This window comes from Citrobacter sp. Cpo032, assembly GCF_030332975.1.
Classification (GTDB): Bacteria; Pseudomonadota; Gammaproteobacteria; order Enterobacterales; family Enterobacteriaceae; genus Citrobacter; species Citrobacter portucalensis.
Genome location: NZ_JAOWGU010000034.1, coordinates 1 through 57,671, shown reverse-complemented (window position 1 = coordinate 57,671; position 57,671 = coordinate 1). Strand labels below are relative to the sequence as shown.

The 57,671-nt window shown below is 53.6% G+C and carries 50 protein-coding genes (1 of these 50 running past the window's edge); 22 read left to right on the top strand and 28 right to left on the bottom strand.

All coding sequences use genetic code 11. The annotated features are described in order from the left end of the window. Positions 1 to 33, bottom strand: partial view of a multidrug efflux MFS transporter gene (locus OGY33_RS02305; protein ID WP_008783902.1) — the start only. The gene continues 1,164 nt to the left of window position 1, outside the view; the window shows 33 of its 1,197 coding nt (coding positions 1-33); it begins with the start codon at positions 31 to 33; its stop codon lies off the left edge, out of view. A 301-nt stretch (positions 34 to 334) separates the two neighbouring features. On the opposite strand from OGY33_RS02305, the gene ddlA reads away from it, so the two are divergent. Then, complete coding sequence (gene ddlA, locus OGY33_RS02300; protein WP_048216351.1) at positions 335 to 1,429, top strand: D-alanine--D-alanine ligase; 1,095 nt, start codon at positions 335 to 337, stop codon at positions 1,427 to 1,429. 23 nt (positions 1,430 to 1,452) lie between these two features. Here ddlA and OGY33_RS02295 read toward each other — a convergent pair whose 3' ends face one another. Beyond that, positions 1,453 to 1,671, bottom strand: a complete 219-nt coding sequence (locus tag OGY33_RS02295; protein WP_003830949.1) for a DUF2754 domain-containing protein — start codon at positions 1,669 to 1,671, stop codon at positions 1,453 to 1,455. 264 nt (positions 1,672 to 1,935) lie between these two features. Between OGY33_RS02295 and OGY33_RS02290 the strand changes: the two genes are divergently transcribed. Then, positions 1,936 to 2,259: a DUF2755 family protein gene (locus OGY33_RS02290; protein WP_136391567.1), complete on the top strand. Its 324-nt coding sequence runs from the start codon at positions 1,936 to 1,938 to the stop codon at positions 2,257 to 2,259. Here OGY33_RS02290 and OGY33_RS02285 read toward each other — a convergent pair. After that, positions 2,244 to 3,347, bottom strand: a complete 1,104-nt coding sequence (locus OGY33_RS02285) for a DUF1615 domain-containing protein (protein ID WP_048214809.1) — start codon at positions 3,345 to 3,347, stop codon at positions 2,244 to 2,246. The two genes, OGY33_RS02290 and OGY33_RS02285, sit on opposite strands and share 16 nt — an antisense overlap. 15 nt (positions 3,348 to 3,362) lie before the next feature. After that, the gene (gene sbmA, locus OGY33_RS02280) at positions 3,363 to 4,583 is read right to left on the bottom strand and encodes a peptide antibiotic transporter SbmA (protein ID WP_003021430.1); all 1,221 of its coding nucleotides are present in this window, start codon (positions 4,581 to 4,583) and stop codon (positions 3,363 to 3,365) included. A gap of 384 nt (positions 4,584 to 4,967) precedes the next feature. Between sbmA and ampH the strand changes: the two genes are divergently transcribed. Beyond that, on the top strand, positions 4,968 to 6,125 hold the full coding sequence (gene ampH, locus OGY33_RS02275; RefSeq protein ID WP_003830945.1) for a D-alanyl-D-alanine-carboxypeptidase/endopeptidase AmpH: 1,158 nt from the start codon (positions 4,968 to 4,970) through the stop codon (positions 6,123 to 6,125). Between the two features lies 1 nt (position 6,126). Here the strand turns inward: ampH and iprA are convergent, their stop codons facing one another. Next, positions 6,127 to 6,750, bottom strand: a complete 624-nt coding sequence (gene iprA, locus OGY33_RS02270) for a hydrogen peroxide resistance inhibitor IprA (RefSeq protein WP_003830944.1) — start codon at positions 6,748 to 6,750, stop codon at positions 6,127 to 6,129. A gap of 89 nt (positions 6,751 to 6,839) precedes the next feature. Continuing rightward, positions 6,840 to 9,761, bottom strand: coding sequence for an autotransporter adhesin EhaB (gene ehaB / locus OGY33_RS02265; RefSeq protein ID WP_149607787.1), 2,922 nt, complete (start codon positions 9,759 to 9,761; stop codon positions 6,840 to 6,842). Positions 9,762 to 10,261: 500 nt separating this feature from the next. Between ehaB and hemB the strand changes: the two genes are divergently transcribed. Continuing rightward, complete coding sequence (gene hemB, locus OGY33_RS02260) at positions 10,262 to 11,236, top strand: porphobilinogen synthase (RefSeq protein ID WP_149607788.1); 975 nt, start codon at positions 10,262 to 10,264, stop codon at positions 11,234 to 11,236. A 77-nt stretch (positions 11,237 to 11,313) separates the two neighbouring features. Here the strand turns inward: hemB and tauD are convergent, their stop codons facing one another. The 4 genes from tauD to tauA are packed head-to-tail and all read right to left on the bottom strand — an operon-like array spanning position 11,314 to position 14,733. Further along, positions 11,314 to 12,165: a taurine dioxygenase gene (gene tauD / locus OGY33_RS02255; protein ID WP_048214812.1), complete on the bottom strand. Its 852-nt coding sequence runs from the start codon at positions 12,163 to 12,165 to the stop codon at positions 11,314 to 11,316. Further along, positions 12,162 to 12,992, bottom strand: coding sequence for a taurine ABC transporter permease TauC (gene tauC, locus OGY33_RS02250; RefSeq protein WP_048214813.1), 831 nt, complete (start codon positions 12,990 to 12,992; stop codon positions 12,162 to 12,164). The genes tauD and tauC overlap by 4 nt, the downstream gene beginning before the upstream one ends. Further along, positions 12,989 to 13,756, bottom strand: a complete 768-nt coding sequence (gene tauB / locus OGY33_RS02245) for a taurine ABC transporter ATP-binding subunit (RefSeq protein ID WP_048214814.1) — start codon at positions 13,754 to 13,756, stop codon at positions 12,989 to 12,991. Before tauB ends, tauC begins: the two co-directional genes overlap by 4 nt. A 14-nt stretch (positions 13,757 to 13,770) precedes the next feature. Beyond that, entirely contained in the window at positions 13,771 to 14,733 is a 963-nt protein-coding gene (tauA, locus tag OGY33_RS02240; RefSeq protein ID WP_191238819.1) for a taurine ABC transporter substrate-binding protein, read from the bottom strand. 337 nt (positions 14,734 to 15,070) lie between these two features. Here tauA and OGY33_RS02235 point away from each other — a divergent pair, with 337 nt between their 5' ends. The 6 genes from OGY33_RS02235 (at position 15,071) to fbpC (ending at position 22,864) form a co-directional block, all read left to right on the top strand. After that, on the top strand, positions 15,071 to 15,700 hold the full coding sequence (locus OGY33_RS02235; protein ID WP_048214815.1) for a response regulator transcription factor: 630 nt from the start codon (positions 15,071 to 15,073) through the stop codon (positions 15,698 to 15,700). After that, entirely contained in the window at positions 15,700 to 17,241 is a 1,542-nt protein-coding gene (locus OGY33_RS02230; RefSeq protein WP_048214816.1) for an MASE1 domain-containing sensor histidine kinase, read from the top strand. The genes OGY33_RS02235 and OGY33_RS02230 overlap by 1 nt, the downstream gene beginning before the upstream one ends. An 85-nt stretch (positions 17,242 to 17,326) precedes the next feature. Continuing rightward, on the top strand, positions 17,327 to 18,631 hold the full coding sequence (uhpC, locus tag OGY33_RS02225; RefSeq protein WP_003830933.1) for an MFS transporter family glucose-6-phosphate receptor UhpC: 1,305 nt from the start codon (positions 17,327 to 17,329) through the stop codon (positions 18,629 to 18,631). Next, positions 18,628 to 19,659 (top strand): ABC transporter substrate-binding protein, encoded by a 1,032-nt coding sequence (locus OGY33_RS02220; protein WP_003830932.1) that lies wholly within the window; start codon positions 18,628 to 18,630, stop codon positions 19,657 to 19,659. The genes uhpC and OGY33_RS02220 overlap by 4 nt, the downstream gene beginning before the upstream one ends. Before the next feature lie 68 nt (positions 19,660 to 19,727). Beyond that, positions 19,728 to 21,806, top strand: a complete 2,079-nt coding sequence (locus OGY33_RS02215) for an ABC transporter permease (protein WP_008783887.1) — start codon at positions 19,728 to 19,730, stop codon at positions 21,804 to 21,806. Positions 21,807 to 21,817: 11 nt separating this feature from the next. Then, positions 21,818 to 22,864: a ferric ABC transporter ATP-binding protein gene (gene fbpC / locus OGY33_RS02210; RefSeq protein WP_191238820.1), complete on the top strand. Its 1,047-nt coding sequence runs from the start codon at positions 21,818 to 21,820 to the stop codon at positions 22,862 to 22,864. Between the two features lie 185 nt (positions 22,865 to 23,049). Here fbpC and mmuM read toward each other — a convergent pair whose 3' ends face one another. The 9 genes from mmuM to OGY33_RS02165 all read right to left on the bottom strand — a co-directional run bounded on the left by mmuM (position 23,050) and on the right by OGY33_RS02165 (position 33,209). Then, positions 23,050 to 23,982: a homocysteine S-methyltransferase gene (gene mmuM / locus OGY33_RS02205; protein WP_191238821.1), complete on the bottom strand. Its 933-nt coding sequence runs from the start codon at positions 23,980 to 23,982 to the stop codon at positions 23,050 to 23,052. After that, positions 23,969 to 25,372 carry an S-methylmethionine permease gene (mmuP, locus tag OGY33_RS02200; protein ID WP_050195127.1) on the bottom strand — a complete coding sequence of 468 codons (1,404 nt, stop codon included), beginning with the start codon at positions 25,370 to 25,372 and terminating at the stop codon, positions 23,969 to 23,971. Before mmuP ends, mmuM begins: the two co-directional genes overlap by 14 nt. Before the next feature lie 274 nt (positions 25,373 to 25,646). Continuing rightward, entirely contained in the window at positions 25,647 to 26,858 is a 1,212-nt protein-coding gene (gene mhpT, locus OGY33_RS02195) for a 3-(3-hydroxy-phenyl)propionate transporter MhpT (protein WP_020996588.1), read from the bottom strand. A 69-nt stretch (positions 26,859 to 26,927) separates the two neighbouring features. After that, positions 26,928 to 27,941, bottom strand: coding sequence for a 4-hydroxy-2-oxovalerate aldolase (gene mhpE / locus OGY33_RS02190; RefSeq protein ID WP_149607792.1), 1,014 nt, complete (start codon positions 27,939 to 27,941; stop codon positions 26,928 to 26,930). Next, a complete protein-coding gene (mhpF, locus tag OGY33_RS02185) occupies positions 27,938 to 28,888 on the bottom strand; it encodes an acetaldehyde dehydrogenase (RefSeq protein WP_003830924.1) in 951 nt (316 codons plus the stop codon). The genes mhpE and mhpF overlap by 4 nt, the downstream gene beginning before the upstream one ends. Continuing rightward, positions 28,885 to 29,694 (bottom strand): 2-keto-4-pentenoate hydratase, encoded by an 810-nt coding sequence (gene mhpD / locus OGY33_RS02180; RefSeq protein WP_057067126.1) that lies wholly within the window; start codon positions 29,692 to 29,694, stop codon positions 28,885 to 28,887. Before mhpD ends, mhpF begins: the two co-directional genes overlap by 4 nt. A gap of 9 nt (positions 29,695 to 29,703) precedes the next feature. Then, positions 29,704 to 30,570, bottom strand: coding sequence for a 2-hydroxy-6-oxonona-2,4-dienedioate hydrolase (mhpC, locus tag OGY33_RS02175; RefSeq protein ID WP_048214822.1), 867 nt, complete (start codon positions 30,568 to 30,570; stop codon positions 29,704 to 29,706). A gap of 28 nt (positions 30,571 to 30,598) precedes the next feature. Next, positions 30,599 to 31,543: a 2,3-dihydroxyphenylpropionate/2,3-dihydroxicinnamic acid 1,2-dioxygenase gene (gene mhpB, locus OGY33_RS02170; protein ID WP_048214823.1), complete on the bottom strand. Its 945-nt coding sequence runs from the start codon at positions 31,541 to 31,543 to the stop codon at positions 30,599 to 30,601. A gap of 1 nt (position 31,544) precedes the next feature. Further along, positions 31,545 to 33,209 (bottom strand): bifunctional 3-(3-hydroxy-phenyl)propionate/3-hydroxycinnamic acid hydroxylase, encoded by a 1,665-nt coding sequence (locus OGY33_RS02165; RefSeq protein ID WP_057067123.1) that lies wholly within the window; start codon positions 33,207 to 33,209, stop codon positions 31,545 to 31,547. 191 nt (positions 33,210 to 33,400) lie between these two features. On the opposite strand from OGY33_RS02165, the gene OGY33_RS02160 reads away from it, so the two are divergent. Both OGY33_RS02160 and OGY33_RS02155 read left to right on the top strand, forming a co-directional pair. Continuing rightward, positions 33,401 to 34,213, top strand: a complete 813-nt coding sequence (locus OGY33_RS02160; protein WP_048226474.1) for a DNA-binding transcriptional regulator — start codon at positions 33,401 to 33,403, stop codon at positions 34,211 to 34,213. 135 nt (positions 34,214 to 34,348) lie between these two features. After that, entirely contained in the window at positions 34,349 to 34,651 is a 303-nt protein-coding gene (locus OGY33_RS02155) for a putative quinol monooxygenase (protein ID WP_149607793.1), read from the top strand. 235 nt (positions 34,652 to 34,886) lie between these two features. On the opposite strand, the gene OGY33_RS02150 is transcribed toward OGY33_RS02155, so the two are convergent. The 3 genes from OGY33_RS02150 to OGY33_RS02140 all read right to left on the bottom strand — a co-directional run bounded on the left by OGY33_RS02150 (position 34,887) and on the right by OGY33_RS02140 (position 36,492). Beyond that, the gene (locus OGY33_RS02150; protein ID WP_230319988.1) at positions 34,887 to 35,444 is read right to left on the bottom strand and encodes a hypothetical protein; all 558 of its coding nucleotides are present in this window, start codon (positions 35,442 to 35,444) and stop codon (positions 34,887 to 34,889) included. 239 nt (positions 35,445 to 35,683) lie between these two features. Further along, positions 35,684 to 36,160, bottom strand: a complete 477-nt coding sequence (locus OGY33_RS02145) for a cold-shock protein (protein WP_003830914.1) — start codon at positions 36,158 to 36,160, stop codon at positions 35,684 to 35,686. A gap of 86 nt (positions 36,161 to 36,246) precedes the next feature. After that, entirely contained in the window at positions 36,247 to 36,492 is a 246-nt protein-coding gene (locus OGY33_RS02140; protein ID WP_149607794.1) for a YmjA family protein, read from the bottom strand. Between the two features lie 381 nt (positions 36,493 to 36,873). Between OGY33_RS02140 and OGY33_RS02135 the strand changes: the two genes are divergently transcribed. Next, positions 36,874 to 37,650: an MBL fold metallo-hydrolase gene (locus OGY33_RS02135; RefSeq protein WP_191238822.1), complete on the top strand. Its 777-nt coding sequence runs from the start codon at positions 36,874 to 36,876 to the stop codon at positions 37,648 to 37,650. Between the two features lie 18 nt (positions 37,651 to 37,668). After that, positions 37,669 to 38,619 (top strand): GlxA family transcriptional regulator, encoded by a 951-nt coding sequence (locus OGY33_RS02130; RefSeq protein WP_191238823.1) that lies wholly within the window; start codon positions 37,669 to 37,671, stop codon positions 38,617 to 38,619. Here the strand turns inward: OGY33_RS02130 and OGY33_RS02125 are convergent. After that, on the bottom strand, positions 38,616 to 39,224 hold the full coding sequence (locus tag OGY33_RS02125) for a class I SAM-dependent DNA methyltransferase (protein WP_410739384.1): 609 nt from the start codon (positions 39,222 to 39,224) through the stop codon (positions 38,616 to 38,618). The two genes, OGY33_RS02130 and OGY33_RS02125, sit on opposite strands and share 4 nt — an antisense overlap. Positions 39,225 to 39,389: 165 nt before the next feature. On the opposite strand from OGY33_RS02125, the gene OGY33_RS02120 reads away from it, so the two are divergent. From OGY33_RS02120 to OGY33_RS02110, 3 genes are all read left to right on the top strand, one after another. Beyond that, on the top strand, positions 39,390 to 40,472 hold the full coding sequence (locus OGY33_RS02120; protein ID WP_079935120.1) for a LacI family DNA-binding transcriptional regulator: 1,083 nt from the start codon (positions 39,390 to 39,392) through the stop codon (positions 40,470 to 40,472). Between the two features lie 121 nt (positions 40,473 to 40,593). Continuing rightward, positions 40,594 to 43,677, top strand: a complete 3,084-nt coding sequence (locus OGY33_RS02115) for a beta-galactosidase (RefSeq protein WP_191238824.1) — start codon at positions 40,594 to 40,596, stop codon at positions 43,675 to 43,677. 51 nt (positions 43,678 to 43,728) lie between these two features. Beyond that, positions 43,729 to 44,982 carry an MFS transporter gene (locus OGY33_RS02110; RefSeq protein WP_048226366.1) on the top strand — a complete coding sequence of 418 codons (1,254 nt, stop codon included), beginning with the start codon at positions 43,729 to 43,731 and terminating at the stop codon, positions 44,980 to 44,982. Between the two features lie 94 nt (positions 44,983 to 45,076). Here OGY33_RS02110 and prpE read toward each other — a convergent pair whose 3' ends face one another. The 4 genes from prpE to prpB form a co-directional block, all read right to left on the bottom strand. Beyond that, complete coding sequence (prpE, locus tag OGY33_RS02105; RefSeq protein ID WP_128317657.1) at positions 45,077 to 46,963, bottom strand: propionate--CoA ligase; 1,887 nt, start codon at positions 46,961 to 46,963, stop codon at positions 45,077 to 45,079. Positions 46,964 to 47,003: 40 nt separating this feature from the next. Next, on the bottom strand, positions 47,004 to 48,455 hold the full coding sequence (locus OGY33_RS02100) for a bifunctional 2-methylcitrate dehydratase/aconitate hydratase (protein ID WP_048214832.1): 1,452 nt from the start codon (positions 48,453 to 48,455) through the stop codon (positions 47,004 to 47,006). Positions 48,456 to 48,495: 40 nt separating this feature from the next. Further along, complete coding sequence (gene prpC / locus OGY33_RS02095) at positions 48,496 to 49,665, bottom strand: bifunctional 2-methylcitrate synthase/citrate synthase (RefSeq protein WP_032942476.1); 1,170 nt, start codon at positions 49,663 to 49,665, stop codon at positions 48,496 to 48,498. An 80-nt stretch (positions 49,666 to 49,745) separates the two neighbouring features. Continuing rightward, a complete protein-coding gene (gene prpB / locus OGY33_RS02090; RefSeq protein ID WP_048226370.1) occupies positions 49,746 to 50,627 on the bottom strand; it encodes a methylisocitrate lyase in 882 nt (293 codons plus the stop codon). Positions 50,628 to 50,881: 254 nt separating this feature from the next. Here prpB and prpR point away from each other — a divergent pair, with 254 nt between their 5' ends. Continuing rightward, positions 50,882 to 52,492 (top strand): propionate catabolism operon regulatory protein PrpR, encoded by a 1,611-nt coding sequence (prpR, locus tag OGY33_RS02085; RefSeq protein WP_048226372.1) that lies wholly within the window; start codon positions 50,882 to 50,884, stop codon positions 52,490 to 52,492. A 32-nt stretch (positions 52,493 to 52,524) separates the two neighbouring features. On the opposite strand, the gene yahO is transcribed toward prpR, so the two are convergent. Beyond that, on the bottom strand, positions 52,525 to 52,800 hold the full coding sequence (gene yahO / locus OGY33_RS02080; RefSeq protein WP_032942474.1) for a DUF1471 family periplasmic protein YahO: 276 nt from the start codon (positions 52,798 to 52,800) through the stop codon (positions 52,525 to 52,527). Between the two features lie 325 nt (positions 52,801 to 53,125). Here yahO and OGY33_RS02075 point away from each other — a divergent pair, with 325 nt between their 5' ends. The 4 genes from OGY33_RS02075 (at position 53,126) to OGY33_RS02060 (ending at position 57,234) form a co-directional block, all read left to right on the top strand. Next, positions 53,126 to 53,758 (top strand): LysE family transporter, encoded by a 633-nt coding sequence (locus OGY33_RS02075; RefSeq protein WP_008783857.1) that lies wholly within the window; start codon positions 53,126 to 53,128, stop codon positions 53,756 to 53,758. Between the two features lie 79 nt (positions 53,759 to 53,837). Then, positions 53,838 to 55,226, top strand: a complete 1,389-nt coding sequence (locus tag OGY33_RS02070) for a diguanylate cyclase (protein WP_048226374.1) — start codon at positions 53,838 to 53,840, stop codon at positions 55,224 to 55,226. Positions 55,227 to 55,446: 220 nt separating this feature from the next. Continuing rightward, a complete protein-coding gene (locus OGY33_RS02065) occupies positions 55,447 to 56,541 on the top strand; it encodes a 4Fe-4S binding protein (protein ID WP_048214839.1) in 1,095 nt (364 codons plus the stop codon). Between the two features lie 183 nt (positions 56,542 to 56,724). Further along, on the top strand, positions 56,725 to 57,234 hold the full coding sequence (locus OGY33_RS02060) for a hypothetical protein (protein WP_262411185.1): 510 nt from the start codon (positions 56,725 to 56,727) through the stop codon (positions 57,232 to 57,234). The last annotated feature ends 437 nt before the right edge of the window (positions 57,235 to 57,671 follow it).

Genomic DNA, 57,671 nt, shown 5'->3' with positions numbered 1-57,671 from the left:
AACGGAAATAAGGTTAACTCTCCAGGATTCCATAAGGACTCATAACGATAAGTAGCTGAAAACTGCGAGCAGCTTAACAAATTACTTAGCTGAATAAGGATCCACAGGTGCGATAAATCACAGTTTAGGATTTTATCTTCCCGCTCATCATATTTGTGATATAGCTCACATCAAACCCATAATATAAACAGGGGATTGTGCTTCCCGCGCGATCTGCGTGTCTGTCCCCTTCTAATCCCCTGTCATTCGCCAAAACAATCTGCCAGAAGCCGAGGAAACCTGCGTTTTGTCGTGGTAATGTATGTGCTTTGCATTCATGGAATGGGTTTTTAAGATGGCAAAGTTGCGGGTAGGAATCGTATTTGGTGGTAAATCAGCGGAACATGAAGTGTCATTGCAATCGGCAAAAAATATTGTCGATGCCATCGACAAGACTCGCTTTGACGTTGTGCTGTTAGGTATTGATAAACAAGGGCAATGGCACGTCAGCGATGCCAGTAACTATCTGCTCAATTCAGACGATCCGGCGCATATTGCGTTGCGACCTTCTGAGACCAGCCTGGCGCAGGTACCGGGTAAACAAGAGCACCAGTTGATCGATGCACAAAACGGTCAACCGCTGCCGACGGTCGATGTTATTTTCCCAATCGTACACGGTACTTTGGGTGAAGATGGCTCTCTGCAGGGCATGCTGCGCGTGGCGAACCTGCCGTTTGTCGGTTCTGATGTGCTGGGTTCTGCTGCCTGTATGGATAAAGACGTGACCAAACGTCTGCTGCGTGATGCCGGGTTAAACATCGCGCCATTTATTACGCTCACTCGCGCGAATCGCAACAGCATCAGCTTTGCCGAAGTGGAATCCCGCCTGGGTCTGCCGCTGTTTGTAAAACCGGCCAACCAGGGATCGTCCGTTGGCGTCAGTAAAGTAACCAGCGAAGTCCAATACGATCAGGCCGTCGCGCTGGCATTTGAATTCGATCATAAAGTCGTTGTGGAGCAAGGGATCAAAGGCCGCGAGATCGAATGTGCGGTACTGGGCAACGATCATCCGCAGGCCAGTACCTGTGGTGAGATCGTGCTGAACAGCGATTTTTACGCTTACGACACTAAATACATTGACGATAACGGTGCCAAAGTTGTCGTTCCGGCAGCAATTGCGCCAGAGATTAACGATAAGATCCGCGAAATCGCCATTCAGGCCTACCAGACTCTGGGCTGTGCCGGCATGGCGCGCGTGGACGTCTTCTTAACTGCTGAAAACGACGTTGTGATCAATGAGATCAACACGCTGCCAGGCTTTACCAACATCAGTATGTATCCGAAACTGTGGCAAGCGAGCGGTTTAGGCTATACCGATTTGATCACTCGCCTGATCGAACTGGCGCTGGAACGCCATGCTGCGGATAGCGCGCTGAAAACCAGTATGTAAACCCGTCAGGATGCCTGATAGAGCTATTGGGCATCCTTTGCTTCATCATCTTCAACGCGGCGGCGGATGATTAATCCGGCCAGCCAAAAGCTAATCACCCAGGTCACCAGCCCCACCGCATAAGTTTGCCATCCCTGCGCTTCAAAACCTAATAACCCCACCACGCCATTCAGAATAAAGATAAGCCCAATAGCGAAAGCATAGTAGTGCCAGTCTCGGCGGATTTTTACAGGCAGGTTCATAACAGCTCCGGTGGAAATACAACACAGTAAGGCATCCTCGCACATTTCCCCGAGGGCGTCTGTGGCCTGTGCGGAATTTCTTAAATGTAACTCAGTTTAACTTAAGGTTACATAATTGTGACCGCCAACAAAAAACCGAAATCCAGGAATAATCTCTACCTGAAATTACCATCATTCTGATATTGACATTGCCGATCACCTGTCAGACTCACTCTCAGTTCCAGGCATTACGTCAAAAAAAGCAGGTTATTTCCGGAGGTCTTTATGGCTGATTTTACGCTCTCAAAATCCCTGTTTAAGGGCAAGCATCGGGATCCCTCCTCCCTGCCCGGCAACATTGCGTATGCCGTATTTGTGCTGTTTTGCTTCTGGGCGGGTGCACAGATTTTAAATCTGTTGGCCCACGCGCCCGGCATCTATGAAGAACTGATGCAGCTGCAAATGCAGGAGACAGGACGCCCGCGGGTTGAAATCGGTTTAGGCGTCGGTACTCTCTTTGGACTGATCCCCTTCCTGGCCGGAAGCCTGATTCTTGGCATCATAGCGGCGGTCATGCGCTGGCGTCACCGTCATCATAAAGATGACTGATTCATACACTTCGCCCGACGATCGTCCACCCGTTTAGCAAACCACGCAGTAGTCAGATTACGCGTGATCTTCGGGCTTTCCAGTTGAATGCCCGGCAGCATTTCACGGGGTAACGTTTTCCCGGTCTTCGCTTCCGCCAGCTTATAAACCTTTTCGTACAATGCGGTTTTTTCAAAGGCCAGGCTGTCACCTTTTTGCAGTTGACGGCGGATCTCACTCTCGCTCATCCCTAGCTTCCCGGCCAGTTTACGTACCGCCAGCTCCGTTTTGCCCGGCTCACTGCTGCCATAGAGAATCAGATCCCCGTCCATCGCCAGCTTCACTCCGCTGGCTTTACTGACCGCATTCTGGAAAGCTGCATTGCGGCTCGCATACCATCCGGCATTAAAATCGGCGAAGCGGAAGATTGGCGCACTGTAATTCGCCGGGTAGTTGAGCAGATGATACGTACCGAACCACAACCCACCACGGCGGCTAAACACTTCCTGACGTACCGTCCCCGCCATTTTCCACGGATACCCGCTGGTGTGCTGCTCAGCAAACGCGATACTGACCTGCATTGGACCACCGGTATGTACCGGATTAAGCGATCCAAACAATGTCTGCCCCATCGGCACCATGTTGATGAAATCATCAAAGATGGCGCTAAGCTGTTTTTCCGTCTTCACCGTATCCAGACGCTCGCTGTAGCTTTTCCCCGTTGGCGAGTTAATCTTTAGCGCGGTATGCACGACAAACAGCGGGATATGCATGCGTTCTGCGCGACGGTCAATCTCTTTCCAGGCGATTTTGCTTAAACCAGGAACAGCCGGATCGGCCTGGAAGTTTGACTCCTGCTGCGCTACCGCCAGCACCGAACAGATGTTTTCAACCGTCGGTGCCAGCTTCTGGCTTTCAAAGGTCTTTGCCAAATCCTGCGCCCACGCGTCCCGGTCTTTCACGCTGGCGGGCATTTTCTGGCGCACCACGCTCGCCACATCGACGGCTTTCTCCCCCTTTTTTAGCGGCTGCGCAGGTTGGCTACTACATCCCACCAGCACCAGTGCTGCCAGACCAGACAAGGGGTAAAGACGGGAAACCGTCGACATAACATCTCCTTATTATTAACTCAGCGTATGGGTAACTTCCTGAATATCCTGACCATCAAGCTCTCGTTCAAAGCTGCGCAGACGCTTATAAATAGACATCAGTTCTACTAACGTTGTCCAGGAGTTAATCAGATACTGGAACGAGCCGCGCACCTGGCCAAACACGTTAGTGATTTGCGTCATCAGGCCGAGCGTAATCGTACCGGCAACAATCGACGGAAACAGCAGGAACAAGCCGAAAACGTTATCAACCTGCAGGTAAAGAATACGGGCAATATTGAAGTACATATAGTGAAAATAGAGACGGAAGTAGTTTTGCCGTACCGCATGGAACAGTTCACGCACCGTCGGTGGCGTCGCACGGTTGCCATCATCTTCGCCATAGACCAATTCTTTACGATAGGCCGCTTCCACGCGCTGGTTTTTAAACTCCAGCCCGGGAAGTTTTATCCCGACCACGGCCAGTAAACCGGTTCCCATCAGCGACCAGACAATCGCGGCAATCACCAGGCCATAAGGCACATGTCCAACAATCGGCAGGTCAGGAACATGGGCAGAGAGCGTTACCAGTACAGGCAGGAAGGCAATCAGCGTCATAATCGCGTTGATAAAGCTGACGCCCATATCTTCCAGCGTAGAAGCAAAACGCATGGTGTCTTCCTGTACACGCTGTGCTGCACCTTCGATGTGACGCAAATGCTGCCAATGCGCCATATAGTGTTCGTTCATCGCGGTACGCCAGCGGAACACATAGTGGCTGACGAAGAAGTTGTTCATCACGCCAATGACTACGGCTATCAGCGCAATACCGAGAAAAATGCCCACTTCATGATAGAACTGCTCAATCTTCACCTTGTGTGGTGCGCTGAGCGCAGTTTGAATCAGGTCATAAAATGGCGCATACCAGGCGTTGACGGCGACGCCGACTTCAACCAGAAACCAGGTCACAAAAATAATCAGCGATGTGCCCAGAATAGACCAGTACTGCCAGCGGTGTGGACTGTAGAGAAACCAGAACAGCGCGAACACCCCGACACAAAGAATGTAGTACGCATAAAAAATCAGGTAATCCAACGACCAAAAACGCGCTGCGCTAATAGGTACGTCTCCCGACGCGCCGGTAATATGTGCAACCCAGGCTCCCCCACCTGCTTGCCAGAATACAACAGCGACCAGTGCCCAAATAAATGCCGAAATAAAGAACGGCCCCGGCTTTGGGAAAAAAGACTTAAACATAGTGCTCTCCTGCTAACTTCTTATCGTTATGACGACTGCTGTGCATTTGCCACCGTAGAGTGCGGAGGCCAGACGGCTTACGCCCAAAAACACAAGCTGAAACCGACAATTGTGACCAAAACCGAGGCACTTAGTTCGCACCTCGGTTATGAAGAATTGTTTCTGTGGTTTTCACACTCGACAACGTTCCAGTATGTGCAGATTATCACAGCGTGAGATCACAAAAGCGAACATCCGCAATCCAGGAAACTCCTGTGTTTACTCATCGTTACGTTTTTCCCACTATCATTGGTTGATAAGCGCTTTGCAATACGCCGATGAGTAGTATAAATACGCATACGCACGACATCCTTTTTCACTTTCTCTAACTCATGGACACCACCGTTGAAACGTAGTCTGCTTTTTTCTGCCGCGCTGTGTGCGGCGTCATTGACATCTGTCCAGGCGGCACAGCCTATAACCGATCCGGTCTTCGCCTCTGATATCGTTGATCGTTATGCCGACCATATATTTTACGGCAGTGGTGCTACGGGGATGGCGCTCGTGGTGATTGATGGTAATCAGCGTGTATTTCGCAGTTTTGGTGAAACACGCCCCGGCAATAATGTTCACCCGCAACTGGATTCCGTAATCCGCATTGCCTCAATTACCAAATTAATGACCAGCGAAATGCTGGTGAAATTACTCGATCAGGGCACGGTCAAACTCAACGATCCATTGAGTAAATATGCACCTCCTGGCGCACGCGTACCCACTTATCAAGGAACACCAATTACGCTGGTGAATCTGGCGACACATACCAGCGCACTGCCGCGCGAACAGCCAGGCGGCGCGGCCAAGCGCCCGGTGTTTGTCTGGCCAACCCGCGAGCAGCGCTGGAGCTATCTCTCAACGGCTACGCTTAAAGCCGCACCAGGATCGCAGGCTTCTTATTCCAACCTGGCGTTTGATCTGCTGGCCGATGCGCTGGGTACCGCGTCCGGTAAGCCTTATCCGCAGCTGTTTGAAGAAAAAATCACCCGTCCGCTGGGGATGAAAGACACCACCTTTACGCCATCTCCCGATCAGTGCCGACGCCTGATGGTCGCGGAAAAAGGTGCCAGTCCTTGTAACAATACGCTGGCAGCGATGGGCAGCGGCGGCGTCTATTCAACGCCTGGCGATATGATGCGCTGGATGCAGCAGTATCTTTCGTCTGACTTTTATCATCGTAGCCAGCAGGCCGACCGGATGCAGACGCTGATTTACCAGCGTACGCAGTTAACTAAAGTGGTGGGAATGGACGTTCCAGGCAGAGCCGATGCGCTTGGTTTGGGCTGGGTCTACATGGCGCCGAAGAATGGCAGACCGGGAATTATTCAAAAAACCGGTGGCGGCGGTGGCTTCATTACCTATATGGCGATGATCCCACAGCAAAACGTTGGGGCATTTGTCGTAGTGACGCGCTCTCCGCTGACCCGTTTTACCAATATGAGCGACGGTATCAACGAACTGGTTGCAGAGTTGAGCGGGTACAAGCCACAGGTCATTCCTGCATCCTGATTCAATACTCAAAAGGCAAACGGTTAATGCACACCAGTTTGCCTTTATTCATTTCAATGTAACCGCCTTTACGCAATGCTGCGAGAACCTCAGCGACAACCGAGCGTGAAATTCGTGTGCGTTGGTGAATATAGTTCATAACGCCAATGCGTGAACGAAGGGCTTCATCCCATTTCGTCATAGAGATCAATGTCGCGCGAATCTGATCGTAGGAGTTATTGCCGATCAACTGCAGATCGCGTAATTCAAGCATGGAGTTTTGCCATGCCAACCAACAAAAAGCTTCACGCCAAAGCTGGCACTCTTCAATTATATTAATTGTTTGCGAGGCAGGTAGATGGTATCCCGTACAATCGCTTTCCGTGATTAATCTGTATTGTATATCTGTTTTTATCACACCATCTGAAAGCCCCATAATAAACGGTGCCTGCGCAATACCGACCAGCACATTCTCCCCTCGCCTCAGAGAAATTACACCATTTAAAATGATAAAGGTATCGTCACTGTTTATATCACTGGAATAAATTATTTCTTTATCGTTATCACACTCAAAGTGTTTGCCATATTTTGACAAACATTTATCAAGCTTACCAAATTCCACAAGCGGTTTATTTGCAGACAACATTTGGGCATTCCTTGCAATAAATGCCCGTCAAATCCGTGACGGGCATTTTTCTGAGTTAGATTATCTTTTCTTTAACAACAAGAGATGTCTTACCAGGTATATTTAACACCAACATTTGCAGACCAGTCTTGATCAACATCGCCACCACCGAGGTAGTTAGCATCGGTGTATGCGCTGAAGTTTTTGGTAAAGCTGAACTGAGTACCCAGTCCAACACGTACCGCAGAACCTTCTACACCGTTGTCGATAGAGTCGCCGTTTACGTCAGAATCGTTGTTAGAGTCGTCGTAAACGTAGGCCAGTTTGAAGTACGGGGTCAGCGCCTGGTCGTCGCTATAAGCGAAGGTATAACCTGCATCGACACCGAGTTCATAACGCATGCTGTCATAAGACTGGCTATCAACTTTCATGTCGTTGCTCAGCTTATAGTCATCACCAGACTGGAACAGACCGGATACGCTGCCGTATGGCGTTACGTAACCTGCATCACCCAGCTTCAGGTCATAACCCAGTTTCAAGCCAAAGCCCCAGGCGTCAGATGAGGTGCTGCCATCAACATACTCACCGTTGCTCATGTTGGCAGACAGATCGTTGTTGAAGTGAGAGTAGCTTAAGTTACCGTCAACAAAGATGTTGTTGGCAAAGTGAGCAGAAGAGTAGATATAGGCAGTCTGGCTATCCTGATCCACCTGACCGGTACGGTCGCTCATATCACCTTTCGCGAAGCCTGCTGCAGCACCGACAATCCACTTAGCGTTGTTACCATCAATTTTGGAATCAACACCGACCATGATGCCGTTAACATCCTGATCGTAGTTAATGGTGCCGTTATCTGCATCGAAGCTACCACCGAAGTAGCTTACCCATGCGCCACCGTTATCAACCAGGCCATGACGCGCGTTAGTCAGACGAGTACCAACGGTATCTTGTTCCAGGTTCCAGATATTGGTGTTAGCAGACGGAATGCTCAGCGCCATGTTCGCGTAGTCTGTCAGTTCCATCTGCTGCAGAACAACGGTGTTACCCTGCTGCTGTGCCTGATAGGTGTAAGCACCCAGGTCAGCTTTGTTAGCTGCAGAGAAAGTCGCAGTGCTGTTCGCGTCGTTAACGTAGACCAGCTCGTTACCCTTGTAATCCGCAACAGAACCTGCGCCAGTCGCGTTGTCGATGCGGACTTTGTAGTTACCAGTTGCCGCCGCTACGTGGTCACCATAGTTATCAACTTCAGACTGATCGCCTGAGGTGTCGGAATCGCCGTTACCGTTGATAGTCAGATGACCATCAGAGTTCATCGCGATCACGCCATAACCGTAGTTAGACTGAGATTTATCGTTAGTGCGATCGTTGGTCAGATCAGCATTCAGCACATAGTCAGTGCTGTTGATGTCGAAAACACCCGCGTTAACATGGTTATAAGCGTCGGTGTAGCTAGTCAGGTTCAGGGTATCAACCTGCAGTGCATTACCGGTACTGTTACCCACATCCAGAACGCCGTTGTTAGTGACGTTAATGGTGTTTGCATACAGCGCAGCTTCAAGCACATTCCAGCCAGCAGAAACATCATCGGCAATTGTGACAGTACTGTTGTCGATAGACAGCGTATCCGTCGCAACGTGACCATCTTCGTTGATGTTCAGTGCAGAAGCACCGGTCAGAGAGATAGAGTCAGCAACCAGCTCAGAATCACCCACGTTGACGACGGAACCGCTATTGATGCTCAGGGTATCAATCAGGGAAGTTTTGGTGGTATCCCACTGTGAAGCACCGTTCAGCGTGACGTTGAACAGGCCGCTCTGGTAGACAGCGTTGCCAACTACATGACCATTTTCGTCATAAGAAGTTGTGTCGCTATCAATACCGTAGGTTGAATCCGGCCACAGGCTGTTAGCGGTGATGTCGATCAGCGTAGCGGTGGCTTCAGTGCCTGCAGCGTAGCTGTCATAAACGCCGTCACCATCGGTGTCAACCTGGTGCACGGACATTGCCGCGCCGACCCACTTACTGCCGTTGTTCAGGGTCAGATCCAGACGGTCAGTACCGTCCCAACCATTGGTATCCAGGTCAGCATCGGTATCACGATAAGTGTCAGCACCGTTCGGGAAGAAGTTCTCATCGAAGTTGCTGGAGAACAGCACATCACCCATCAGTGTGGAATTGTTAAACGTTGCGGTGGTCTGCATCGCGTTATCTGCATTTGGATTAGCAATAACCGCTAACGCAATATCGTCTGCAGTATAAGACCCGCTGTAGTCGCTTGCATTGCTGGTGTTACCAAACCAACCGGTGGTGCCTTCGTCAGTCCATGAACCAGAGGTCAGGGTAGAATCGCTGACAGCGATAGTGTTGTTAAATACTTCACTGCTGTTTACGCCAGTGCTGACGGTATTATCGTCAATGTCTGCCCACTCGTAACCCTGAGTCAGGGTTATGCCAGCGACATGAGAGTTGGCGGAGATAGACAGATCAACTTCTTGATCCAGCGTGATAGCCGTACCCAGGTTATAAACGTCGACAACGTGTGTGTCAGCTGCGTCATTATACGTACCGTTGTAGGTATAATGTTCGTAGTTGTCATCGATAGTTGAATTGATGACGTTCATCGCCAGGCGATCGTAGTAATAGTCAGTACCCGTACGGTTAGTACAATCCGTGGTCATACATTCGGATGTCACCATACCGTGAATGGTGCTGTTTTTAATCGTCAGGCTGTTGTTATTGGTGTTAGTAGACAGCCCATCATCCAGATAATAAGTCGAAATAACGCCGTTGACATTGGCGTTATTGATTACCGGATAAATATCACCGTTATAAATACTATCGGTGTCGTAATTGTTCCAACCGACATATCCATCATAATAGACGCCATCCGCGTAGGATGCGTCATTATAATGAGCAAACGTTGTGTAGGTGGTCCCAGAGATATCAGTTGAAGCATTCGCCTGAGAAGTGATTGCCAAAGTGCAGGCTAATGCTAATTGTGATACTACAAGTTTCTTTTTCCAAGTGTGCATTTGTCATCCCTCCTCAGGGACGTAATATAGTTGATCCATCAATTATCAATGCAAAGAAAACATTTTATGTTTCGCGGGGAAGATTATGCGGTTTCACAAAGGAAAGGTTCAATTATTCTTTGGCTTAAGTCCGATTACGGACAATAGATATGCAAATTATTCGAAACAGAAAACAAACGTAAAAATCATTTTTATTTTAGACAGTTACATGTAAAGGCATTGGCAAAACAATATATTGAGCTTATGATTAACTTAAAAATCAAACGTCAGCAAATAAATACCGTTAAATCCCGTCACTTAATTAAAAATTAAATTAAACTAAATTCACCATAAAACTAATCACTATTTAAAATAGTCATAATTGCAAAAATAGAGATAACACATAATACCAAGCATTGGTAACATCACCATAACCTCGGCATAACGCCAACTTTCGTAAACCTCTCGCCCTCAGGTTCGGGTATACTACGGCCTTCGATTCCACAAACATCAGGCATACCATGACAGACCTAATCCAACGCCCTCGTCGCCTGCGCAAATCCCCTGCGCTGCGCGCTATGTTTGAAGAGACAACACTCAGCTTAAATGACCTGGTGTTGCCGATCTTTGTTGAAGAAGAACTCGACGATTACAAAGCTATCGACGCCATGCCCGGCGTGATGCGCATACCAGAGAAACACCTGGCGCGCGAAATCGAACGTATTGCTAATGCAGGCATCCGCTCGGTCATGACCTTCGGGATTTCTCATCACACCGATGAGACCGGCAGCGATGCCTGGAAAGAAGACGGTCTGGTGGCGCGCATGTCGCGTATCTGTAAGCAGACCGTACCAGAAATGATCGTCATGTCCGATACCTGTTTCTGTGAATACACCTCGCATGGTCACTGCGGCGTGTTATGCGATCACGGCGTTGATAACGATTTAACCCTTGCCAACCTCGGCAAACAGGCAGTCGTTGCCGCAGCAGCGGGCGCAGATTTCATCGCCCCTTCCGCCGCAATGGACGGCCAGGTACAGGCGATTCGCCAGGCGCTGGACGCCGCGGGCTTCACCGATACTGCGATCATGTCCTACTCCACCAAGTTTGCCTCTTCTTTCTACGGCCCGTTCCGTGAAGCCGCAGGCACGGCGCTGAAAGGCGATCGTAAAACGTATCAAATGAACCCGATGAATCGCCGTGAAGCGATTCGCGAATCGCTGCTGGATGAAGCCCAGGGCGCAGACTGCCTGATGGTCAAACCGGCTGGCGCGTATCTCGATATTCTGCGTGATATCCGCGAGCGCACCGAGCTGCCGATTGGCGCTTATCAGGTCAGCGGTGAATACGCGATGATCAAATTCGCGGCGATGGCAGGTGCAATAGATGAAGAGAAAGTGGTTCTGGAAAGCTTAGGCTCGATCAAACGCGCTGGCGCGGATCTGATCTTCAGCTACTTCGCACTGGCTCTGGCTGAGAAAAAAATCCTGCGCTAACCACTTTGTTGCCGAATGGCGACTTCACCTTATCGGGCCGACAGTTCCAGGCCCGATAAGTAAAACCCCACCAACAATCAACCCGCCCGATAAAAAGGCTGATCCCCAAGGATCGTCGCCCGGTGCATAATACGCCGCTGCGGCAGATAATCCGCATTGGCATAATGTTGCGTGACGCGATTATCCCAAATCGCCACATCGTTGGGCTGCCAGCGCCAGCGCACCTGAAACTCCGGTTTGGTGATATGCGCGAATAAAAAGCTTAGTAACGCCTCGCTCTCTTTTTCCGTCACATCGACAATTCGCGTAGTAAATCCCTCATTCACAAACAGTGCCTGTTTACCGCTTACCGGATGGGTCCGCACCACCGGATGTAGCAACGGTGGATGTTTAGCGACGGCCTCCAGCCAGCGCTGATGCTCTTCTGGTGTCTTGCGGTATTTATATTCCTGGAATGATTTACGGAAATCATGCTCTGCCCGCAGGCCACTCAACAGCTGACGAAACGGCTCAGACAATGCCTCATAAGCTGCAATTCCGCTGGTCCATAGAGTGTCTCCCCCGGCCGATGGCAGCTCTTTTGCTGCCAGAATCGCCCCGGCAGGCGGCGTGTCGATAAAGGTGACATCGGTGTGCCAGTTGTCGTTATCCGGCGGATTATCGTTATGGGTATCCAGTACGATAATTTCCTCTACCCCTTCGGCGTGTGGGTAGACCGGGTGAATATGCAGATCGCCGAAACGCAGCGCCAGTGCGCGCTGCTGCTGTGGCGTAATCACCTGCTGTCGCAGAAACACCACCTGGTGGCGCAATACCGCATGATAAAGCTGTTCAAACTGATTATCGCTCAGCGGACGCGTCAAATCCGCACCAGTGATTTGTGCGCCAATGTACGGCCCCAGCGGGGTAATGCTCAGACGTTCACTCATTGTACTTCTCCATGCCAGGGCGTCAGGCGACGCTGAAGCGCGCGCAGACCCAGCTCTAAAATAAATGCGATAACGGCAATGACCGCAATCCCTGCCAGCACCACATCCGTTGCCAGAAACTCACCGGCTGACTGCACCATAAATCCTAACCCTCGCGTGGCAGCGATCAGTTCAGCTGCCACCAGCGTCGACCACCCCACGCCCAGTCCAATACGCAACCCGGTAAGAATTTCCGGCAAGGCACCCGGTAAAATCACAAACCACAGCACCTGCGCACGGCTGGCCCCCAGCGACTGCGCAGCCCGGATTCTCACCTGCTGCGCACTTTTTACCCCCGCCAGAGCCGACATCGCCACAGGGGCGAAAATCGCCAGATAGATCAGCAGGATCTTGGAGGTTTCACCGATGCCAAACCAAATGACCATCAGCGGTAAATAGGCCAGGGGAGGAACCGGACGATACAGTTCAATGATCGGATCGAGAATGCCGCGCATCGTAGGACTCAGCCCCATCGCGATCCCAACCGGAACGCCCAGCAGCACTGCCGCCAGCAGCGCGATAACAATACGCGTCAGACTCGCCGCCAGATGCTGCCACAGCGTGGCATCCATAAACCCTTGCGGCCCGGCAATGACGATCAGCTTTTGTAAAACCTGTCCCGGCGGCGGTAAAAACAGCGGACTGATTAACTGCAGCGCCGCCACCGTCCACCACACCGCCAGAATGACGGCCAACGTACCAAGGCTTAAGGTAATCTGCCGCGAGAACGGCCAGCGCCAGTTCAGCACCCGCTGGCGACGGGGTTTATCATTAATCACCACGCTCATGAGAATGCCTCCCGTTGTTCAAAGACCCGACCTAACACATACTCGCGCATGGCGATAAACTGCGGATCGGACTTAATGCTGCGGCTCGACTCTCCGGCCACAAAACGACGGGCAAAATTAAGCGGCAGTCGTTCCAGCACCCGACCAGGACCTGGGGACAGCAATACCAGCTCTGTCGCCATAAACACCGCTTCTTCGATATCATGGGTAATCAACAACACCTGTTTCCCGGTCTCATACCACAGCTTCAGCAGCAGGGTTTGCATCTGCTCGCGGGTAAAGGCGTCGAGCGCGCCAAAAGGTTCATCCAGCAGCAACAGCTGCGGGTTGGCCGCCAGTGCCCGCGCAATGCCGACACGCTGACGTTGTCCACCGGAAAGCTGCCAGATAAAGCGTTTGCCCGCGCCCTCCAGTCCGACTTTCTGCAACATTTCCAGTGCAATACGCTGGCGCAGCTGCTTGTCCACGCCCGCCAGTTGCAGACCAAAAGCCACGTTGTCCTGCACGTTACGCCAGGGCAGCAGACCTTCGTTCTGGAACACGACCCCGCGATCTGCCCCCGGACCGTCAACCCTGTTACCCGCCAGCGTGATGCTGCCATGCTGATACGGCACAAACCCGGCAATCAGATTTAACAACGTGGTTTTCCCACAACCGGAAGGCCCGAGTACCACCAGCAGTTCACCGCTATCGAGCGTCAGGTTGATATCCTCCAGCGCCGGTTTTCCACCGTAGCTGGCGGCAAGATGAGAGATTTGCAGCATCATCGCCTCCATATTTATTGCACGAAGCGATCGGTCACGTACTTGCTGTAATCTGTCGCGACAGCGGGGACTTTGCCCTGCTCTTTAAGGAACTGCGCGGTGTCGATAATCGCTTTGTTCACCGGGCCGGTTAGCTCAGCGGTTTGCTGTTGCGGTGTCAGGTAAGTGTTACCTTTCACCAGCCCCGGTACATCCGCCTCCGGTACGCCGCTCAAACGCGACAGTTTGCTGATATTCTCCGGCTGCTTCAGCCATTCATCAGGATTAGCGATATAAGGCTGCTGGGCATCGATAGCGCTTTTGGCAAAGGCTTTCACCACCTCAGGATGCTTCTCGGCAAAATCTTTGCGCACCACCCACACGTCCAGCGTCGGTGCCCCCCACTCGCCAACCTGCGAGGAGTCGGTTAACACCTTTCCGTCTTTTTCCAACGCGTTGACCGCAGGTGCCCAGACATACGCACCATCAATATCTCCGCGCTGCCATGCGGCAATAATCGCCGGTGGTTGCAGGTTCACAATCTCCACCTGGCCGGGTTTAATCCCCCAATGTTTCAACGCCGCCAGCAGGCTGTAATGGGTGGTGGAAATAAACGGCACGGCAATGCGTTTGCCAATCAAATCTTCCGGTTTACTGATGTTTTTCTTCACCACCAGCGCCTCAGAATTGCCGAGCTTTGATGCCAGCAGGAAAACCTCAATAGGCACCTGCTGACTGGCAGCGACCGCCAGCGGGCTGGAGCCAAGATTACCGATCTGCACATCACCGGATGCCAGCGCACGAACGATGCTCGCCCCGCTGTCGAATTTGCGCCAGTCAACGGTCGCCCCGCTCTCTTTGGCAAACGTGTTGTCCGCCTGCGCCACTTTGGCAGGTTCGGCGGAGGTCTGATAAGCAACGGTGACGTTCACCGCCTGCGCCTGAAATGCGATGAATGCCAGTGCGGCAAGAAGTGCGTTACGCGATGAAATAGCCATGATTGTCTGCTCCCCTGTCTTGTTATGGGGGCAGTATTTCGTTGCGGCACAATTTGATAAAGGAATTAAAAATTCTGGCTAAGAACAAAGTGTTTTTAGAAAAAAAGCGGCAATAGTTAGCTATTTCGCTCATTACGGAACGTAGGCCGGATAAGGCGCTTGCGCCGCCATCCGGCAATCAATGCCTGATGCGCTGCGCTTATCAGGCCTACACTCGCTACAACACCCGGCAAATTATTGCGATTTTGTTACATTCGTTACATATCCGCGCCACGATGATTGCCAGCGCGGCGCTGGCAGGCATCATAGAGGCCATTGTCAGCAAGAGAGCAATATCATGATTCATGTTGTGCTGGTGGATGACCATGTGGTGGTGCGTTCCGGCTTTGCGCAATTACTCAGTCTCGAAGACGATCTTAACGTTACCGGTCAGTACAGCAGCGCGGCGGAGGCCTGGCCTGCACTTCTGCATGATGACGTCAGCGTCGCGGTAATGGATATCGCCATGCCGGATGAAAATGGCCTGAGTCTGTTAAAACGACTGCGGACACAAAAGCCCGGTTTTCGCGCCATTATTCTCAGCATTTATGACTCGCCCACGTTTGTGCAAAGCGCGCTGGACGCTGGCGCCAGTGGTTACCTGACCAAACGCTGCGGCCCGGAAGAACTGGTGCAGGCGGTACGCTCGGTGGGCTTGGGCGGACATTACCTGTGTGCCGATGCGCTGCGTGCGCTACGCGGCGGCGAGCAGCCCGCGCAGGTTCTGGAGGTACTGACCCCGCGCGAGCGCGAAGTGTTTGATCTATTGGTCAAAGGCGACAGCGTGAAAGAAATTGCCTTTAAGCTCGACCTTAGCCACAAAACAGTACACGTCCACCGCGCGAACGTACTGGGCAAACTGCAATGCCACAGCACCATCGATCTGGTGCATTTTGCCCTCGACCACCAACTATTGACGGGGCATTAATGTCGCGTAACCTTCGGCATTGGGTTATTTCTCTGTTTATTCTGCTGGCCTGGGGATCGGGCTGGCTGATGCTGTGGACGCTGGGGTTTTACCTGACCCACAACGGCCAGCAGGCGGCGCTATTTCTGCCACACGGCGTCTATCTCGCGCTGTTAATTCTGCTTTCTCGCCGTTACTGGCCCGCGCTGATACTGCCGCCGGTGTTGATGTTGTTCTGGCTGCACAGCGAGCAATTATTGAATGGCTATATCCTGCTGGCTGCGCCGTTAATTAGCCTGATTCCAGCGAGCATCGGCCAGTCATACTGGCACCGCTTTCCCCTTTACTGGCAACGCTTAACGCTGCTGCTGGCCGCCGTAACGCTCACCTCATTGCTCAATACTGCCCTGCTTTCACCGTTTATCCAGAGCCCGGCAACGCTGATTGGCCTGGCGTCGTTTACCGGCGGCGTGTTGCTGACGCCGTTTGTCTATCTGATCTATGAATTTCTGCGCCAACAGCACCGCTATCATCTGCTCGGGCTGGATACCACCAATCCCCCGCTGCGCACTTCGCTTATCATCTGGTGTAGCCTGTTTTTTATTATTGGCATCGGTACTCAGATGGTGCTGTCGCCAGAGATCGAGCGCTTGTTGCTGATCGTGGTGTTCTTACCGAACGTGGTGATGGCGTGGAAATTTGGCTGGCAGGGCGGCGTGTTGTCCGGATTGCTCGGCAGTATGATGATCACCATCGCCCGGCAAATCGGTGTCGGGTTCAGTAATTTACTGGAGCTGGAGATTTTCCTCGCCACCCAGGCTCTGCTGGGTATAGGGCTGGGGATCGCCATCAGCCGCCAGCAGCATTTGGCGCAAAACCTGCACCATTATCGCCAGCGTCTGGAAACCGAATTGGCGGCGCGTCGCGCGCTGACCGAACAGCTGATCCGCACCGAAGAAAACACGCGCAAAAGCCTGGCGCGGGAACTGCACGACGAAATTGGTCAGAACATCACCGCCATTCAAATTCAGTCGCAACTGGTCAAACGCGCACCGGGTCGTGAGCAAACGCTTGATGCTGCGAATCAAATCAACGACCTGGCCCGGCGTATTCATCACTCCACCCGTCAGTTGCTGCGCCAACTGCGCCCCCCCGCGCTCGATGAACTGTCTTTTAAAGATGCACTACATCATCTGGTGAATGAATTTGCTTTTGCTGAACGGGGTATTCGCTGCCGCTTTGATTATCAGCTAGAAAATACGCCAGAAAACGAAACGGTGCGCTTCACGCTGTATCGCCTGTTGCAGGAGTTACTCAATAACGTCTGTAAACATGCCGATGCCAGCGATGTGTCGATTACGCTGCGCCAGCGGGAACATTGCTTGTTTCTGGACGTCACTGACAACGGCGTTGGTATTCTGCCAGAAAAAATTCCCGGTTTCGGTATCCAGGGGATGCGTGAGCGGGTGAGCGCCCTTGGCGGTGAACTGACGCTCGAATCAAACAACGGCACGCGAGTAATTGTTAACCTGCCCACAAATTTGCAACAAACCAGTCGCTAACCAGGAAAAAGTCTTAGTCACTGCGGACTTTCTCTCATCCCCTTTTGCTTTCACTTTCCTATAGTCAGCACAAACGGAGACTGCCATGCATACACGCTCAGCCAGCGAAACAGACCAACAATACCGGGCGCTACGCCCCAGGCTGCTGATGTGTATGGTAATTGGTTACGCCGCGTTTTATCTGACGCGCAAAAGCGTTAACTATGTCCTCCCGGCGCTGCAAACGGATCTGGGTCTGGATAAAGGCGATATCGGCCTGCTTGGGTCACTGTTTTATCTGACCTATGGTCTGTCGAAATTCACCGCCGGGCTGTGGCACGACAGCCACGGACAGCGCGCGTTTATGGGGATTGGTCTGTTTGCCACCGGCGTTTTAAACGTGCTGTTTGCCTTTGGTGAATCGCTGACGCTGCTGCTGGTGGTCTGGACGCTGAACGGATTTTTTCAGGGCTGGGGCTGGCCACCCTGTGCCCGACTACTGACCCACTGGTACTCGCGCAACGAACGTGGCTTCTGGTGGGGCTGCTGGAATATGTCGATCAACATCGGTGGCGCCATTATCCCGCTGATTAGCGCTTTTGCCGCCCACTGGTGGGGCTGGCAGGCGGCCATGCTGGCACCGGGGATAATCAGTATGGCACTGGGAATCTGGCTCACCCTTCAATTGAAAGGTACGCCCCAGGAAGAAGGGTTACCCACGGTAGGGGAATGGCGGCATGACCCGCTGGAGCTACGTCAGGAACAGCAAAGCCCGCCGATGGGGCTGTGGCAAATGTTACGTACCACCATGCTGAAAAACCCGATGATCTGGCTGCTCGGCGTGTCGTATGTATTGGTCTACTTGATCCGCATTGCGCTCAACGACTGGGGCAACATCTGGCTGACGGAAAGCCACGGCGTGAATCTGCTCAGCGCCAATGCCACGGTGATGCTGTTTGAAGTTGGCGGCTTGCTGGGGGCGCTGTTTGCCGGATGGGGATCGGATCTGCTGTTCAGCGGTCAGCGTGCGCCGATGATTTTGCTGTTCACGCTGGGGCTGATGGTTTCCGTCGCCGCACTGTGGCTGGCACCAGTGCACCACTACGCGCTACTGGCAGTGTGTTTCTTTACCGTGGGCTTTTTTGTGTTTGGCCCACAAATGCTAATTGGCCTCGCAGCCGTTGAATGCGGACACAAAGCGGCGGCAGGTTCAATTACCGGTTTTCTCGGGCTGTTCGCCTATCTGGGGGCCGCGCTGGCGGGTTGGCCGCTGTCGTTGGTCATAGAACATTACGGCTGGTCGGGAATGTTCAGTTTGCTCTCGGTTGCCGCTGTCTTTATGGGTTTATTGCTGATGCCGTTGCTCATTGCGGGCATTACCCCTTCTCTCAGTCAAAGGATAAAACAATGAAACTGACGCTTACCTCTACCCTGATTGCTTCCGCTCTGACGCTGGCGGCCTTCAGCAACGCAGCCCAGGCGCAGGGCCGTCTGGTGGTGTATTGCAGCGCCACCAACGAGATGTGCGAAACCGAAACCAAAGCCTTCGGTGAAAAATATGATGTGAAAACCTCATTCATTCGCAACGGCTCGGGCAGTACGCTGGCGAAAGTGGATGCCGAGAAGAAAAACCCGCAGGCGGATGTGTGGTACGGCGGTACGCTGGATCCGCAATCCCAGGCCGGTGAAATGGGTCTGCTGCAGCCGTATAAATCACCAAACCTCGAACAGATCATGGAGAAATTCCGCGATCCCGCGAAGGTCAAAGGTAACCTCTCTTCGGCGGTTTACGTCGGTATTCTGGGCTTTGGCGTCAACACCCAGCGCCTGAAAGAGAAAAACCTGCCGGTGCCAAAATGCTGGAAGGATCTGACCAAACCGGAATACAAAGGCGAAATCCAGATTGCTGACCCGCAAAGCTCCGGTACCGCCTACACCGCGCTGGCGACCTTTGCTCAACTGTGGGGTGAAGATCAGGCCTTTGATTACCTGAAACAGCTCAATGCCAACGTCTCTCAATACACCAAATCCGGCATTGCCCCGGCGCGTAACGCCGCTCGCGGCGAAACGGCTATCGGCATTGGCTTCCTGCACGACTACTCGCTGGAAAAAGAACAGGGCGCACCGCTGGAGCTGATTTCCCCCTGCGAAGGCACCGGGTATGAAATCGGCGGCGTCAGCATCCTGAAAGGCGCGCGCAACGTCGACAACGCCAAACTGTTCGTTGACTGGGTGCTGTCGAAGGACGCGCAGGAGCTGGCGTGGAAGAAAGGCAAATCCTATCAGATCCTGACCAACACCACTGCCGAGACCTCTCCTAACTCGCTGAAGCTCGACGACCTGAAGCTTATCAATTACGACATGGATAAGTACGGCTCGACTGACGTACGTAAGGCGTTGATCAATAAGTGGGTTAGCGAAGTTAAGATGGGTAAATAAGCCCACGTTGCGTTCATTTGCCGGGTACGGCGTAAACGCCTTACCCGGCCTACATTACCGGAAACGCTATGTCACACACACTTGCACTCCATCCCGTGAAAAAACGGGATGCGATATTTCTTTGGGTTTTGCTCGGCTGGCTGGCGTTTGCCCTGCTGCCGAGCTGGAGCCTGGACTACGGTCTGCTGGAGTCAACGCGGGAAGAAATACTCGCCGCCTACGGCTGGTCGCAGTTCAATATCAGTTGGCTGTGGTATCTGCTGCCAAGCCTGCTGCTGGTGCGCCCATTCCATGAAGCCAGGCGCGAACAGCGCAGCCGCCATTATCTTGACGCGGGTTGGGCATTTTTCTGTATGGCCTTTATTGTCGCCAGCGCCACCCTTGAGGGTCGCGGCTTAGGCTATGCCACCATCGTGCTGTTTGTCGCGCTTGGCGCAATCATGACCCTGGCACTCACCCGCCTCGAATGGCTGGGCGGTGACCGTTTCGTCATCGGCTCACTTACCGCGATTGTCGCGCTGATCGGTATTTTTATCGTCTGGCCGAGCATCGCCATTTTCATTCCGATGTTCACCAACGACGCCGGGGAATTTGCCCCGCTGGCGTTTATGAATGTGCTGTCGCAGGCGCATATCATTCAGGTGATCCTCAACTCGATTATGCTGTCGATTGCCGTCGGCGTCGGCTGTACCTTCTTTGGTCTGGTACTGGCTATCTACACCACCCGTATCGCCAGACGCAGCGCCATAATCGGACGTATCTTCTCGATTTTGCCGATCGTCACTCCGCCGTTTGTCGTCGGTTTAGGCGTCACGCTGATGATGGGACGCTCCGGTTACATCACCGAGTTTATGGTCGAATGGTTTGGTTTAACCAACACCAACTGGCTGTATGGCTTTACCGGCATCTGGCTGGCGCAGGTTCTGGCCTTTACGCCGATGGCGTTTATGATCCTCGACGGAGCAATCAAAACCATTCATCCGTCGCTGGAAGAAGCGTCATACACCCTGCGTGCCAGCCGCTGGCAGACCTTTAACGGCGTGTTTGTCCCGCTGCTGAAACCAGCACTGGCTAACGCCTTTTTGATTGTGGTCGTGCAGTCGCTGGCCGACTTTAGTAACCCGCTGGTGCTCGGCGGTAACTTCGACGTGCTGGCAACGCAAATCTACTTCTACATCACCGGTTCGCAGCTTGACTACCAGGCCGCCAGTACGCTGGGTGCCTTCCTGCTGCTGTTCTCGCTGCTGGTGTTTTGCGTGCAGTATATGTGGATTGGTAAACGCTCATACGTCACCGTTTCCGGCAAATCCTACCGGGGCGACGTACAGCCGCTGCCGGTAACGCTGGTATGGAGTGTGGTCGCGCTGCTGGCAGTGTGGATTGCCTTTAACGCCCTGCTCTACGGCAGCATTTTCTACGGTAGCTTCACCGTCAACTGGGGCGTGGACTACACCCTGACGCTGGCGAACTTTACCAAACTGTTCGGTCAGGGGATGAGCGATGGCGCGTGGCCTTCACTGCTCGACACCCTGCTCTACGCCGGGATTGCCGCGCCGATCACCGCGATCTTCGGCCTGCTGATCGCGTGGATCGTGGTGCGCCAGCAGTTTAAAGGCAAGAAGACCATCGAGTTCACCACCATGCTGTGCTTTGCCGTTCCGGGCACCGTCGCGGGCGTGTCGTACATTCTGGCCTTTAACAGCGCCCCGGTGTACCTCACTGGTACGGCGGCGATTGTCATTATCTCAATGGTGATGCGTAACGTCCCGGTCGGTATCCGCGCAGGCATCGCGGGCTTAGGCCAAATCGATAAATCGCTCGATGAAGCCTCACTCAGCCTGCGCGCCGGTTCCCTGCGTACCATTACGCACATCCTGCTGCCGCTGCTGCGCCCGGCGATCCTCTCGGCGCTGATTTACAGCTTTGTGCGCGCCATTACCACCGTCAGCGCCATTGTGTTCCTCGTCACGCCGGATACCCGCGTAGCGACGGCTTACATCCTCAACCGCGTGGAAGATGGCGAATACGGTGTAGCGATTGCCTACGGTTCCATTCTGATCGTGGTGATGCTGGCGATTATTTTCATCTTTGACTGGCTGATCGGTGAATCACGTACCTCCCGTTCAAAAGCCAAAAACCAGGCGTAATGGAGCGCACTATGACTCAGAAAAATTTCGTTGAACTGCGCAACGTCACTAAACGATTTGGCAGTAATACGGTAATCGACAATATCAACCTCACCATCCCGCAGGGGCAAATGGTGACGCTGCTCGGCCCGTCCGGCTGCGGCAAAACCACTATTTTGCGCCTGGTTGCCGGGCTGGAAAAACCGAGCGAAGGGCAAATTTTCATTGATGGCGAAGACGTCACCCATCGCTCTATTCAGCAGCGCGATATCTGTATGGTGTTTCAGTCCTATGCCCTGTTCCCGCATATGTCGCTGGGAGAGAATGTCGGTTATGGCCTGAAAATGCTCGGCGTACCGCGCGCAGAGCTGAAAGCCCGCGTCAAAGAGGCGTTGGCGATGGTGGATCTGGAAGGATTCGAAGACCGCTTTGTCGATCAGATCTCCGGCGGGCAGCAGCAGCGCGTGGCGCTGGCCCGCGCGTTGATCCTCAAACCGAAGGTGCTGCTGTTTGATGAGCCGTTGAGTAACCTCGACGCCAACCTGCGTCGCAGCATGCGCGACAAGATCCGCGAGTTGCAAAAGCAGTTTGATATCACCTCGCTGTACGTCACCCACGATCAGAGCGAAGCCTTTGCGGTTTCTGATACTGTGCTGGTGATGAACAAGGGACACATCATGCAGATCGGCTCACCGCAGGAACTTTACCGCCAGCCCGCCTCCCGCTTTATGGCGAGCTTTATGGGCGATGCCAACCTGTTCCCGGCAACCTTCAGCGACGGATACGTTGATATCTACGGCTATCATCTGCCGCGCCCGCTGCACTTTGGTACACAGGGTGAAGGGATGGTCGGTGTGCGCCCGGAAGCGATCACGCTCAGCGATCGCGGCCAAGAGAGCCAGCGCTGCGTGATCCGCCATGTCGCCTATATGGGGCCGCAGTATGAAGTGACGGTGGAATGGCACGGGCAGGAGATATTATTGCAGGTCAACGCTACGCGTCTGCAACCGGACGTCGGCGAGCAGTATTATCTTGAAATCCATCCGTACGGCATGTTTGTTCTGGCGGATGCGGCATAACGTTTTGTGGTTTTGTAGGCCGGATAAGGCGCTTGTGCCGCCATCCGGCAATGCCTGATGCGCTGCGCTTATCAGGCCTACAATGAACGATGTAGGCCGGATAAGGCGCTTGCGCCGCCATCCGGCAATGCCTGATGCGCTGCGCTTATCAGGCCTACAATGAACGATGTAGACCCGATAAACCCTCAGCTTCGCGCTTTTAACGCGGCGATATCCGCAGGCGTGGTGCGACAGCACCCGCCAATTAACCGTGCGCCAGCGGCCTGCCACTGCGGCAGATAATCCGCCAGCTGCGCGCAATGTTCACCGTGATGATGCCAGGTTTTGCTCACGGCATCGTAATGCTCGCCCGAGTTCGGATACACCACAAGCGGCAGCGCCGTTAAGCCGTGTAAATGCTGCAACGCAGCGCTGGTGTTTTCCAGCGCAATACAGTTAATGCCTAGCGCCACCACCTGCGGATAACCCGCCAGCAACGCAACCACATCACGCAGCGGCGTGCCGTCACTCAGGTGCTCGCTGTCGCGCAGGGTAAATGAGAACCACGCCCGCGCACGCGGATATGCGGTCAACAGCTCGGCCAACGCCTCAATCTCGGCAAAATTCGGCAGGGTTTCGCAGGCCAGCAGATCGGCCCCGGCATCCAGCAAGGCTTCCACGCGCGGGCGATGAAACGCCTGAAATGCCTCAACGCTACAATGATAATCGCCACGGTATTCAGAGCCATCCGCCAGATACGCGCCGTAAGGCCCGACGGATCCCGCCACCAGAAGCGTTCCCGCTTGCGGGTTCTCTGCCAGATACGCTTCACGGGCTTTACGCGCCAGCTCCACGCTTTTGCCAATCAGCGCTTTCGACTGCGCTTCATCCAGACCTCGCGCGGCGAAGCCCGCCGGCGTCGCCTGATAGCTGGCAGTGATCGCGCATTGCGCCCCCGCCCGGTAGTAATCAAGATGCACTTCGCGGATAAGCTCCGGGTTTTCTACCAGCACTTTGGCTGACCACAGGCTGTCGGCTAAGTTACACCCTCGCGCTTCCAGCTCCGTCGCCATCGCGCCATCCAGCAGCAGGATATCCTGTTTATCAAGGAGAGCGCGTAACGGATTATTCTGCGACATGTTCTGGCTCCTGTTTTGCGTTTCGGGGTTGAGTAAGGAAATAAGCACCATAGCACAACGCAACAAACGGTAACCCGCACCACAACGCAATTCTCTGCGCTGGATCGAATGCCAGCCCAACACAGGCCACCAGGCACAGCACAAAACCTAATACCGGCACCAGCGGATACCACGGCGCGCGATAATGTAATTCACTCAATGCCTTACCTTGTTGCAGATGACGGCGGCGAAAAACAAAATGCGAGGCGCAGATGCTCAGCCACACCGCCACCACCGCAAATCCGGAGATTGCCGACAGCGCAACAAATACCGTGTCCGGGGCCACCACGCTGGAAAACAGCGCCAGCACACCACCGAGCATACTGACCGACAGCGCCGTCAGTGGCACGCCGTTTTTCGTTACTCGCGCAAAACAGGCCGGTAGCGTACGTTCATTCGACAGCGACCACAGCATGCGCCCGGAAGCATACAAACCGGAGTTCGCAGCAGAAAGAATAGCCGTCAGGATCACGAAGTTAAAAATATCAGCGGCGTACGGGATCCCTACTTTCTCAAATACCAGCACAAACGGGCTTTTCTCCACGCCCGCCTGCTGCATCGGGATCAGCGCTGCCAGCACAAACACGGTGCCGATAAAGAAAATAATCAATCGCGCGATGGTAGTACGAATCGCTACCGGGATAACTTTGCGCGGGTTTTCCGTTTCACCGGCGGCAATGCCGATAAGCTCGGTACCTGAAAAAGCAAAGTTCACTGCCACCATAGTCATCAGAATCGGTAAGCCACCGTGCGGGAACCAGCCTTCTGCCGTGATATTACTCAGCCCCGGCGCGGGCGAGCCATCCTGCATCGGAATAAAGCCGAAAATCGCCGCCCCACCGAGGATGATAAAGGCGATGATAGTGACCACTTTGACCAGCGAGAACCAGAACTCCCCTTCGGCAAAAAAGCGCGTGGAGATAACATTCAGACCAAAAATAATCGCGCAAAACACCACACACCAGACCCATACCGGCACCTGTGGAAACCAGTACTGCATACAGAATCCAGCGGCGGTAAAGCTCGAACCCAGCGCCACGGTCCAGGTCAGCCAGTAGAGCCAGGCCACGGTATACCCGGTAGCCGGACCAAGATAGCGCGCGGCATAAACGTGAAACGCTCCGGTCTCCGGCATCGCGACCGACAGCTCGCCCAGACACTGCATAACCAGCCAGACCACCAGCGCGCCAATCAGATAGGCCAGCAGCGTTCCCGCCGCTCCAGTGGTGGAAATGATGTACCCGGTATTGAAGAATAATCCTGTGCCAATCACGCCGCCCAAGGAAAGCATAATCAGGTGACGCGTTTTCATTGTGCGCTTCAGTGGCGCATTTTGTTGTGTTGCTTGCATATAACCTTCTAAACGTATGGACATCTAAACATCCAAAGAAGGTTTGTTATACCGCGTTTGTTAACAGAATGCAAAGTCAACCCTGCACCAGACGCAGATGCCCGCGCCGGGCGCTTAATAGCGGGTGGGGATTAATAATCAGATACAAAAAGGGCCGCCAGCTCATAACGCCTCCGTTGCCATGTTTTATCTAAACTTTGGCAACACAGTTGACTGACGGCGTTAACCCGGAAGTGGGAATCAAATCTCCCCACTCCCACAACCGGATGAATGCTTAAGCACCGCTGGCCGGGATCGGCATCTGCGATTTGCGGCTCATCAGAATAAATACCGCCAGGCCTGCTAGCAAAATGCCCGGCGCAGAAGCCGCCATCACCCCTACCGTTCCGGTACCGAGCGCTAACATTTTCCCTGCCAGCAGCGGACCGCTCATCGCCCCCAGACGCCCGACTGCGACGGCGGTTCCCACGCCTGTGGCGCGGATCTGCGTGCTGTAAAACAGCGGCGCCAGCGCATACAACACACTTTGCCCGCCGGTGGCGAACATCCCCGCCACAAATCCCGCCATTAGCATGCCGCTCAATGACGACACCGTACCCAGCGCCAGCAGTGAAGCCAACATCCCGGTGTAGATCAGCAGCGACATCACCACCGGGCGCAGTTTATCCATTAACGCCCCGAGAATTAACGTGCCGCTGGCCGCGCCAATTTGCAGAGCAAACATTACGCCTGCCGCCTGCGATGGCCGAAAGCCCTGCTCCACCAGCAGCATCGGCAGCCAGTTGATCAGCATATACACCACCAGCAGGGTGAAGAAATAGCACAACCACAGCAGCAGCGTGGCACTCGCCGTCGCTGGCGCAAACAGGGCGCGCAACGGTGCGGCGGCCACCTGCGTTTGTTGGGTATAAACCTGAGATTCCGGCAGCCAGCGCATCAACAGCGGCACCAGCAGCAGCGGGATCACCCCGCCTACCCAGAACACCGTTTGCCAGGCGGAGGCCAGGCCGCTAAACCCGAGCGCTGCCGCCAGCGCCGCGCCAATCGGCACACCGCAGTACATCAGGCTCACCGCCGTACCGCGAAAACGCGGGCCCGCCGCCTCGGAAGTCAGCGCGATCAGATTCGGCAACGCCGCGCCCAGCCCGACGCCGGTCATCAGACGGGCAAACACCAGCGATGAGAAATCCCAGGAAATCGCCGTCGCCAGCGAGAACAGGCCGAACAGCGCCACAGAGGCAATGAGAATACGCTTGCGGCCATAGCGGTCGGCCAGCATGCCGCCCACCAGCGCGCCGGGCAGCAGCCCGAGAATGCCCGCACTGAAGATCCAGCCCATCTGCATTTTATCCAGCGCAAACGCGTGGGCGATACCGACGGCAGCGATACCGGCGGCCTGTAAATCCAGCCCTTCCATCAGGGCAACTAAAAAGCAAAGCCCAACGGTCAACGTCAGGCGGTAAGATGCGGGGGTACGGGTCGTCATAAGATGTCCCTCTGAGGTCACGATGCAGGTGAATCGCGGCTGATACGTTGCCAGCCGCGTAATCATTTTTTATTTGCGGTTGCGCAGGTCCAGCGCTACGTCGACGATCATATCTTCCTGGCCGCCCACCATCCGACGTTTGCCCAGTTCCACCAGAATATCTACTGCGCTCAGGTCATAACGTGCTGCCGCCACTTCGCAATGACGCAGAAAACTGGAGTACACCCCGGCATAGCCCAGCGCCAGCGTTTCACGATCCACCCGCACCGGGCGGTCTTGTAGTGGACGCACTAAATCGTCGGCGGCGTCCATCAGTGCGTAGAGATCGGTTCCGTGCTGCCAACCAAGCTTATCCGCAGCGGCGATAAATACCTCCAATGGCGCGTTGCCCGCGCCTGCGCCCATCCCTGCCAGGCTGGCGTCGACACGGTCACCCCCCTCTTCTACTGCGGCAATCGAGTTCGCCACCCCAAGACTCAGGTTGTGATGCGCATGCATTCCGGTTTCTGTTTCCGGCTTCAGCACCGCTTTCAGTGCGCGGAAGCGGGCGCGAATATCGCTCATGTTCATTGCGCCGCCGGAATCGACCACATAAATACAGGTCGCGCCGTAGTTTTCCATCAGCTTCGCCTGCTGTGCCAGGTTCTCCGGTGTGGTCATATGGCTCATCATCAGAAAACCGACGGTATCCATGCCAAGCTCACGCGCATACTGAATATGCTGGGCCGACACATCCGCTTCAGTGCAGTGGGTCGCCACGCGCACTACCCGTGCGCCGGCCTGATATGCATTTTTCAGGTCATGAATAGTGCCGATACCCGGCAGCAACAGCGTGGCAATTTTGGCATGCTTCACCACGTCCGCCGCCGCTTCAATCCACTCCAGGTCGCTGTGCGCACCAAAGCCGTAGTTGAAGCTGGAACCTTGTAAACCGTCGCCGTGGGCCACTTCAATAGAATCAACCCGTGCGTCGTCCAGCGCTTTGGCTATCTGGCGCACATTCTCCAGCGAATATTGATGACGAATAGCGTGCATACCGTCGCGCAGGGTCACGTCAGAGATATAGAGTTTTTTACCGTTCATGCTGCTTCTCCTGCCTGACGAGCGAGGGACTGCGCCATCTTCTCAGCGGTCGCCAGCGCGCTGGAGGTCATAATGTCGAGGTTGCCCGCGTAGGCTGGTAAATAGTGCGCCGCGCCTTCCACTTCCAGATACACCGCGGTTTTCAGCCCAGAGAACTGGCCGATACCCGGCAGATTCACCGGTTTATCTTCCGGGATGACTTCAAACTGGACACGCTGTTTCAGGCGATAGCCCGGCACGTAGGCCTGCACCGCCGCCGCCATCTCATTAATCGACGCTTCAACTTCAACCTCAGAGGCCGCTTCGCTCAGCACATACACCGTGTCACGCATCATCAGCGGCGGCTCGGCCGGGTTAAGGACAATAATGGCTTTGCCTTTTGCCGCGCCGCCGACCACTTCAATCGCCTTCGAGGTAGTTTCGGTAAACTCGTCGATATTGGCACGGGTACCCGGCCCCGCCGATTTACTGGCGATCGAGGCGATAATCTCGGCGTAATGGACTTTTGCCACGCGAGAAACTGCCGCCACCATTGGGATGGTCGCCTGTCCGCCGCAGGTCACCATATTGACGTTCTGCTGATCAACGTTGGCTGCCAGATTCACCACCGGCACGCAGTAAGGACCGATTGCCGCGGGTGTCAGGTCGATCAGGCGGATGCCAGGTTTAACGGCACGTAGCGCGGCGTCGTTCTTCACATGCGCGCCTGCGCTGGTGGCGTCAAACACGATGTCGATATCGGCGAATTCCGGCATGGCGATAAGCCCTGTCACCCCTTCATGGGTGGTGGCAACGCCCATGCGTCGAGCACGCGCCAGGCCATCAGATTCTGGATCGATACCGACCATCACTGCCATTTCCAGATGCACGCCGTGACGCAGAATTTTTATCATCAAATCGGTACCGATGTTGCCGGAGCCGATAATGGCGACTTTACGCTTACTCATGACTGACTTCCTTTTGTAACCGCCGCTGAAAAGGTGGCGGCGACTGAACCAATACCGTCGATATGGGCTTCGAAACGATCGCCCGCATTCACCGCCACCATCGGACCTAACGCTCCGGTGAGAATAATGTCTCCGGCACGCAGCGGCTCGCCGAGGCTGGCCATTTTGCGCGCCAGCCAGACGGCGGCGTTGATCGGATGTCCCAGGCATTCGCTGCCGCGCCCGCTGGAGACCTCTTCGTTGTTGCGCGTCATTTTCATCGCGCAGTTTTTCAGATCTAATCCTGCCGGACGCTGTGCCGGACCGCCGAGCACATACACGCCACAGGAGGCGTTATCCGCCACGGTATCAACAAATTTGATCGACCAGTCGCGGATACGGCTGCCGACCACTTCCAGCGCGGGAAGTACCCACTCTATGGCGTTGTAAAGCTCGTCAAAAGTGGTGTCGGTATTGGGCAGATCGCGGTTCAGCACCAGCGCAATTTCGGCTTCAATACGCGGTTGCAACACACGGGAAAACGGGATGGTTTCGTTATCGCCATAACACATATCAGCAAACAGCGTGCCGAAATCCGGCTGATCGACACCCAGCTGTTGCTGCACTTTCGGGTGCGTCAGCCCCACTTTGCGCCCGACCACGCGACGGCCGCGCGCCACGTCGTACTGCACGTTGATGCGCTGAATGGCGTAGGCCGCTTCGGCGTTATCCACACCAATCAATTCACGCAGCGGGGCGATAGCTTCCCCTTTTTCTTCAGCCTGACGTAAATCGGCGGCTAGCTGCTCAAGATTACGATTCGTCATGTCCGTTCCTTAAGGGCGTGTGAGGAAATTCAGCACCAGTTGGTTAAAGGCATCCGCATGTTCCCACTGCGCCCAGTGCCCGCAGTCGCGGTAGATGTGCAGTTCAGAACCGGCAATCCCGGAAAGCAGGCGCAGACCGGCATCCATCGGCACAAAGCGGTCATTGCGTCCCCAGACAATCAGGGTCTGGGCTTTGATTTCACCCAGACGCGGGCTGAAATCCGGGAACTGTTTCGGGTTGGCCTCCAGACTCTGGACAAAGTTTTCCAGGTGATCGCGGCGCGACAGCATGTTATTCAGGCGCGCCTCAAACAACGCCTCGGTCAGGTCGCTGGTGTCGAAGACAAAGATCTCCATCATCAGCTTCAGGTTCTCGATGGTCGGCTCACGATACAGCTGATTCAGGCGCTTGATACCTTCGGTCGGCATCGGGGTAAACAGGCTCATGCCGCCCGTTCCGCCGCCCATTAATACCAGTTTACCCACGCGCTCCGGCCAGCTCAGGGTAAACGCCACAGCACTGTGACCGCCCATCGAGTTACCCAACAGGTGGACTGTTTGAATATCCAATTGATCGACCACGCTTTTCAGGATGCGGGCATTGAGATCGGATCGCGAACCGCGGTTAACGATCCCATCGCTTTTGCCCCAGCCAGGACAATCCAGCAGGATCACCCGGTATCCGGCCTGTACCAACGGATCGATATTACGGCTGAAGTTTGCCCAGCCCGTTGCACCTGGACCGGATCCGTGCAGCAGCACGACGGTCTCATCGCCCTGCCCACAGTCATTGAAATGCACGCGTAGGGTTTCGCCTGCTTCCTGCACCTCCAGAAAACGACTGGTAGCGGCTTCGGTTTGCGGTTGGTAAGTCATGATGTTCTCCTGCATATTCAGTTCTGTTTTAGTTCTGCGTAGTGGCGCTCAGGGAGCCGAATCCGGCGATCCACTCCGGGATCGGGCGGTAATAACGGCCTTCGCTGCGCCAGTTGCCAAAAGCAGAAATAGCGGCAAAGGCAGCAACCCAGGTTTTCACTTCGTGCGTTGATTTGCCCGCCATTGCGGACAGCTCTTCGTTACTGAGCGCGTCCAGCTCCTGCAAACGCCCCTGCTCAAGCAGGGTCATAAAACGGTTATCCCAGACAGGGTTAAGCGGGTGTAGCGTGTTTTGATCGACCACAAACTTCTCGGCGGCGGTGATCACCCGCTGCTGGCGCAGCTCGCGCTCGTTTTCAGGTAACTGTTTGCCGCTGCCGAGCAGGCGGTCACGCATATGGGCATCAGCCTTCGCCAGCTCCGGTACCGGCGGCTGATGCGACAGACCACCGGAGCCTAAAAACAGCACGCGCTTATTCAGCGAGCTGGCGAAACGGCCAATCGCTTCACCGAGCATGCGGGTACGCTGAAAGCCCGGCAGCGGCGTGGCGACGCCGTTAATAAACACTGGCAGCACCGGCACCTTATCCAGGCCGCCGAGCAAAAACTCCAGCGGCTGCGCGAAGCCATGATCGACCTGCATGTTGTAGGACACGGCGAGATCGATACCGCTTTTCATTACCGCGTGGGCGCAGGCTTCAGCCAGATCTGTCGGCACCGGCAGTTCCCCCGCCGCGCTACCAAAATCGCCGATCGCCGTAGCTCCAACGCCTAAACAGAACGGCGGCATCACGTCGTAGAAAAATCCGTTGTAGTGATCGGGGGCAAACAGCACGACCAGTTCAGGTTCGAACGCCGCAATACGTGCCCGAGCGCTGGCGATCACGCCGTTAACCTCGTCGAGCACAGCCTGTGCCGGGTCGACATAGCCCACCAGCGGCGAGTGGGAAAGACAGTGAAGATAAGCGTGCATATCAGGCAACCTTTTCAACAGGAATGTCGGCAGTAGCGCGAGTGAGCGTCATCACCGACGCCAGTTTATTCAGGGTGCTGCCCAGGGTTTGCGGAATGGCGATGGCGGCCACGAAGCGGTCCGGGCGCATGACTACCAGCGCGGCGTTGTGCTGGGCAAACCACGCGCGCAGGCGGTTTTGCGTATCGCCTATGCGGGTAACGCCGTCGTGGTTATCCTGATCGGTATGTATCTGCGTATCCGGCACGACCTGGATAAAACGCGTCCCCAGCGCCTGCCATTGTTGGATCTGCGCCTCGCTCATGCCCCATAGTGGGTTACAGCCCCAGCCAATCACCGCGAAATTCGGTCCGATGACGTTGTCGAGCAACGTCACTTCGCCCGATTCCAGCGTCACCTTCGGCTGGATAAACATCTTGCCGACCGGTGAAGTTTTCGCGTCGCCTTCACGCACCAGCGCCCCGGCGTGGTACTGCGGCATCGGCTTAAACCGCATTTCAAGGAAGTAGCGTTTGACCGGCGGAATATAGTTCAACAGCCAGGAAACCCCATCGCGTACCGCGCCGTGCCAGCGTTTGGGCGGCGCAAGTACGTTGCCAGCGGTCACGGAGAGGTCGATCATGGCTTTGGCGTGGTCGCGGCGTTCCTGCTGGTAGGTATCCAACAGCGCATCGTCGGCTTTACCGTTAATCACCAGCGCCAGTTTCCATGCCAGGTTGAAAGCATCGCGCATGCCGCTGTTGTATCCCTGACCCTGCCAGACCGGCATAATGTGCGCCGCATCGCCCGCCAGCAGCACGCGGTCAATACGAAAACGTTCGGCCAGACGAGCATTATGGGTATACACGCGCTGGCGGATCAGCTCGACGTTGTCCGGGTTCGGCAGCACTTTGCTCAGTAACTGGCGCATATTCTGCGGCTCGCTAAGCTGCGCTTCGGTTTCCCCCGGCATAACCATAAACTCAAAACGGCGCACCGCGTGCGGCAGCGCGGCAGAGACATACGGGCGCACCGGATCGCAGCATAAATACACATGCGGCGTGCTGAGCGGATCGTTGGCGATATCCACCACAATCCACTGATTCGGCGCGGTTTTACCTTCAAACGGCACGTTCAGAGAACGTCTGACGTTGCTGCCGCCGCCGTCGCAGGCCACCAGCCACTGAGCCTTCACCGTTTCACGTTGACCGTCTGGCGCTTTCAGATTTAGCGTCACTTCGCCGTTTTGTTGGCTGAAGGCCTCCAGCTCGCGGGAGAACAGGCAGCGCACGTTGGGAAAACGCGATAACCCTTCCAACATCACCGCGTCCACCTGCGGCTGAATAAACGCATTACGACGCGACCAGCCAAATTCGTCGGTCATCGGCTGGATATCAGCAAAGCAACGGCCTTTTGGGGTGAGAAAGCGCATTGCGTGCCACGGTGTGGTGTGCGGCAAAACGTTCTCGACCAGCCCCACAGACTGCATAGTGCGCAGCGCTTCATCGTCAATGCCGATGGCGCGAGGATAGTCGATCAGCGTGTCGAGCTTCTCCACTACCAACACCTCAATGCCCATCTGCCCAAGATAGTTGGCCATCATCAGCCCTACCGGACCAGCACCGGCAATCGCCACCTGCGCGGTATGCTGCACAGCGGGTTGTATATCCGGGTTTTTTGTTGTCATTTCAGAACCTCACGACTCGGACAAAACGCAATTGCGGACCCTGGTGAGGCGCAACTTGTTTTGTTAAAAATATGTGAATAATTTTTTGTTGTGCGGTCAGTATAGAAGCGAGTTTTTGCGCTACAATCAAAACATGCCAGGATGTGCACTAAGTGCACAACGTTGTTTTACCTGTAGATTTGTCAATGAATATGAAAAATGACGAGAGCACTGAGTACAAAACCGTACGCGGATTAACGCGCGGATTAATGTTATTAAATATGTTAAACCGGCTCGATGGTGGGGCCAGTGTTGGCTTGCTTGCTGAGTTAAGCGGCCTGCATCGCACCACGGTCAGACGGCTGCTGGAAACCCTGCAGGATGAGGGTTACGTCCGGCGCAGCCTGTCCGATGACAGCTTTCGCTTAACCATTAAAGTCCGCCAGCTCAGCGAGGGGTTTCGTGACGAGCAGTGGATTTCTGCACTCGCCGCCCCGCTGCTGGGGGATTTGCTGCGCGAGGTCATCTGGCCGACCGACGTTTCCACGCTGGATGTGGACGCGATGGTGGTACGTGAAACCACCCACCGCTTCAGCCGCCTGTCTTTTCACCGGGCGATGGTCGGGCGTCGTTTGCCATTGCTGAAAACTGCATCCGGCCTGACCTGGCTGGCATTTTGCCCGGAGAATGAACGGCAGGAACTGATTGAAATGCTTGCCTCCCGATCGGGAGAAGAGTTCCAGCTTGCGCGCGAACCGCTGAAGCTCAATGCCATTTTGACCCGCGCGCGAAAAGACGGTTTTGGCCAGAACTTTCGCGGTTGGGATCAGGAGGAGAAAATCGCTTCTATCGCCGTCCCCATCCGCAGCGAACAGCGGGTGATCGGCTGCCTGAATTTGGTGTATATGGCCAGCGCCATGACCATCGAACAAGCCGCGGAAAAGCATCTTCCGGCCTTACAAAAGGTGGCGAAACAGATAGAGGACGGCGTCGAATCGCAGGAGATTTTGGTTGCCGGGAGGTGAGATGGATCACAGTTATGCGGATCATCTGGTTGATAGCTGGCATAACTCACTAACCGGCCGATAAAACTCTGTGACCTCTTGCCCAAAAAATATCTTCATTACATAGTGTGCATTCGTTTTCTGCCAGGAGGCTGCATGTTAAAGGTCATTGCTGAGGATTTCATCAAACCTGAGTATATTGAAACTGTTCTCCCGTTGTATCGGGAGCTAATATCGGCAACGAAGAAAGAACTGCACTGCATTGCTTACGACCTCTATATTGATGAAAAAGATCCGGGCCATTTTATTTTTATCGAAGAATGGCCAAACCACGCGGCTCTCGATGAACATTGTGCCAGCGAGCATTTCCAGCGACTTGTACCATTAATCGATCAATACACTCGCCAGGAAGCACGTTACATACTGATGGATGACGTGGTAAATCCGGCTGTCTCGTGATAATGAAGAAAGTACTGGGATTACTGTTAATTATGTTTTTGGCAGGATGCTCAACACCAGGAAAGAAAGTCTTTTACTTCACTGGTCGCTGAGGGCTTAAAGCCTCTTCGAAAGAGGCTTTAAGCTTTGCAACAATGCATCACACTGATTACAAAGCGGAATCATCACTGTTCCAGCTGTATTATTATTTAGAGTTTATACTCCATTATTACTGTTTCAGATATTAAGCGCATTTTTACGAGGCCATTTTCATCGCGGCACCAATAACTGCCATACACATACTGCTCGCAAGTAAAACAATAAACCAATATATATAATTATTAAACTTTGTAAATAACCAGATAAACCTAAGTAATGACAATGCAGCAATAGAAATAGAAGACACAAACATTGTAAATATATAAATACCAGAAATTATCCATCCTGCTTCTTCGTAAATACTCTTCATTGTAAAAATAAGGATAGATAAGTAAAATGCTGATAAAGCAAGCCCGCTCAGAAAATCATAATAATCTATGTATGTGATGTTTTTATCTTTCTGCGGAAGAGCTATAAACTTTTCAAGTTTCTCATTGTCTACTCGTGACAAAAACCGATTAATTAGCGGAGTAAACATCACTAAAATCATCACCAAATGAATGAATAGTAAAGAAAGTTTAATTCTGTCATCAACCGATTCATTCTGTGGCCAGATAGATATTATTTCATAATCCATTTTTGCAAGGAGAAAAAAGCAAATGGCCGATGGTACATATTCAGAAGATATAGCTTTCCATATTTTTTTAAAAATCACTTATATTACCCCATTAGTTATATCGGTGAATCACTATTAGTTAACCGTGCTACTAATCTGCAAATAGTTGGCGATCATATTTATTTAATACGGATAATATATACCTATTCAGAAACGGATTGCTACCTACTAATTTTATCACTACATACCTGAATCACGTAAATTACACATATCAAAAAAAAACCGAAACCCGCTCCTGAAAAGAGCAACGTTCCGGTTTTTATTCAGTCCGAAGGGTTTCAGACTTTAAGCAGTTTCACCGTCGCGTCGATGTCGATTTCATCTTCCGAGAAGATCAGCGTCGTGCCCTGGAAGGTAGTGATGGCCAGCTTTTTCAGTGTGCGCATTTCACCAGGCTTCACGTCTGATTTCGGTCGGATGCTGTTCATCAGCACGCCGACAGACAGCACAGCATTTTCTTTGTCGATACGGGTCTCTACAGGGACTTCTTCGCTGTAGACCAGGAATGACTTGATCGAGGTGAGCTTCAGACGCTCGCCTGCGATATAGATGTACTTGCTGTCTGGTATGACTTTTACCGCGTAGGCAGACAAGCCTTTGTTGTTGGTGGTGGGCTCAAAAGTCACCGCCGCGTCTTTCTTGATCAGCTCAGGATTAGCAACCTTAATCACATGAAAATAGCGGTTGTCGCCGTTTTCATCTTTGATAAATCCAAAGCCTTTATCTTTAAACCACGTTGTGATTGTTCCGTTCATTGCTGTTTCCGCCTGATTAAACCTATTACTCGTAGAGTATACCTACTCAATTTGCGCGCAGTGTAAAACACAGGCCATGTCTTTGGCTACTCGTTACCCCAACGATTGAGGAACTCCGCAATATCATCGATACGCTGAGCGTCGACACCTGCCACGGTAGCCATCTCCTGCTGCGCTTCTTCGCTGATCTCTTCGTTGCTCATCAAACGGGTGATCAACTGCTGGAAGTAGTGCGCCAGCGCGTCACGTTCTGTGTCGCTCACCGGCTTTGCGGCCTCGGTCGCGTACTCGTCGGCAATATCATAATATTTTAGCGGAATGTCGTTGTTCATCAGTTGCTCCGGGGTAAAGGCATGTGCCAGCAGTTGCCTGCCGCGTCTGGTGTGAATGATAGCATTCTTATTTCATGGTTCGCGATCTGTTTTATTGGTCACTATGCATTACATATATCAATAATGTTTTCCGGCACCACTTCGCATTTAATAAACCTTCCGTATTTAAATAACAGCATTCTTATTCAGTTCGATATAATGGCTGATTATTAAATAACGAGCCACCAAGGAAATATTAAATTACTTTAATTCTAATTACATTATCGACATCTGTAATCCGCAGTTGGCCCAATCCCATCGCTAGTCGCCCATTTGCCCACATTCATCTTCTGGACAACACTCTACGATGACACCACTGACCCAACACGTGGAGCAAACACCATGAACATCACGCAAATCCGTAACGCTACGCAGCACATCACTTTTGGTGGCAAAACCTTTCTGATCGACCCTATGCTGGCGGCAAAAGGTACTTATCCGGGCTTTGCCGGTACGGCACGCGCCGAGATCCGCAACCCGACCGTTGATCTGCCTGTCGATATCGACACCCTGCTCAACGTTGATGCGCTGATCGTGACCCATCTGCATGAAGACCACTGGGATGAAGCCGCGGCTCGTGTCGTGCCGAAAGACAAACCGATTTATGTGCAAAACGATCGCGATGCGCAGGTACTGCGGGAACAAGGTTTCACGCAACTGACCGTACTGACGCAAAACACTGCGCTTGGTGATCTCACCCTGCGTAAAACCGGCGGCCAGCACGGTTCGGATCGCGCTTACGCCGTCCCGCAAATGGCTGAACGTCTGGGTGATGCCTGCGGAGTTATCTTCCAGCATCCGGCGGAAAAAACGCTGTATCTGGTCGGGGACACCATCTGGCGCGACGAGGTGGAAACCAACATGCGGACTTTCCAGCCAGGCGTGGTCATTCTGAACGCAGGCTTTGCTCACGTTATCGGGTTTGGCTCAATTATCATGGGCGCGGAAGATGTGCTAAAAACCCACTTCACGCTGCCCGAAGCACAAATTGTGGCGACCCACATGGAGGCGATTAACCACTGTCTGCTGACCCGCGCGGCCTTGAAAGAGTACGCCTGCGACAACCAGATTGCGCAATTTGTTAACGTGCCGGAAGATGGCGAAACCCTGACGTTTTAAACTCCACAGAGGACTCGTATGCAACCGCTTAACGTCGCCATTGTTGCCGTGGAAGATTTCAGCCCGTTTCACTTCTCGGTGCCGTGCATTATTTTCAGTGACAAAGTGACGGCGAAAAAGCGTTTTGAGGTGCAACTGTGCGCCGAACAGCCGGGCATCGTTTCCTCGCAGGATGGCTTCTCCATTCACGCAGCCTACGGCTATGAAGCGGTGGAGGCCGCCGACATTGTGGTGATCCCCTGGTGGGGTACCACGGCACATCGGCCACCACAAAGCCTGCTTGATGCGCTCAATCGTGCGCGACAAAACGGCGCGCAGATTGTTGGGTTATGCCTGGGTGCGTTTGTTCTCGGCTACGCCGGTCTGCTGGATGGCAAACGGGCGGCTACGCACTGGGAGTTCGAGCAGGATTTTCAGTCCCGCTTTCCGGCAGCTCATCTGGATATTAACGCGCTGTACGTGGATGACGACGGTATTATTACCTCGGCAGGCACCGCCGCCGCGCTGGATTGCTGTTTGTACGTGATCCGCCAGCGTTTTGGCAGCACGGTGGCGAATCAGATTGCCCGACGGATGATTGTGCCGCCACATCGCGAGGGCGGCCAGGCACAGTTTATCGAGCAACCGGTGGCGAAAAATACCAAAGATCAGCGCATCAACGTCCTGCTCGACTATTTGCGCCAGCATCTCCATGAACCGCATAATCTTGACGAGCTGGCGCAACGGGTGATGATGAGCCGTCGCACCCTCACCCGTCATTTTATGAAGGCTACAGGGTCAAGCGTGGCCGAATGGTTGATTGCCGAGCGCCTGCGCCGTAGCCAGACGTTGCTGGAGTCCAGCCAGTTACCCGTTGAACGCATCGCCGAACAGGTTGGTTTTCAGTCGCCCGTCACCTGGCGCCAGCATTTTAAATCCCACTTTGGCGTTAGCCCGGCTGAATGGCGTAAAACCTTTCGCGGCGATTAGCCTCTTTTTTGCGCCAGCCAGATGGTGTGCCCGGTGCATTGCGGATCTTCCATCACCATCTCGACCACCGCAAAACCGTGTGCTGACAGCAGTGTGCGGTATTCATCCGGCGCGAGGCTGGCGTGAAACAGCGGCTCACCTTCAAATTGCCCCATCGCGATGCCGTTGTCCGTACCGCTGGTAAACATCAGCGCACTACCGGGATGGCTGAGGCGGTCAAAAATCGGGAACATCTTTTGCTGGTCCTGCTGAGTTAAATGGAAAAAGCTGTCCCAGGCGATCAGTCCATCGAAAGTCTCATTGAGTGCCAACTCGCGCATATCCTGTTCCAGCCAGCGCTGTGCGGGAAAAGTGTTTCGGGCCCGCGTCAGCATCGCCGGGGAACCATCAACGCCGGTAAGCTGAAAACCTTGCTGGATAAAATAACCGGCGATCGGCTGACCGTTGCCGCAGCCAATATCCACAATGCTGCCCTGCCCGCCCATCACGGAAATAAATTTATCGAGCCAGCTTTTCTCGAACAAGGTGCGCGAGCGCTGGCTGGCAAAAGCATCCGCATGGCGTCGGTAGATGGACAGAATATTTTTTGCCGCAGAATCGCGCACAATGTCCTCACTTTTTTCTTCTGTTAGGTATAACGCCGATAAATCCTTCAGCACGCTATCCTCAAACCCTGGAATGCGCCTCGCAGAACCCATGCGCAAATACCCCAAAACCGTCCCGCTGTGGCATCATAGCGCACAGATAACGTCATTACAGGGGTGATAAACGTGAAACCGGTAACGCTATACGATGTGGCAGACCATGCAGGTGTCTCTTACCAGACCGTCTCTCGCGTCGTGAACCAGGCCAGCCACGTTTCCGCAAAAACCCGACAGAAAGTTGAGGCCGCGATGGCGGAACTCAATTACATCCCTAACCGCGTTGCACAGCAGCTGGCTGGCAAACAGACGCCACTGATTGGCGTTGTGACGGCAAACCTAGCTCTGCATGCCCCCTCACAAATCGTTGCTGCCATAAAATCCCGCGCCGACCATTCCGGTGCCAGCGTGGTGATCGCCATGGTCGAGCGCAGCGGCGTTGAGTCCTGTAAAGCCGCGGTCCACAATCTGCTTTCTCAACGCGTAACCGGGCTTATCATCAACTATCCGCTGGATGAAGAAGATGCCATTGCCGTGGCCGCTGCCTGCGGTACGGTGCCGGTGCTGTTTCTCGATGTCTCTGACCTGACGCCAATTAACAGCGTGATTTTCTCTCATGACGACGGCGCGCGCCTTGGCGTTGAACATCTGGTGCAGCACGGACATCAACGGATCGCCCTGCTGAGCGGGCCGCACACTTCCGTTTCGGCAAGGCTTCGGCATGCGGGCTGGCACAAGTATCTGGCACATTACCAGCTACAACCCGTTGTGGAGCTGGAAGGCGACTGGAGCGCGATGTCTGGTTTTCAGCAAACGATGCACATGCTGAATAACGGTAACCTCCCTACCGCCATGCTGGTCGCTAACGATCAAATGGCGCTGGGCGCGATGCGGGCAATCAGCGAGTTCGGTCTGCGGGTTGCAGTGGATATATCGGTAATTGGCTACGATGACACCGAAGACAGCGCCTGTTACATCCCACCGCTGACCACCATCAGGCAGGATTTTCCGTTGCTGGGTGAAACCAGCGTCGACAGGCTATTGCAACTCCCCCGTGGCGGCTCCAGCGTGGGTAACCAACTGCTTCCCGTCACCCTGGTCAAGCGCAAAACGGTTCTGCCTCCCGATACGCAAACCACCACTCCCCAGGCGCTGGCTGATTCACTGATCCAGCTGGCGCGGCAAGTTTCTCAGCTCACACCCAAATTGTGAACGCATAACAATTGTGTGAGTCAGTTCACTTATTGAACGCCCCATCCTTTACAGCAAGGAGCGCTTGTTCGTATTTTGATTGAAATTGTGAGCGAGTAACAAATTCAAACAGGATACCGTTATGAACCTGAACACAGATTCACTCTCAGCTGTTCTGGCCCGCCGCGACTGGGAAAATCCCGGCGTCACGCAGCTCAACCGGCTGGAAGCACATCCGCCATTCTGTAGCTGGCGCTCAGCGGATGATGCACGTACCAATCAGCGTTCGAGTCAGTTACGCGCGCTGAATGGACAGTGGCAATTTGCCTGGTTTGCCGCGCCGGAGGCTGTGCCAGAAAGCTGGCTGACAAGCGATCTGCCACAGACAGACACCGTCAACGTCCCCTCTAACTGGCAGATGGACGGTTATGATGCGCCAATTTATACCAACGTCACCTACCCAATCCCGGTGAATCCTCCGTACGTTCCGGCACAGAACCCGACAGGATGTTACTCGCTCACATTTAATATCGAAGACGCGTGGTTAGAGGAAGGGCAGACGCGCATTATTTTTGACGGCGTGAACTCCGCGTTTCATCTGTGGTGCAACGGTCGCTGGGTCGGCTACGGTCAGGATAGCCGTCTACCGTCTGAGTTTGATCTTAGCGATTATCTGCTGCGCGGCGAAAACCGTCTGGCTGTGATGGTGCTGCGCTGGAGCGACGGCAGCTATCTGGAAGACCAGGACATGTGGCGCATGAGCGGTATTTTTCGCGATGTCTCCCTGCTGCATAAGCCCACTACGCAAATCCGCGACCTGCGCATTAATACCCGTTTTAATGACAACTTCAGCCGCGCCACGCTGGAAGCGGAAGTCAGAGTGGGTGGCAACGAGAGCGAAGATTTACGCGTCACCCTGCAATTGTGGGAAGGTGAAACGCTCACCCGCGAAACGACCTCGCCGCTCGGCAGTGAGATCATTGATGAACGCGGCGCTTATCATGACCGGGTGACTCTGCGTCTGAACGTCGAAAAACCGGCTCTGTGGAGTGCCGAAACACCCAATCTGTACCGCGCCGTTGTGCAGTTACACACCGCAGGCGGAGTACTGATTGAAGCGGAAGCCTGTGACGTTGGTTTTCGTCAGGTTTGTATCGAAAACGGCCTGTTGCTGTTAAACGGCAAGCCGCTGTTGATTCGCGGTACCAACCGCCATGAGCACCATCCGGTCAACGGCCAGGTGATGGATGAGGCGACGATGGTGCAGGACATCATCCTGATGAAGCAGAATAACTTCAACGCCGTGCGCTGTTCCCATTACCCGAACCATCCGCTGTGGTACACCCTGTGCGATCGTTACGGCCTGTATGTAGTCGACGAAGCCAACATTGAAACCCACGGCATGGTGCCGATGAATCGCCTCACCGACGATCCCGCATGGTTGCCTGCCATGAGCCAGCGCGTCACGCGCATGGTGCAGCGCGATCGCAACCACCCGAGCATTATTATCTGGTCACTGGGCAATGAATCCGGCCATGGCGTCAATCACGACGCGCTCTACCGCTGGATAAAATCAGAAGATCCGTCACGTCCGGTGCAGTACGAGGGCGGTGGAGCTGATACTGCCGCCACCGACATTATTTGCCCGATGTACGCCCGCGTCGATCAGGATCAGCCCTTCCCCGCAGTACCCAAATGGTCGATTAAAAAGTGGCTGTCTATGCCCGGCGAACAGCGTCCGCTGATCCTTTGTGAATACGCCCACGCTATGGGCAACAGCTTTGGCGGCTTCGCCAAATACTGGCAAGCGTTCCGTCAGTATCCGCGCCTGCAGGGCGGATTTGTCTGGGACTGGGTGGATCAGTCGCTGACCAAATATGATGAGAACGGCAAAACATGGTCAGCCTACGGTGGCGATTTTGGCGACACGCCTAACGATCGTCAGTTTTGCATGAACGGACTGGTGTTCGCCGATCGCACTCCGCATCCGGCGTTATATGAGGCCAAACATGAACAGCAGTTTTTCCAGTTCACGTTACTGCCGGGTGCTGAACGCCAGATTGAAGTGACCAGCGAATATCTGTTCCGCCGCAGCGATAACGAAGTTCTGCACTGGTCGATTGCCCTGGACGGCAACCCGCTGGCCGCCGGAGAAATCGTTCTGGATATCGCCCCACAGGGCCACCAGGTGATTACCCTGCCGAACGTTCCGATGCCGGACACCGCAGGCGAACTGTGGTTGACGGTGCGCGTAGAGCAGCCTCAGGCAACCGCATGGTCAGAAGCCGGGCATATCAGCGCCTGGCAACAGTGGAAGCTGGAAGAGAAGCTCAGCCTGGTACGTCTATCACGCGGCAGCAGCGCACCACAGCTGGATGTTAGTGAGAGCAATTTTACCGTGGTGGCCAACAACACACGCTGGCAATTCGATCGTCAGTCCGGCCTGCTAACACAATACTGGATTAGCGATGAAGCCCAGTTGGTAAGCCCGCTTACTGACCAGTTCACCCGCGCGCCGCTGGACAACGACATCGGCGTGAGCGAGTCAACCCGCATCGACCCTAACGCCTGGGTTGAACGCTGGAAGGCCGCCGGTCACTATCAGGCTGAAGCAACGTTACTGCACTGTGCTGCCGATACGCTGAGCAGTGCGGCACTGATCACCACCGAACATGCGTGGCAGTATCGGGGCGAAACGCTGTTCGTCAGCCGAAAAAGCTATCGTATTGACGGTAATGGTGAAATGCAGATAACGGTGGATGTCGACGTTGCCAGCGGTACGCCGCATCCGGCCCGCATCGGCCTGAGCTGCCAGCTGGCGCAGGTTGCGGAGCGAGTGAACTGGTTAGGTCTTGGCCCGCATGAGAACTACCCGGACCGTCTGGGCGCCGCCTGTTTCGATCGCTGGGATCTGTCGCTTGATGAGATGTACACCCCGTATGTTTTCCCGAGCGAAAACGGTCTGCGCTGCGGCACGCGCGAACTGTACTACGGTGCGCACCAGTGGCGCGGAGACTTCCAGTTCAACATCAGCCGCTTTAGCCAGCAGCAACTGATGGAAACCAGCCACCGCCATCTGCTGCAACCTGAGGCAGGCACCTGGCTCAATATTGATGGCTTCCATATGGGCGTCGGCGGCGATGATTCGTGGAGTCCTTCCGTGTCGCCGGAATTCCAGCTGAGCGCCGGACGCTACCACTTCCGGTTCGTCTGGGGCCAAAAATAATAATATAAGCAGGGCAGGTTGATACCTGCCCGCATTTATAGGAAGTCTGTTATGTATTATTTAAAAAACACTAACTTTTGGATGTTCGGCTTTTTCTTCTTCTTTTACTTTTTTATTATGGGTGCGTATTTCCCCTTCTTCCCTATCTGGTTACACGATGTAAACCATATCAGTAAAGGCGATACCGGCATCATCTTCGCCTGTATCTCACTGTTTTCTTTGTTATTCCAACCAATTTTCGGACTACTGTCCGATAAGCTTGGCCTGCGTAAACATCTGCTGTGGGTAATTACCGGCATGCTGGTAATGTTTGCCCCGTTCTTTATTTACGTATTTGGTCCGTTATTACAGGTTAATATTTTACTGGGTTCAATTGTCGGCGGGATTTACCTTGGCTTTATTTACAATGCCGGTGCCCCAGCGATTGAAGCCTATATTGAAAAAGCCAGCCGCAGAAGCAACTTTGAATTTGGTCGCGCGCGCATGTTTGGCTGCGTGGGCTGGGCGCTGTGCGCCTCGATTGCCGGAATTATGTTCACCATCAATAACCAATTCGTCTTCTGGTTAGGCTCTGGCTGTGCGGTCATTCTGGCATTGCTGCTGTTATTTTCAAAAACAGATGCTCCCTCTTCTGCAAAAGTCGCGGATGCGGTAGGCGCCAATAACTCGGCATTCAGCCTGAAGCTGGCGCTGGAGTTATTTAAACAACCGAAACTTTGGTTCCTCTCCCTGTATGTGGTCGGCGTTTCCTGTACTTACGATGTGTTTGACCAGCAGTTCGCCAACTTCTTTACCTCATTCTTTGCCACCGGCGAACAGGGTACCCGCGTGTTTGGCTACGTCACGACGATGGGAGAATTACTCAACGCCTCTATCATGTTCTTTGCACCGCTGATTGTGAACCGCATTGGCGGAAAGAACGCCCTGCTGCTGGCCGGTACGATTATGTCGGTAAGGATTATTGGCTCGTCATTCGCCACCACTGCACTGGAGGTCGTTATTCTCAAAACGCTGCATATGTTTGAGATACCGTTCCTGATCGTCGGCTGCTTCAAATACATCACCAGCCAGTTCGAAGTACGTTTCTCGGCCACGATTTATCTGGTGTGTTTCTGTTTCTTCAAACAGTTAGCCATGATTTTCATGTCAGTTCTGGCCGGGAAAATGTATGAGAGTATTGGTTTCCAGGGAGCTTATCTGGTGCTGGGGATTATTGCGCTGAGCTTCACGCTGATTTCCGTATTTACCCTTAGCGGTCCGGGGCCGTTTTCCCTGCGGCGTCGTCGCGAAAGCGTCGCGCTGTAAAAGCCTCTTTGCCGGATGCACCACTCACGTGGTTTATCCGGCCTACGATACTAAAAGGCCCGGTAAGCATTGCGCCACCGGGCATCACACGATGTTACTCTTCGATCGCCTGACGGATTTGCTGCAACGACGCGGGATCGTCAATGGTCGTTAGATCGCCAGGATCGCGGCCTTCACAGATCGCCTGGATCGTCCGTCTGAGCATTTTGCCAGAGCGCGTTTTCGGCAACTGCGATACAAACCAGACATGCGCCGGGCGGCCAAAATTACCAATCTGACTGTCCACCAGCGCCATAATCGCCTTCTCTTCCGAATGTGCGATGTCGCGATCTTCAAGGCTGTCGCTCTGTTTCGGAATGACAAACGCGACCGCTACCTGCCCCTTCAGTGCGTCCTTCACGCCGACTACAGCCACTTCGGCAACGTTCGGATAGCTGGAAATACTCTCCTCTATCTCACGCGTCCCCAACCGATGCCCGGCCACGTTGATGACATCATCCGTACGGCCAAGGATGAAGTAATAGCCGTCCGCATCGCGAATACCCCAGTCAAAGGTGGCGTACACCTGACGAGAAAACAGCGACCAGTAGGTATTCACAAACCGCGCGTCATCACCCCAGATAGTCTGGATACAGCCCGGCGGCAGCGGCCCTTCAATCACCAGCATGCCCTTTTCATTCGCTTCGCAGGGCTCACCGGTTACCTCATTGAGCAACTGCACGTTATATCCGTACATCGGCACGCCCGGGCTACCCAGCCGCGACGGGCGGTCGTCCAGCCCGCGGGCGATCGCCATAATCGGCCAACCGGATTCAGTCTGCCAGTAGTTGTCGATAACCGGGACGCCCAGCGTTTCCGTTACCCAACTGGCGGTCGGTTCGTCCAGCGGTTCCCCGGCCAGATACAGCACCTCCAGCGAGGAGAGATCGTGATTGCGGATTTGCGCGGTCGGGAATTTCTTCAGCACGCGGATGGCGGTTGGGGCGGAGAACATCCGGCTGACCTGATACTTCTCAACAATTTTCCACCAAACGCCACAGTCTGGATACGTTGGCAGCCCTTCGTACACCACCGTCGCCATCCCCGCCAGCAGTGGGGCATACACGATATACGAATGCCCAACCACCCAGCCGATGTCCGACGCGCAGAAGAACACACCGCCCGCTTTACCGCCGAAAATAGTGTCCATTGAAGTCGCCAGCGCGACCGCGTAGCCACCAACGTCACGCTGGACGCCCTTCGGTTTACCGGTTGTCCCGGAGGTATAGAGAATGCAGGAGGTTTCATTCGATTCCAGCCACGTCACCGGCACCCGCGCGCCAAGATGCTGTTGGCGCAGCGCGGCAAAGTCGAGGTCTCGCCCCTCTACCCGCGCCATTTTCGCCAGACCGCGATCGACCAATACCACATGACGCGGCTGGTGCTGCGCCTGACTGATTGCATCATCGAGCAGCTTTTTATACGGCAGGATCTTGCCCCCGCGCGCGCCGGCATCCGCCGAAACGATAATCACCGGTTGGGCGTCGTCGATGCGTGCCGCCACGCTGTGCGAGGCAAAGCCACCGAACACCACCGAATGGATCGCCCCAATGCGCGCGCAGGCCAGCAGCGTAATGTGCGCCTCGGCGATCATCGGCATATAAACCAGTACCCGATCGCCACGCTGTACGCCCAGCGACAGCAACATTGCCGCCGCCACGTTCACTTCGTCGTACAGCTGACGAAAGGTAAAGGTACGTTCTTCTTCGGTTTCCGATGACACCGCAATCAGCGCCAGCGCCTCAGGCTGTTTCTCCACCCAGCGGTCGATGGCGTTATGACACAAATTGGTCTTGCCGCCGCAAAACCAGCGGGCAAACGGCGGGTTGCTGTGATCCAGCACCTGCGTATACGGCTGCTGCCAGTCAATACGCTGGGCCTGTTCGGCCCAAAACGACTCCGGCTGCGTAATAGAACGTTGATAAAACTCGCTATAAGACATAATGCTCTCCTGTTGAACTTACGCCTTGCCGCACGCAGGTTTAGATTACATAAAGGTCCATATACTCATTGACCGGCATCTGCTCCAGGCGGGCTCTGTCCAGGGAGACATCCAGGATGCGCTGCTGCTGACGGGTCGGGAACTGACGCGCCAGGTTAATTTTGAACTTCTCGACCAGCTTCGGCATACCGTCGTTACGACGGCGCGCGTGGCCAATTGGGTATTCCACTACCACTTCTTCAAAGCGTGAGCCGTCGGTGAATTCAAGCGTGATGGCATTCGCGATGGCGCGTTTTTCAGGGTCGTGGTAATCGGCAGTAAAGGCCGGATCTTCGAAGCAGTTAATCTTTTCACGCAGTGCATCAATGCGTTTATCCTGCGCCACGCCGTCTTCGTAATCTGCCGCCGTTAAGCGTCCGAACAGCAGCGGGATAGCCACCATGTACTGGATGCAGTGGTCACGATCCGCCGGGTTATTCAACGGGCCTTTTTTATCGATGATGCGGATACAGGCTTCGTGCGTACGAATGGTCACTTTTTCGATATCGGCAGCGGTCTTACCTGCAGCCTGTAACTGCTCGTACAGCGTCATCGCCGCTTCTACCGCGGTCTGCGAGTGGAACTCTGCCGGGAAGGAAATTTTAAACAACACGTTTTCCATCACGTACGAACCGTACGGGCGCTGGAAGCGGAAAGATTCGCCTTTGAAAGAGACATCATAGAAGCCCCAGGTTTTCGCCGTCAGTGCAGATGGATATCCCATTTCACCGGTTTTCGCCATCAGCGCCAGACGCACAGCACGTGAGGTGGCATCGCCAGCCGCCCAGGATTTACGCGTGCCGGTATTCGGCGCATGACGATAGGTACGCAGCGACTGACCGTCGACCCACGCCAGCGAGACGGCGTTGAGAATTTCATCGCGGTTAAGGCCGAGCATCTCGGCAACCACCGCCGTGGAAGCGACTTTTACCAGCAGGACGTGATCCAGACCGACGCGGTTGAAGGAGTTTTCCAGCGCGATACAGCCCTGAATTTCATGGGCTTTAATCATTCCGGTTAACACTTTTTTCATGGTTAACGGCGCTTTACCCACCGCCACCGCATTGCGCGACAGCCAGTCAGCCGTCGCCAGAATACCGCCGAGGTTATCGGAAGGATGGCCCCATTCTGCGGCCAGCCACGTGTCGTTAAAGTCCAGCCAGCGGATCATCGCACCGATGTTAAACGCCGCCTGCACCGGATCGAGCTGGAACTGGGTACCCGGTACGCGCACACCGTTCGGGACGACGGTACCCGGTACAACCGGCCCCAGCAGTTTTTTACAGGCCGGATATTCCAGCGCTTCCAGGCCACAGCCAAGGGTATCAAGCAGGCAATAATGCGCGGTGTCATACGCCACCTTCGAGGTGATCTCGTAGTTCATGACATAATCAACGATATCAACGATTTCACGGTCAAATTCAGGGCGGACGTTCGAAATATGTGCAGACATAGGGTACATTTCCTGTTTTTTTATCTTTAGAGGTTTTGCATTAGCAACGTTTTTCAATCGGGACAAATTCGCGATCTTCCGGGCCGGTATAGTTGGCGGAAGGACGGATAATTTTGTTGTCCTGGCGCTGTTCGATGATGTGCGCCGCCCAGCCAGTGACGCGGGCGATAACGAACAGCGGTGTGAACATTTCAGTGGGGACGCCCATCATGTTGTAAGAGACTGCCGAGAACCAGTCGAGGTTAGGGAACATCTTTTTCGTTTCCCACATCACCTCTTCCAGACGGTCGGCAATGTTGTACATTTTCAGCGAACCGCCCTCCTGAGAAAGCTGTTTCGCCACACGCTTGATCACCTGATGGCGCGGGTCGGCGATGGTGTAAACCGGGTGACCAAAGCCAATCACCACTTCTTTGTTTTCAACGCGTTTACGGATATCCGCTTCGGCTTCATCCGGCGTTTCGTAGCGCTGCTGAATTTCCAGCGACACTTCATTCGCGCCGCCGTGTTTCGGCCCACGCAGTGCGCCAATCGCGCCGATAATCGCGGAGTACATATCAGAGCCAGTTCCCGCAATCACACGCCCTGTGAAGGTGGAAGCGTTAAATTCGTGCTCGGCGTACAGCACCAGCGAAATGTGCATCGCCTTTTCCCAGCTTTGTGATGGCTTTTCACCATGCAGCAAATGCAGGAAGTGACCGCCAATAGAATCATCATCGGTCTCCGGCTGAATACGCTCGCCGTTATGGCTGTAGTGATACCAGTACAGGAGGATAGAACTGAGCGATGCCAGCAGTTTGTCGGCAATATCGCGTGCGCCGGAGACGGTATGTCCTTCTTTTTCCGGCAGCGTACAACCCAGCGCGGAAACACCAGTGCGCATCACGTCCATCGGATGCGAGGCGGCAGGCAGCGCTTCCAGTACGGTACGCACGTTAGCGGGCAATCCGCGCAGCGCTTTCAATTTGCTTTTATAGGCGGTGAGCTCATCGCGGGTGGGTAATTTCCCGTGAATCAACAGATGCGCAACTTCTTCAAATTCACACTGTTGCGCCAGGTCAAGAATATCGTAGCCACGATAGTGCAGATCGTTACCGCTTTTACCCACGGTACATAAGGCAGTATTTCCGGCAGCGACGCCTGACAGCGCAACCGATTTTTTGGGTTTAATGACATGGGTACTATTTTGCAGGATCGTTGTGTCGCTCATGTTGTCCTCGTCATTATTGTAATATGTAGGGTACTAATTTATTGCCGGATGGCGGCTACGCCTTATCCGGCCTACGACGGTTACTTTTTTGTGTACAACGCGTCGAGTTTCTCTTCGAACTGGTAGTAATTGATGCTTTCGTACAGCTCGTTGCGCGTCTGCATAATGTCGATAACGTTCTTTTGCGTACCTTCCTGACGCAGCACGTTGTAAACCTTCTCCGCCGCGCGGTTCATGGCGCGGAAAGCTGACAGCGGGTATAGCGCCATCGCAACGTTCGCGCTGCGCAGTTCATCGGTGGTAAACAGCGGTGTGGCGCCAAACTCAGTAATGTTGGCGAGAATTGGTACCTGTACCGCATCGGCAAACTGGCGGTACATCTCAAGTTCGGTAATGGCTTCCGGGAACAGCATGTCAGCGCCCGCTTCGACATACGCCTGGGCACGATCGATGGCAGCCTCTAACCCTTCCACCGCCAGTGCATCGGTCCGCGCCATAATCACAAAGTTGGGATCGGTGCGCGCATCAACGGCTGCGCGGATCCTGTCGACCATCTCTTCTTTCGAGACGATCGCCTTGTTCGGGCGATGACCGCAGCGCTTGGCGCCGATCTGATCTTCAATATGCAGCGCAGCAGCACCCGCTTTGGAAATCGACTTGACGGTACGCGCCACGTTGAATGCAGACGATCCAAAACCAATATCCGCATCCACCAGCAATGGCAGCGGGCAAACATCCGTAATGCGACGAATATCAGTCAGCACATCATCAAGGGTAGAAATGCCGAGATCCGGCAGCCCCAGCGACCCCGCAGCGACACCGCCGCCGGAGAGATAAATCGCTTGATACCCGGCACGTTGAGCCAGCAGAGCGTGGTTGGCGTTGATGGTGCCAACGATTTGTAATGGGTTTTCTTTAGTGAGCGCAGCGCGAAACGCCAGCCCTGGGGAGTGTAGAGACATATCCCGTCCTCTTGTTATCAACTTGTTATCGTTCGTTGATGTTTCTAAAGCAAGGGGTATGCCAGGGAGCTTATTTTCTCTTCAATTTAATTTTTTATCTTTTAAAACAATACATTAAATCCAATACTCCTATTTTTGTTGCACAAAAGCGTGTCAGCTATCGTTTCATGAAACGTTCCTTCACGTTTCATTGCAACATTTATGAAACACAACTAAACCCTAATACTCGGTTCCTTACTTTTTTTGGGTTAGTTATGGCAGATACACATCTACCGCCGCGTGTGAACGACGACAAACCGGTTATCTGGACAGTCTCAGTCACCCGCCTGTTTGAACTGTTTCGCGACATCAGTCTGGAGTTCGACCACCTGGCGACCATCACCCCCATTCAGCTTGGTTTCGAAAAAGCGGTGGCCTATATCCGTAAGAAGCTGGCTACCGAGCGTTGCGATGCCATCATTGCGGCGGGCTCCAACGGCGCATATCTGAAAAGCCGTTTATCGATTCCGGTGATCCTGATTAAACCCAGCGGATTCGACGTGCTACAGGCGCTGGCAAAAGCGGGAAAACTCACCTCGTCGATTGGCGTCATTACCTATCAGGAACCCCTCCCGGCGCTTCTCGCGTTTCAAAAAACCTTCAATTTGCAGCTTGAACAGCGCAGCTATATCACCGAGGAAGATGCTCGTGGGCAAATCAACGAGCTGAAGGCTGGCGGTACACAAGCGGTAGTTGGTGCGGGGTTGATTACCGATCTGGCAGAAGAAGCAGGCATGACCGGCATCTTTATCTATTCGGCGGCCACCGTGCGCCAGGCCTTTGTCGATGCGTTGGATATGACCCGCTTGACATTACGCAGAAACGGTCAGTACGCCTCTGGCGATACGTTGCGCACTCGCTACGCGCTCGGAGATATGCGCGGTCACTCTGCGCAGATGGAACAGGTACGGCACACCATTATGCTGTACGCCCGTTCGCGTGCGCCGGTCCTCATTCAGGGCGAAACAGGAACGGGTAAAGAGCTGGCCGCACAGGCCATTCACCGTGAGTTTTTCACCCGTCAGGAGAATCGGCGCGGTAAACCCTCACCGCCGTTTGTTGCCGTCAACTGCGGGGCAATCACCGAGTCATTGCTGGAAGCGGAGCTGTTCGGCTATGAGGATGGCGCCTTTACCGGCTCTCGCCGAGGGGGGCGCGCGGGCCTGTTTGAAATCGCTCACGGCGGAACCCTGTTTCTTGACGAGATAGGCGAGATGCCGCTGCCGTTACAAACCCGACTGCTGCGTGTGCTCGAAGAAAAAGAGGTCACCCGGGTGGGCGGACATCAACCGATTCCGGTCGATGTCCGGGTGATTAGCGCCACGCACTGTAATCTGGAGCAGGAGATGAAACAGGGGGAGTTTCGTACCGATCTGTTTTATCGCCTGAGCATTTTACGCCTCAAGCTGCCGCCGCTACGCGAGCGGTTGCCCGATATCCTGCCACTGGCGGAAGGCTTTTTAAAACAGTCGCTGGCGGAACTGGACGTGCCGTTTTCTGAGCCTGTTCGCAAGGGGCTGGGGTTAAGTCAGCCGACGTTGCTGAATTATGGCTGGCCGGGGAATATCCGCGAACTGCGTAATATGATGGAGCGCCTGGCACTGTTTTTAAGCGTCGAACCGCAGCCAGAGCTGAACGTAGATTTTTTACAGCAGCTGTTACCGGAACTGTCAGTTGTTACCACTACACCGCACATATCATCATCACTGACGCCACAGCAGGTGCTGGCACAATTTGATGGTGACAAAACTGCCGCCGCGCGGTACCTCGGAATTAGCAGAACCACGTTCTGGCGCAGATTAAAAGAAAACCCGCCGGTACAATGACCGACGGGTGTCGTATTTTTTACAGCTACACGTTATTTTTTCTTGTAAATATTCGCTGTGCCATGGATTTTGTTATCCGTTTGGCCGGAGGTTAATACCACCACGTCAGCACCTTTCTCTTCAGCTTTCTTCAGAAGGTCTTCTTTAGCATCCGAAGTAGAGACTTCATTACTCGTTGAAATATCACCGATTTTTGTATACTGAGACTCAACCTTTTCAAACTCAACCTTCGTCATAAATTCCGCGGCGTACGCGTTGGTCACAACAAAAGCTAACGCACCAATAAGTACTTTAATTCCAGTTTTCATATAAAAGCTCCAGATTTTGTTATATATGCCATCATCGCCCCCTGAACATTCGACATGCGAGTCAAGGATGATTAATAAGTAGTTCAGCCTGGCAAAAAGATCCAGAGCAGGCGGAAATATAAAGAGATTTTGCGAATCGTTGATAACAGAAAACCTGCGCCGCCGCGTTATCTGACGCGCCAGGTTTGCACAAAATAATCTATGAAGTCATTTGCAAATCTCAGCGCGTTTCACTGCGCAGTGTGAGTGAATACGCAGAATGATGAACACACTAAAATTATAGTGTTAGCTGTCACTTAAGCGCTTACTAATGGAAATGTTGTCTATGGAACCTCTGCACGCCGTCGTTCTTACCATCAGCCTCTTTGTTTTAACCTTTTTTAACCCCGGCGCAAATCTGTTCGTGGTAGTACAAACTAGCCTGGCATCCGGACGACGCGCAGGTGTGATGACCGGTCTGGGTGTTGCCTTGGGTGATGCGTTTTACTCCGGCCTTGGGCTTTTTGGTATGGCAACGCTAATCACCCAGTGTGAAGAGATATTTTCATTGATTAAGATTGTCGGCGGCGCCTATCTGCTGTGGTTTGCCTGGAACAGCATCCGCCATCAGGCCACGCCGCAAATGCCCACGCTACAGCAACCGCTTTCCGCCCCCTGGTATGTGTTTTTCCGCCGTGGATTACTAACGGATTTATCAAACCCGCAAACCGTGCTGTTTTTCATTAGTATCTTCTCGGTCACCTTAAGCGCAGACACACCTACGTGGGCCAGACTGATGGCCTGGGCAGGCATTGTGTTGTCTTCCGTTATCTGGCGTATATTTCTCAGCCAGGCATTTTCTTTGCCTGCCGTGCGACGGGCGTATGGTCGTATCCAACGTGTTGCCAGCCGGGTGATTGGCGCAATAATAGGTGTTTTCGCGCTAAGACTTATTTATGAAGGTATTAGCCATCGATAAGAGAGTTTAACTTGACCATCGTGAGGTAATTGTCCGTAATACCGCCTGAATTTTTAATCGCAGGTTGAGTGGCAGTGAGATGGAACAGGTTGAACCGGTAAACGACACATTACTCCTTACAGAATGGCAGGCGCTGATACGACAAACATCGCCTGAAGTTCACATGCTCCTCACATCGTTAAGCGATGAAGAGATCCGCCATTTAGTGACCGTTTTTTATGACTATATGCTCTCCCATGCCCAGAGCGCATTGTTCCTTAATACAGAACAGGTCAGTACCCGCCTCAGTGGTAGTATGTTTGACTGGTTACGCAGCGTGCTCGGCAGCGCGCACGAAGATCTACCGCAGTTGCTGGCCAAACAACGCAAAATTGGCGTGGTGCATGCCCGTATCGGTCTGCCCATCGATCTGGTAAACCGCGGCGCGCGCAAGCTCAAGGATGAGCTGTATCGGGTATTGAAAACCAAAGCTGACGACTCGTCTTCCCTGCTGAGCAATGCTATCTGTTTCAGCAGTCTGGCAATGGATACTGCGCTGGAGGCCATGACCGTCTCTTATTCCCCAAGCCACCAAAACTCCCTGCATACGCAGGAGCAGTATCGCCTGCAGACCATTTACGATGACGTTAACGTCGAACGCGAACGACAAATTCGCTCATTTACCGACTGGGAAAATCAGTTTATCTATAACATCGCCATCGGTATGCCTTTCGGTGAGATGGTATTTCTGGCAAATTCTGATTTTGGTATGTGGTTCTCGCATAAAGGAAAACACATTCTCGGCAACAGCAATCTGTTGAATGAAATGGAATCGCTGATAGCAGAGATCGACAACCGCATGACGACCACCCTGTCACCTCAGCATCAGCCAACAGAACCTGAGAGGATGAGCCTGTTGCAGGATGTCCGCCAGCTATCGGCAAAAATCCATTTCCTGCTCGCCTCAATGTTTGACGCACTGGTTAAACAGGAAAATGGTAAAGACTCGCTGACCCAGTTACTTAACCGCCGCTTTATTCCAACCATCATGCGGCGTGAGATTTCGTTAGCGTTACATGCGCGGAAGCCTTTTAGCCTGGCGATGCTGGATATCGACTACTTTAAGCAAATTAACGATAACTTCGGGCATAATACCGGCGATCTGACGCTCAAAAACGTCGCAGCGGTCATTTATGATCATATCCGTAGCAGCGATTACGTGTTCCGCTACGGTGGTGAAGAATTTATGATCCTGCTCGTCGAGTCAGACAAGTCGCAGGCCAGTATCATTCTCGAAACGCTGCGTATGAAGATTGCCGGGATGTGCATGGCGGCATCGGCGGCAGAATCATTTTCTATTACCGTCAGCATTGGCATCGCCGAATATGACTATCACCCCGACTATAAACAGTTGGTTGATAAAGCCGATCGCGCGCTTTATCTGGCGAAAAGTAATGGCCGCGATCGCATAGAGGTATATCAGGAATAATCTTCTCCGCCACAGAGAAATAAATACCCCGTTCAGGGTATTTATCTGATCGGCGATAAATACCGAGCTGTTATTTTTATTCAAGCCTATTTGCGTGATAAAAATAACAGCCACATAATAAGATGCAAATCAAATACACCAAATCTGAATAGCGCTAGCATATCCCGGTGATGACGCCTTCTGAATGCAGAAGGGGAAATATGAGGGATAGTATAAAACCATGAACGGGAAGAAGAGAACACGCTGGCAGCGCCGTCCTGGCACGATCGGAGGCAAGCTACCGTGGAATGACTGGCGCAATGCCAGCAGCTGGCGAAAAGCCACCCAGTTTCTCCTGCTGGCTATTAATATTTATATTGGCGTAACGTTCTATTACTGGGTCCGCTATTTCGAAACCGCCGGCACCAGCGTCTATATTCCAAGGCCTGGCGGTATTGAGGGATGGCTACCAATCGCGGGTTTGATGAATATCCGCTATACGCTGGAGACTGGTTTTCTTCCGCCTATCCATGCCGCCTCCATGCTGCTGTTAGTTGCGTTTATCCTGATTAGTTTGTTGTTAAAAAAAGCCTTCTGTTCGTGGCTATGCCCGGTGGGCACGCTGTCCGAACTGCTCGGCAATCTGGGGAAAAAAGTATTTGGTCGCAACTTCACGCTGCCGCGCTGGCTGGATATCCCGCTGCTCAGTCTGAAGTATCTGTTGCTGAGTTTCTTTTTGTATATCGCCCTGTCGATGCCTGCGCAGGGGATTCAGTATTTTCTAATGTCGGCCTATGGCATGATTATCGACGTAAAGATGCTCGATTTCTTTCGCCATATTGGCCCCGCTACGCTCATCTTTGTTGTCGTTATCAGCGTCCTGAGCCTGTTTATTCGCAATGCCTGGTGCCGCTATCTGTGCCCTTATGGTGCGCTGCTCGGCCTGTTCTCGCTGCTCTCACCGTTTAAAATCCGCCGTAACGCAGACAGCTGCATCGACTGCGGAAAATGCGCGAAAAACTGCCCGTCGAATATCCAGGTCGACAGACTGATTCAGGTGCGTACCGTGGAATGCACTGGCTGCATGACCTGCGTTGAATCCTGCCCGGTGGCCTCAACGCTGAGCTTTTCACTGCAAACACCGCCGGGGGCGCAAGACAACGGTAAACCGTTATGGCGACAGAAGACGCTATCAGGTGTTGCCATGACGCTACTGGTGCTTGGCATTTTGTTTGCCACCATTGGTTATGCCGTTTATGCCAATGTCTGGGATACACCAGTGCCTGATCATATGTATTTCCAGCTGATCCCGAAGGCAAAGATGATCGGCCATTAATTTTTTTATCAGTATGTTCAAAACCCTGCCAATTCTGGCAGGGTTTCCCGCCTGTCCTGCCATTTTAAGACAATTGAACTTGTGCCATCGCGCTCTCGTTTATACAACCTTAAATATCATCTGTAATAATTTTTCTATTTTGTTATGGGCGACTGGGATCAAAATAATGAACGGGATAACATCATGACTAAAATAAAACTGGCACTGCTATTACCTCTGTTTATGGCAGGTTGTACGATGAATGACGGGGAATTAAGAAACGCTTACGCTCAGCATTATCAGCAACCTACCGCTTATGTAGATGCTTATAAACAGAAAATAGCCAGTATGGATATTCATGCGCTGGCCCAATATGCCGCCGCAGAAGATAAGAAAAAAATGCGCGGGCAGCCAAGACTAAAAATCGACGAATTTATTACCATTGAGAACGTGCAGGCGAAAGGAAATCGGGTGGTCTACGATTACTCACTGTCCGAAAGCTGGCTGGCGCTGTCCGCAGATAAACAGCGCGAGAAGCAGACCAATATGAATAAAGACCTGATCTACCGTACCTGCTCGCTGGAAACGGTACGTCTGGCGCAGGCAAAAGGGCTGGAAGAAGAGCATAACTATTACAGCCAGTACCCAGACAAAGTCGCCTTTACGCTGAGAACCAGCGCGCAGATTTGTCTGCAGAACGGTTTTACAAAATAACCGCAATCCACTATGCCTGATGCGCTGCGCTTATCAGGCCTACGATTTGCACGCTGCCGTAGGCCGGATAAGGCGCCAGCGCGCAGATTTGTATGCAGATCGGTTTTACAAAATAACCGCAATCACAATGCCTGATGCGCTGCGCTTATCAGGCCTACGGTTTGCACGCTGCCGTAGGCCGGATAAGGCGCCAGCGCGCAGATTTGTCTGCAGAACGGTTTTACACAATAGCCGCAATCACAATGCCTGATGCGCTGTGCTTATCAGGCCTACGATTTACACGCTACCGTAGGCCGGATAAGGCGCCAGCGCGCAGATTTGTCTGCAGAACGGTTTTACACAATAACCGCAATCACAATGCCTGATGCGCTGCGCTTATCAGGCCTACGATTTGCACGCTGCCGTAGGCCGGATAAGGCGCCAGCGCGCAGATTTGT

What these genes read in the sequence shown, in the direction of transcription:
- ddlA (WP_048216351.1), top strand. Translation starts at nt 335, where the DNA reads ATGGCAAAGTTGCGGGTAGGAATCGTATTTGGTGGTAAATCAGCGGAA.
- OGY33_RS02295 (WP_003830949.1), bottom strand. Translation starts at nt 1,671, where the DNA reads ATGAACCTGCCTGTAAAAATCCGCCGAGACTGGCACTACTATGCTTTC.
- OGY33_RS02290 (WP_136391567.1), top strand. Translation starts at nt 1,936, where the DNA reads ATGGCTGATTTTACGCTCTCAAAATCCCTGTTTAAGGGCAAGCATCGG.
- OGY33_RS02285 (WP_048214809.1), bottom strand. Translation starts at nt 3,347, where the DNA reads ATGTCGACGGTTTCCCGTCTTTACCCCTTGTCTGGTCTGGCAGCACTG.
- sbmA (WP_003021430.1), bottom strand. Translation starts at nt 4,583, where the DNA reads ATGTTTAAGTCTTTTTTCCCAAAGCCGGGGCCGTTCTTTATTTCGGCA.
- iprA (WP_003830944.1), bottom strand. Translation starts at nt 6,750, where the DNA reads ATGTTGTCTGCAAATAAACCGCTTGTGGAATTTGGTAAGCTTGATAAA.
- ehaB (WP_149607787.1), bottom strand. Translation starts at nt 9,761, where the DNA reads ATGCACACTTGGAAAAAGAAACTTGTAGTATCACAATTAGCATTAGCC.
- hemB (WP_149607788.1), top strand. Translation starts at nt 10,262, where the DNA reads ATGACAGACCTAATCCAACGCCCTCGTCGCCTGCGCAAATCCCCTGCG.
- tauD (WP_048214812.1), bottom strand. Translation starts at nt 12,165, where the DNA reads ATGAGTGAACGTCTGAGCATTACCCCGCTGGGGCCGTACATTGGCGCA.
- tauC (WP_048214813.1), bottom strand. Translation starts at nt 12,992, where the DNA reads ATGAGCGTGGTGATTAATGATAAACCCCGTCGCCAGCGGGTGCTGAAC.
- tauB (WP_048214814.1), bottom strand. Translation starts at nt 13,756, where the DNA reads ATGCTGCAAATCTCTCATCTTGCCGCCAGCTACGGTGGAAAACCGGCG.
- tauA (WP_191238819.1), bottom strand. Translation starts at nt 14,733, where the DNA reads ATGGCTATTTCATCGCGTAACGCACTTCTTGCCGCACTGGCATTCATC.
- OGY33_RS02235 (WP_048214815.1), top strand. Translation starts at nt 15,071, where the DNA reads ATGATTCATGTTGTGCTGGTGGATGACCATGTGGTGGTGCGTTCCGGC.
- OGY33_RS02230 (WP_048214816.1), top strand. Translation starts at nt 15,700, where the DNA reads ATGTCGCGTAACCTTCGGCATTGGGTTATTTCTCTGTTTATTCTGCTG.
- uhpC (WP_003830933.1), top strand. Translation starts at nt 17,327, where the DNA reads ATGCATACACGCTCAGCCAGCGAAACAGACCAACAATACCGGGCGCTA.
- OGY33_RS02220 (WP_003830932.1), top strand. Translation starts at nt 18,628, where the DNA reads ATGAAACTGACGCTTACCTCTACCCTGATTGCTTCCGCTCTGACGCTG.
- OGY33_RS02215 (WP_008783887.1), top strand. Translation starts at nt 19,728, where the DNA reads ATGTCACACACACTTGCACTCCATCCCGTGAAAAAACGGGATGCGATA.
- fbpC (WP_191238820.1), top strand. Translation starts at nt 21,818, where the DNA reads ATGACTCAGAAAAATTTCGTTGAACTGCGCAACGTCACTAAACGATTT.
- mmuM (WP_191238821.1), bottom strand. Translation starts at nt 23,982, where the DNA reads ATGTCGCAGAATAATCCGTTACGCGCTCTCCTTGATAAACAGGATATC.
- mmuP (WP_050195127.1), bottom strand. Translation starts at nt 25,372, where the DNA reads ATGCAAGCAACACAACAAAATGCGCCACTGAAGCGCACAATGAAAACG.
- mhpT (WP_020996588.1), bottom strand. Translation starts at nt 26,858, where the DNA reads ATGACGACCCGTACCCCCGCATCTTACCGCCTGACGTTGACCGTTGGG.
- mhpE (WP_149607792.1), bottom strand. Translation starts at nt 27,941, where the DNA reads ATGAACGGTAAAAAACTCTATATCTCTGACGTGACCCTGCGCGACGGT.
- mhpF (WP_003830924.1), bottom strand. Translation starts at nt 28,888, where the DNA reads ATGAGTAAGCGTAAAGTCGCCATTATCGGCTCCGGCAACATCGGTACC.
- mhpD (WP_057067126.1), bottom strand. Translation starts at nt 29,694, where the DNA reads ATGACGAATCGTAATCTTGAGCAGCTAGCCGCCGATTTACGTCAGGCT.
- mhpC (WP_048214822.1), bottom strand. Translation starts at nt 30,570, where the DNA reads ATGACTTACCAACCGCAAACCGAAGCCGCTACCAGTCGTTTTCTGGAG.
- mhpB (WP_048214823.1), bottom strand. Translation starts at nt 31,543, where the DNA reads ATGCACGCTTATCTTCACTGTCTTTCCCACTCGCCGCTGGTGGGCTAT.
- OGY33_RS02165 (WP_057067123.1), bottom strand. Translation starts at nt 33,209, where the DNA reads ATGACAACAAAAAACCCGGATATACAACCCGCTGTGCAGCATACCGCG.
- OGY33_RS02160 (WP_048226474.1), top strand. Translation starts at nt 33,401, where the DNA reads ATGAAAAATGACGAGAGCACTGAGTACAAAACCGTACGCGGATTAACG.
- OGY33_RS02155 (WP_149607793.1), top strand. Translation starts at nt 34,349, where the DNA reads ATGTTAAAGGTCATTGCTGAGGATTTCATCAAACCTGAGTATATTGAA.
- OGY33_RS02145 (WP_003830914.1), bottom strand. Translation starts at nt 36,160, where the DNA reads ATGAACGGAACAATCACAACGTGGTTTAAAGATAAAGGCTTTGGATTT.
- OGY33_RS02140 (WP_149607794.1), bottom strand. Translation starts at nt 36,492, where the DNA reads ATGAACAACGACATTCCGCTAAAATATTATGATATTGCCGACGAGTAC.
- OGY33_RS02135 (WP_191238822.1), top strand. Translation starts at nt 36,874, where the DNA reads ATGAACATCACGCAAATCCGTAACGCTACGCAGCACATCACTTTTGGT.
- OGY33_RS02130 (WP_191238823.1), top strand. Translation starts at nt 37,669, where the DNA reads ATGCAACCGCTTAACGTCGCCATTGTTGCCGTGGAAGATTTCAGCCCG.
- OGY33_RS02115 (WP_191238824.1), top strand. Translation starts at nt 40,594, where the DNA reads ATGAACCTGAACACAGATTCACTCTCAGCTGTTCTGGCCCGCCGCGAC.
- OGY33_RS02110 (WP_048226366.1), top strand. Translation starts at nt 43,729, where the DNA reads ATGTATTATTTAAAAAACACTAACTTTTGGATGTTCGGCTTTTTCTTC.
- prpE (WP_128317657.1), bottom strand. Translation starts at nt 46,963, where the DNA reads ATGTCTTATAGCGAGTTTTATCAACGTTCTATTACGCAGCCGGAGTCG.
- OGY33_RS02100 (WP_048214832.1), bottom strand. Translation starts at nt 48,455, where the DNA reads ATGTCTGCACATATTTCGAACGTCCGCCCTGAATTTGACCGTGAAATC.
- prpC (WP_032942476.1), bottom strand. Translation starts at nt 49,665, where the DNA reads ATGAGCGACACAACGATCCTGCAAAATAGTACCCATGTCATTAAACCC.
- prpB (WP_048226370.1), bottom strand. Translation starts at nt 50,627, where the DNA reads ATGTCTCTACACTCCCCAGGGCTGGCGTTTCGCGCTGCGCTCACTAAA.
- prpR (WP_048226372.1), top strand. Translation starts at nt 50,882, where the DNA reads ATGGCAGATACACATCTACCGCCGCGTGTGAACGACGACAAACCGGTT.
- yahO (WP_032942474.1), bottom strand. Translation starts at nt 52,800, where the DNA reads ATGAAAACTGGAATTAAAGTACTTATTGGTGCGTTAGCTTTTGTTGTG.
- OGY33_RS02075 (WP_008783857.1), top strand. Translation starts at nt 53,126, where the DNA reads ATGGAACCTCTGCACGCCGTCGTTCTTACCATCAGCCTCTTTGTTTTA.
- OGY33_RS02070 (WP_048226374.1), top strand. Translation starts at nt 53,838, where the DNA reads ATGGAACAGGTTGAACCGGTAAACGACACATTACTCCTTACAGAATGG.
- OGY33_RS02065 (WP_048214839.1), top strand. Translation starts at nt 55,447, where the DNA reads ATGAACGGGAAGAAGAGAACACGCTGGCAGCGCCGTCCTGGCACGATC.
- OGY33_RS02060 (WP_262411185.1), top strand. Translation starts at nt 56,725, where the DNA reads ATGACTAAAATAAAACTGGCACTGCTATTACCTCTGTTTATGGCAGGT.